Origin of the sequence: Bacillus sp. FSL M7-0307, assembly GCF_038627835.1 — a bacterium.
Taxonomy (GTDB): domain Bacteria; phylum Bacillota; class Bacilli; order Bacillales; family Bacillaceae; genus Bacillus; species Bacillus altitudinis.
In genome coordinates, this window is record NZ_CP152023.1 from 3012555 (window position 1) to 3070225 (window position 57671).

The following is a 57671-nucleotide window of genomic DNA, read 5'->3' on the forward strand; positions in this document are numbered from 1 at the left end:
CCCAGCCACACCGCCTGCGTACCAAAAACTCATATCTTGCGCGACGTCAAATCGAATGGCAATCGCTGAGGAAATTGAGCTTAAAAGTGCGCCAACAGCCGTACCGGCTAATGCGAGTTTTACAGGAGTAAGCCCCCCTTTTGAAAGGGTTCCAACCCCAAATACAATAGAAGCACCGAGTGCGGCACCCAAAAATGACCAAAGAATTAATGTAAAAGAAGATTGGCCTGGGAAAAAAGCAAACGCAATGGCAATCGCAAATGCAGAGCCATTTGTCACACCCATGATTTCAGGAGACGCAAGCGCATTTCTTGTCATGCCTTGCATGATGGCACCCGATACTGCTAAAAAGGCACCGACAAGTGCGGCACCAACTGTACGCGGCAGCCTCAGTTCCCTAATGATTTGATGTGAGGTTTGTTGTGAGTCAAAATGAAAGACGGCTTCCCATACCGTGTGTAAATGAATGTTTGCCGCTCCTAGCGATACTGATAAAAAAAGACCGAATGCTAAAGCAATGATTCCTATGATGACAACAGCTGCTGTACCAAAAGGCTTTGTCACAATATCTATCGCATCATCTTTAGCTGACAGCTGTTTATTCGATTGTGAGCCCAAAACCAGTCTCTTCCTTTCCGTTCATATCTATTCGTTATTAGTGATAATGATTATCAATCTCGGAGTCTAGTATATCACTTTCTTCACGTTTTGAAATCCTTGTTCTGATAAATTTCTTTATTTTCATCAAAAAACCGGGAGAATTTCACCATTTTCATTTTGGTCATAAAATAGCCGATGCATTTTTTCTTCTATCATGTTAAGATATAATCGCGAATGAGAATCATTATCATAAACAATTGAATAGGAGCGAACTTTTGTGAAAAAACGAACTGGACTTCTTTTGATTTCCTTCATGACCCTTATGATTTTTACTGCTGCTTGCGGCAGCACTTCCAATAAAGAATCGGGAGCCAAAAAAAATGACACGATCACCTATCAAGATGTAAAGGGTGAAGTGAAACTGCCTCAAAACCCACAACGAATTGTGCTTCTGGCGGAAAGCTATTACGGGGATCTCGTCACACTCGGTAAAACCCCAATTGCTGCCACTGCGCCCATCTTTAAAAACCCTTTCTATAAAGGGAAAACAGATGGAGTGAAAAATCTCGGAAAATCTCCCTCTGTTGAGAAAGTAGCCTCTTTGAAGCCGGATATGATCATTGCTTGGGGAGAAGATGAGAAATTTGATCAATACAAAAAAATTGCACCTACAGTTGCCATTCAATACAATCAATATTCCTTTAAAGACCAGCTAAAAGAATTCGGTAAAATGACAGGCACATCAAAAAAAGCAACGGATTGGATCACAAAATGGGATGCCAAAATTGCTGAAGTGAAACCAAAAGTAACAAAAGCTGTAGGAAACAAAACCGTTTCGATCGTATCACCATTCGATAAGGGCATTTACATTTTCGGTAACACTTTTGCACGCGGTGGTGAAATCATTTATGACGAGCTGAAATTAAAAGCTCCGAAGGCCGTCCAAAAAGAAGCCATCGACAGTGGTGTCGGTTATGCAAACATTTCTCTTGAAAAGCTTCCAGAATTTGCAGGTGATTATATTTTCACAAGCCCATGGAGCGGTTCAAAAAGTAATGGCGATCAAGTGTATAAAAGCAGCATCTGGGCATCACTTCCTGCTGTCCAAAACAAACGCGTATTTGAAACAGATACAGTCGGTTACTTCTTTAATGACCCTGTGTCACTAGAAGGTCAGCTCGAATTTATTGTGGATCAATTAACATCTGCCTCATAAAAAAATACGTTTCTCCAATGCTGGAGAAACGTATTTCTTATACTGTACCTTTGGCAAATTTTTTGGACATGAATGGGTATAGTAAGATGCCAACTAAGAACAATCCAATACCAAGACCAAATGTTTTTAGATCAGCTGTGCCCGAAATAATGACCCAAGCAGAATACCCCATGGCCACAAGCGCAATGATCCCGTCTCTTGTCCGGTTTCCTTTTTGGAGCTCATATGTGTCACCTTGCATGATGACCTTAAAGCTGTAGATCGACGACACGATATACGGAATGAGATACGCAAGTGTCGCTGATGTTGTTAAGAAAGTAAAGGCTTCATTAATCGTACGTGACATGACTGAGAAAATAAACAGCTGTGACATGATATTTGTGACAGTCAAAGCAAAAACAGGACTGCCTTTTTTGTTTGTTTTTGCAAACACTGCTGGGAAATCGCCAGCTTTTGCTGCTTGATAAGGGACTTCAGAACCAAGTAAAATCCAGCCAAGCATCGAACCAAATAAACAAATGATCGCAAGAAGTGCCATGACAATGCCGCCAGCCGGTCCGATAATGAGCTGAAGCACGTCTACGAATGGTTTATCAGAACCTTGCAATTGATCATGCGGCAGAACGCCCATTGTAATCAAGGTAATAATCATATAAATAGACAGTGCAATTAAAAGTCCTGTAATCGTCGCACGTTTGACATCACGCTGCGAGGAAGCTCTTCCTGATAAAATGACAGCAGATTCGATGCCGATAAATGCCCATAGTGTGGAAATGGCCGCATGATGAATTTGGCCTCCAAGTCCGAGCACTCCTTCACCACTTGCTGCTTCAACAGGGAAGTAATAATGTTCAAATAATGCTGTTTGGAATGCAAATAAGCCTGCGACAATAAAAAGGACGAATCCAAGCACCTTTGAAAAGGTCGTAATAAAGTTCAGCTTACTTGCTGCGCTTAAGCTTGTAATTAAAATCGTATGAGTCCCCCATAGAAGGATTGTACATACGATAAACGTTGTGAGCTGACCAAGTGTGATCGCTTCTTTTCCAAAAGTAAAGATCTCCGTTTTCACGGTTAAAATTGGGAAAAAGGTTGTTAAATAACCGGCTAGGCTTGTGATAATGGCGACATTACTAATCCAGCTTGCCACCCAATATCCCCAAACCATTGTAAAACCGGCTGCTTTTCCTTTTTTCGGATCTTTAAAAAGCGCTCTTGCATAGCTTTGTGGTCCAGCTGTTAGCTGCGGTTTATGAATGGACAAATGTCCAAACACAAAGGCAATCATCAGTACGCCACCACCTGTGACAAGCCATGCCATCGTCACACCTAAAGGACTTGCATGCTGGGCAAGTGTACTAGGCAGCATAAAGATACCTGAACCTACCATATTTCCGACGACAAAAGCCGTCAATAACCAAAAACCCCATTTTTTTGTCTGTTCCATTTTCGTACCTCCGTTATATTCACTTTGGACCAGACCCGGCAGTATCTTCATTGATATATTTGTGAAGCAATGACTTGCATTCTTTATGTTCATGTTGGGTCACTTTCTTACCAGCATACCCTTTTCTTAGGCAATCAGAACATAAAAAAAAGCCTGAACAAAAGTCCATGCTTTTCAAAACATACACCTTGATCTCCGGATAGCCCTCCACGCTTCAAAGACGTGGCAGTCCTGCATTTGTTCAATGCAGACCCAGCATAAAGAAAGTTGGAGCTCTCTCTACACTTCGGCGCTGATGCCTTTTTTCTCATGATCAACGATTCCATCTCTCCCATGAGTGACTCATCATCCGCGCAACCTCTACCTCACTGAGACATAGCGTGAGGATTTCTATTCATTTTTACTACACGAAGGTTATCAAACATTCTCATATCTGTCAAAGGGAAAAACATAGAAAAAAGGCAGAGAAATGATTCTCCGCCTTTCTGTCAGCTTATTGATGGTTGTTTTTCTTCTTTTGGACAGCTTCCTGAAGCGGATCGCCTGCTAGTTCTTTACTTGCTTCTTCTAACAGCTGATCTACCTGCTGATGGTCTTTCTCGCTTTTCGCCTTTTTATCCTTTTGGAAAAATGACATCGCTATTTCCCCCCTTTTCTTAAAATGCCTTTGCCTGTTTAATTTGTGCTACAGCGCTCAGCATTATACAAAGAGGAGCGGTTCATTCATCGTGAAAGGTCTGTCTCATTTTTTGCAAATACGTTAGAAAGGTTTTTAAGTCTTCCTCTGTGAAGTCTGACATCATATGCTGAATCACCTTTCCAAAAAGACGTGTATGCTTTTCGTAAATAGCCAGCCCTTTTTCCGTGGCTTCTAGCCGGACCAGGGAATGATCGTCCTTGTCCCTTTCTCTCTGAATGTAGCCTTGCTCACATAATTTATTGAGGGCAATAGAAGCGGCACCTGGGTTGAGAGAGAGTCTTTGTTTGAGCTCTTCAGCATGTGATACTTTTCCTTGTATCAATATAGAAAGAGCATATATCTGTGGAGGCGTGATGTCTTTTTCTAACTCAAGTAACTTGCGGTTTAATTTACGGCTGACTTCATAATGTACAAGAACAATTTCTTTTAAAATGTCTGCATTACTCATCCGAATCGCATCCTTATCGTTAGTGTCAACATGACTTCCTTCTTATTATAGAATGTTTTTCCAAACAGCCAACTATTTTATCCCATTTTTCTTTAGAAATAAGCCTTGCTGAATGGATTCACCCTTGATATAGTGAGTACTTGAACAAAAAACAGAACAGGAGTACGCATCATGACAGGAAAAACACATATTATGGGCGGAATTGCCGCCTCCACAGCCGTCGCCTATTATTACGGATTCGAACCAGTGACGATGGCTGCTGCAGGATCAGTAGGTGCCCTCATCCCAGATCTATGTCATACAAAAAGCAAAATCGGCAGGAAATTCCCGCTGCTTTCCACACTGATCAGTAGTGTGTTCGGGCACCGCACCTTTACACATAGTTTATTATTTCTGCTGATCATTTATTTTATTGCGACAACATACATTCCAAATGACAGCCTCAGTACCGGGTTACTAGTTGGGATGGCAAGCCACCTCATCCTTGATGCAGGCACAGTGAACGGTATTAAGTTTTTGTTCCCCGCAACCATAAAAGTACGTCTCCCCTTTTATGTCAAAACAGGCAGCACAGGAGAACAAGTCGTACTAGCTGCTCTGACCATTGTCACCTGCTATTACATGGCTGTCATTTGCGGAATATCCATCCCATTGCCGTTTTAGAAAAAGAAAAAAGAGTTTTGCAAAAAAGCAGGATATGAATTGATCATTCCTCATTTTTTTAGTAGTTTTAAGATAAGTGTTTTTGCCTTGCAGCTGAATACAGAATGGTGAGGAGCTACATAAATGAAAGCGTTTTTCAAAAATCACTGGTTTTTAGTGTACTCCATCCTCTTTATGTGGATGAAAACATACATCATTTATCAATTCGGATTTCATATACGAACGGCCAATCTGTTTCACGAGTGGCTGCTTTTGATCAATCCACTTAGCTTTTTGCTCCCTTTGTTTGGGATTGCTCTTTTCTTAAATGAAACGAAACAAAAGGTCTTTTTATTGACCACAAATTTTATTTTGACAGCCATTTTGATATCGAATACGATCTTTTACGGTTTTTATATTGATTTCATTACCATTCCTGTCTTATTTCAAGCAAAGAACATGGGAGATATGGGCAGCAGTATGACTGAATTGTTTCATCCGCTATTTATACTCATGCTGATTGATTTTGTGGTGCTGGCATGGCTCTTAAAACGGAAACCGTTATCACCAAAAGCGTCTTTTAAGACGATCAAAACATACTATGTGGTTTGCTGCAGTTTTCTATTGTTCCATGTCAGCTCAGCCATGATGGATCACCCTCGATTTTTGACAAGCTCATATGATCGAGAAGTCATTGTACGCAACCTTGGGCTGTTTCAATTCCATTTGTATGACGGTGCCGCTCAAACAGCACGTATTGGACAAAAAGCCTTTGCTGACGAAGATACACTTTCAACAGTGGCAAACTACACAAAAGCTGATTACAGTGCACCGAATGAAGACTATTTTGGACTTGCTAAAGGCAAAAATGTCGTGTTCATTTCACTTGAATCAACACAGCAATTTGTCATGAATCAAAAGGTGAATGGACAATACATCACCCCATTTTTAAATCAACTTGCCAAAAAAAGCTTCTATTTCGATGAATTTTATCAGCAGACAGAGCAAGGCAAAACGTCGGACTCAGAGTTTATCGTCGCAAACTCCCTCTATCCATCTAGCAGTGGCGCTGTCTTTTTCACAGCGAGTGACAACGAATATGACACACTGTACAAGCAATTGAAAAAAGAGAATTATCAATCCGTCCAATTTCATGCGAATAATAAAACGTTCTGGAATCGTGATGTGATGTATGAATCTCTTGGGATTGACCGCTTTTATGATGTCGATTCATTTGATGTCAATGAACAGAATTCGACTGGCTGGGGCTTAAAAGATATCGACTTTTTTGACCAATCCATTGATTATTTAAAAAAGCTGAAGGCGCCTTATTACAGCACGTTTATTACCTTAACCAATCACTTCCCATTTGAAATTGATCCAAAGGATCAGTTCATTGATGAATATGATTCGACTAGCACCATTTTAAACCGCTATGTGACCACCGTCCGCTATCAAGATGAAGCCATCAAAAGGTTCTTTGAACGAATGAAAGAAGAAGGACTATATGAAAATACAATGTTTGTCCTGATGGGAGACCACTATGGCATTTCAGAAGCACATCATGAGGCAATGGCAGAGCTGCTGAAGCAGGATGAAATCACACCGTTTGATGCGGTTAAACTGCAGCGGGTCCCTTTTTTGATTTACATTCCTGGGGTGACAGACGAGGCCCCTCAAACCATTTCTGAAACAGCCGGTCAAATGGATGTCAAACCGACACTTCTTCATTTACTCGGCATTGAATCAAAAGATGCCATTCAATTTGGAAATGACCTTTTCTCCAATGAGCGTACACCGTTCGCTGTGCTGAGAAATGGAAACTTTATTACAGATGATTATCTTTATACAAAGAACACGTGCTATGATCAAAAAACAAAACAACCTGTTGAAGAAGATGAAGTATGCCAGCCTTATATAGAAAAAGCCAATAAAGAGCTGTCTCTATCAGATAAAGTGATCAACGGGAACTTACTACGTTTTTATCAGCATTAAAAGCTGCCCTCTGGCGGCTTTTTCTTTTCTCTTTTCCTGAAAACCTATGAATGGTCAAATAAGTTTGATTATAATAAAGGATACACATGATGTTGAATGATAAAGAGGTGTGATCATGAAATATTTATTCTTAACCTACGTCACCATCTGTTTGCTCCTGACTGGGTGTCAAACGGAGTCGACGTCATCAGATCAAAGCAAAAAGACAGAACTTGTGATTTCAGCGGCGGCAAGCCTGCAGGATGCTTTGAAAGAGATTGAATCTGCCTATGAAGATGATCATCCAAACGTGAAACTAACGAATAATTTCGGGTCATCAGGTGCATTGAAGCAGCAAATCGCTCAAGGAGCAAAAGCGGATCTCTTCTTCTCAGCAGCTGAAGAGCCTTTTGATGACCTTGTTCAATCTGGCGACATCGATCAGGATCATACAAAGGATGCCATACAAAATGAGCTTGTTCTCATCGTGCCAAAAGAAGGTTCCTCTTCTATCAAAACCTTCCGCGATGTTCAGCACATAAAAGGAAAGATAGCGCTTGGCACACCTGAATCTGTTCCTGCTGGTACATATGCAAAAGAGATTTTCACAAAACTGAATATATGGGTCCAAGTGAAACAGAACGCTGTCTATGGCAAGGATGTTCGTCAAGTATTAAACTATGTCGAAACAGGAAATGTGGAAGCTGGTGTCGTGTATAAGACGGACGCGCTCGTTTCTCGCAAAGTAAAGATAGTAGATGAGGCAAATCAGGACATGCATTCCCCCATCATTTATCCAGTTGGCATTGTCAAACAGACTGAACATATGAAGGAAGCGAAAGCATTTTTTCAATATCTCCAATCAGATCCAGCCGCAGCGATTTTTAAAAAGTACGGCTTTCAAGTGAAATAATGCCGATGCTGACCGAAGATTTTCTTTCACCTATCTGGCTGTCCGTACAAGTGGCTGCTTTCAGCGGGTTATTGGCTGTCGTTTTAGGAACGTCCATTGGTTTTTGGATGGCGCGTACATCTTTCAAAGGAAAAATGATCGTGGAAACGCTCCTCATGATGCCGCTTGTCCTGCCGCCAACGGTCGTAGGATTTCTGCTGCTCGTCGTGTTCGGGAAGCACAGTGTGATTGGACAAGCCATTGAATGGATCTTCCATCAGCCTGTCATCTTCACTTATTGGGCAGCGGTCATTGCATCGACGGTTGTCGCATTCCCGCTCATGTATCAATCAGCGAAAGCTGGTTTTTCTACGATTGAGTCAGACATTGAAGGTGCTGCAAAAGTTGATGGTGCGCATTCTTTCCAGGTCTTTGCCTATATTACCGTCCCACTCGCACTGCCATCTCTTCTCTCTGGTGCGGTTCTAAGTTTTGCAAGGGCCTTAGGAGAATTTGGAGCGACCTTAATGTTCGCCGGCAACATTCCTGGGAAAACACAAACCCTCCCAACAGCCATCTATGTGGCAATTGATTCTGGACGAATGGAACTTGCGTGGGCTTGGACGATTTGTATTGTGATCCTGTCTTTTCTCATGCTGTTGGCTGTGCGCCGAAGCAGGACTTAAAAAATCCCCTTCTCAAAAAGAGAAAGGGGATTCAGATTGTTGACAAAGGGCTAAAATGAACTTGATTTTAGCCCTTTGTCTTCTTTTTCAGCGTGATAGAAAACCTTTGCTAGTCTAGGAAGCACCAGTACTCACTGACAAAATATGCGAGGGTTTGTCTACACGCTAAGGGGATTTTTTATTTATTCAAACCCAACCGTCATCGTTTCTGGATTAGACCCGACACGTTCGTTATTATTAAGTGCATTGATTTTTTCCATGTCTTCTTGTGAAAGCTCGAAGTCAAAAATGTCGGCATTTTGTTTAATGCGTTCTTCATTGATTGATTTTGGAATGGTGACAACGCCGCTTTGCAGATCCCAACGCAAGATCACTTGAGCCACAGATTTGTTGTATTGTGCTGCAATTTCCTTTAATACGTCATGATCCAAAAGCTTTCCTTGCATCAGCGGAGACCATGCTTCAATTTGAATGCCTTTTTCTTTCGCATATTGTCGTAATTCTACAAGTGTCAGTTTTGGATGAAACTCCACTTGGTTCACCGCTGGAACAACCTCCGCATCTTTTAACAGCTCTTCTAAATGCTGCACGTAGAAATTGCTGACACCAATCGCTCTTACTTTTCCATCTTTATAAAGCTTCTCAAGCGCACGCCATGTCTCTTTAAACGTGTCTGCATTTGGTCCAGGCCAATGAATCAAATAGAGGTCTAAGTAATCAAGACCGAGCCGGTTTAAGCTTGCGTCGAATGCAGCGAGTGCTTTGTCATATCCTTGATCTGTGTTCCATACTTTTGACGTAATGAACAATTCTTCTCTTTTGACGCCAGATTCTTTAATGGCTTTCCCTACGCCTGTCTCGTTTTTATAAACGGCAGCCGTATCAATGCTGCGATAACCGTTTCGTATGGCTGCTTTTACGGCATCAACCACTTGGTTGCCGTCCTCCACTTTGAATACACCTAAACCAAACCATGGCATTTCTACTCCGTTATTTAGTGTTACGGTATCATTCAAGCTTTTGACCATGTTAACAACCACCTTTTCATAGATTCCATCTTTTTCATTATCTCATGTTGCGTTTGAAAACTCTATTATCAGGCGTTTCTCTTCGCTTCAATCGCTAACAGCAAAGCACCTGTCATACCTGCCTTGTCCTCAAGTCCAGGAGAGACAATGTATGTATCAAGCGGCGGCATGTCGACATAATCATTGACATACGCAGCCAGCTTCTCTCGAATGAGCGGAAATAGCTGTTTTTGCTTCATGACGCCTCCACCCATTATGATTCGCTCTGGGCTTAATATCAGCGTGTATTGCATTAATGCCTGTGCTAAATAATCTGCTTCAAGAGACCAAACTTCTTCTTCTTCGGTAAGCTCTTTAGCCGGCTTCCCCCACCTTGCCTCAATAGCTGGTCCTGCCGCCAGTCCTTCTAAGCAAGTACCATGCGCCGGGCAGACACCTGCAAACTGATCTGATTCATGCTGCCTGACCAGGATGTGTCCCATCTCTGGATGTGAGTGACCGTGGAGAAGCTCATTTTTCACAACAGCCCCGGCACCAATCCCCGTACCGACCGTGATATACAGACAGCTGCTTAGCCCTTTGGCGGCCCCTTTTGTCAGTTCACCTAATGCTGCGGCATTGACATCTGTCGTAAAGGACACCGGTACGCCTAATTGTTTCTCCAGCTCAGGTATAAACGGGTAATGCTTCCATTCAACTTTCGGCGTATTCATGATGTAACCGTAAGAAGGATCGTCTTTCTGGACACAAATCGGTCCAAAGGAACCGACCCCTAATGCTGCAATTTCATGTTGCTGAAAAAATGGAATAAGTGATTGGATGGTTTTTTCCGGGTGCTCTGTTGGAATGGTCAATTCCTCTATGATATCACCATGTTCATTGCCAATGGCACAACAGAACTTTGTTCCCCCAGCTTCAATCGCTCCGTAATATGTCATCCTGCCTCTCCCCCTGCTCGTCTCTTTTTTTCATCATAAAACATAGGGGAGAAGATGACAACATCATGTATTGGTCAGTAAGACTGCTTCCATGTCGTTGATATACTCCCTTAAATGATGGGCAATATCACGATTGATTTCACCATTTTCATATAAGGTTTGGATTTCATTACGAATCGTCTGTACGGCTTGGAAGTTAAGCTCTTTCTTCTTCCGGTCAAACGTACGATCCTTTTGCTGGAAGAAAGAAGGACCATGTTCACAGCGGAATATCACTTGATTGTAAAACCCAATGACTTGATGACACGTTTGTTGATTGTCTTCGGTCATATGGTGCTTAATAGAATCCACCGCAGCTTCAGCCGTTTTCTTACGGATTTGTTTATACGATTCCTCGTTTTCTAATATGCCGCTTGAAATACGCTGATTCGGACGCCATAGTTGAAGCCATTGTAGTAAGCGCAGAAACTTCACTTTTGAGAAACGAATTTTAAAGGAGTTGGAATAGAGCATTTCCAACTCATGAAATCTCTCTTGCAGCTCATACGCTTCTTCTTTGTCGATTTTCTCTTCCTCGATCAACTGCTGAAGTTTCATCTGTTCTGCTTTAATGCCGTGCAGTCTGATTTTTCTTTCTTGTTTTCTCATACCAAACTGATACGGTTCCCGCTGAATATTTCTCAGCTTCATTCGGTAATCATTGATGAGTGCAAGGGAGACTTCTCGATTGTCTTCATTCATTCCTTCTTTTAGAGTTTTAATGGCACTTCTCAGCAGCTTCCGTTTCGCGTGCTGAATCTTTGTATCTAAGTCCACATCCACTTGCTTATCTTTTTTCTCCGATAAAATAGGCAGCAGCACACTCGCTAAAATGAGTGTACATAAAATGACGCCTGCTGCGAGGAAAATAATTAAATGACGCTCAGGAAATGGTGACCCGTCGGCAAGCGTAAACGGGATGGAGAAAGCACCTGCTAATGTAACAGCACCACGAACACCAGAGAATGTCATCAGCATGGAAGCACGCAGCTTCGGTTTTTTCGCGTTCTTCTTTTTCGATACACTCCAGTTTCCCGCCCAGAACAGCCATACCCATAGGAATCTGAGAATCATCAGACAGAATGTAATGATTAAAATGTAACTGATGACCTGCATATTATTAAAGGCTTCATCTTGGAAAATGACGGTCGATACATCAGGAATTTGTAACCCAAGTAAAACGAAAACAAGGCCATTTAAAATAAATAAAATAATATTCCACGTGTTTGAAGAAGCAATTTGCAGTTTTGCTAAATTCGCTTCCATTCGGTCTTGCTCGATGGCATGTGTCACACCACCGGCAACAACGGCTAAAATGCCGGATACCCCAATTTCTTCAGCTGCTAAATAAATCACAAACGGCGTGAGGATTTGCAGGATGATGTGCATTGTGACATCGTCCATGCCTAAACGGCGGAGAAAGTAGCGAAAACGAATGATAAAAAACGACAGAATAAATCCGGTCAATAATCCGCCAGCAGCAATAAGAACAAAGCTAAAGGATGCCTCTGCAATGGAAAATGCCCCTGTAACCGTTGCTGCAATAGCAAATTTAAAAGCAACAAGTCCTGACGCATCGTTCATCAGTCCTTCGCCTTCCAGCAGTCTCATGATCCCCTTCGGCATATTCACACGGCTGGAAAGGGCACTTACAGCAACCACATCTGTCGGTGATAAAATCGCTGCAAGCGCAAATGCAGCTGGAAGTGGTATGCTTGGAATCATCCAATGGATGGTATATCCTGCGACAATGACTGTCGCAAATACGAGCCCTAAAGCTAATAGAAGAATGGGCGCTCTTAATTTCCACAGCTCGTCCCTTGGGGTACGCTTCCCATCATTAAATAACAGTGGTGCAATGAATAAAACGAAGAATAGCTCAGGATTTAAAGAAATATGTAAACCTGAAGGAAAAGCTGCGACCAATATCCCTAAACCCACTTGGATTAATGGAACTGGAATAAAGGGCAGAAAACGATTGATAATATTAGATGATGCAATGAGTGCTAGTAGTACGAGCACTGCCAAAAAAATCTCCACTAGTACATGTCCCTCCCATTTCATTTTTTCCGTCATGTTTTGCTTACATGCAAAGATGTGTTCATTTCTTTCTGATCCATCCGTTCGGTCATGAGCGTTTCTTTAGTATCCCGCAAAAAGCGAAACCAACACATAACAATCCATCTAGGCAAAAAAAGACTGAATCTACATATTCAGTCAAATGACAACATTTTCATCTCGTGTATTGTTCCAATGATGAATAAAGAACCTACTTTTATTTTACACGAAAACAGCTTGACCTGCTGACATCAAGCTCGAATAACGCATAAAAAAAAGAGCGACATCGCCCTTTTTTCGTTTTACCCTTTATTTAAAAAATAAGACCTTGCGGGAAGCCGCCATTTGAATAAGTAGGAACAAACCCTGCATATGACGAGGATGACAAACAGCAGATATAAAGCAAGCTCTCCTTGCGCTAAGCCGAGTCCGACGAGTAAGCCGCCTAGGGCTGCCCATACTGCGTAAATCTCTGCTTTTAGCACAAGTGGCTTTCGTCCTGCTAATAAATCACGCACAATGCCGCCGCCGCTTCCAGTCAAAATGGCTGCCACAATGACCGCACTGAGCGGGAGCTCTCTTTGTACAGCAAATAATGCACCTTGAATCGCAAACGCTGCTAAACCGATCGCATCTGAGAAATTCCCCCACGTGCTCCAGTGCTTGAGCAAAAGCTTTGGAAATAGAAACACGATCGTAATGGATACAAGGGCAATGGTAAACATTTTGCCCTGCGACCATAAAGCAGACACCGGAAGACCAATTAATAGATTCCGAATCGCTCCACCGCCAAATGCTGTGACAATCCCTAAAATGTACACACCAAGAATATCGTACTCTTCCTCCATTGCGACAATCGCACCACTAATGGCGAATGCCACAATGCCTATAATACTTAAGACTTCCCATGCCATTTTCCGCTTATCTCCTTACCATTGTCTGATCATCTAACACTCTCCCCTTAATGTATATCTGACACAAATGAAAAGCAATACAAATTTTCTTTAAATTTTATCTTTTTGCAAAAATAAAAAATAGCCTGCTTAAAAGCAGGCTCAGATTGTTGACAAAGGGCTAAAATGAACTTGATTTTATCCCTTTGTCTTCTTTTCAGCGTGATAGAAAACCTTTGCAGTCTAGGAAGGACGAGTACTGGCGCGGAGCGAATTTGACATTCGTGAGCACCAGCACGCAGGACTGACACCGAATGCGAGGGTTTGTCTACACGCTGCAGCCTGCTTAAAAGCAGGCTATCTCCTCAATCTTCTTTTGCATTTAAAAGTAGCATACTAATGATGATCAGAATAAATGCAATGAGAGCTAAGAGTGGAATGGTGATAAAACCAAACCAGTTCAGATAATCAACGGAACAAGGAATACCGCTTAGACAAGGGCGAATCGATGCAAAGCCTGGAATCTTTTGTTCCATATAATGATAGATGGAAAAGCAAGCACCAATCCCGGCCAAAGGGAGAACGTAGTACTTCACTTTGACATCGCCACGGAATGTAGCAATTCCAAGTAAAAGCACAAGCGGATACATGAAAATGCGCTGAAACCAGCACATATCACATGGAATAAACTTCTTTACTTCACTTAAATACAGGCTGCTCATCGTCGCCACAATCGAGACGATCCAAGCGCTGTATAAGTAAATCAGTTTATTCTTCATGATTTTTTCCCTTTCAGCTCTTGATCAATTAATTCTTTGATTTCATCATAGTCATAAAAGTTTTGGACTTGTTTATTGTTAATGAAAATAGTTGGTGTTGCATTTACTTTGTATTGATTCACCAGCTGATCATCTGTGTTAAGCTGTGGCTGATATGTTTTCTTTGATAGGTTATCTTTCAGCTTGTCCGTATCAATTTTCGTTGTCTTCTTCGCCAATTCGGTGAGCTTTGCTGGCGTTACCCATTCTGCTTCACTATCTGGCTGTGCGTTGTAGACCGCTTCATGAAATGCCCAGAAGTTTTTTGGATCTTCTTTCCACACTTCTTCAGAAGCCAGTGCTGCTAATACCGCACCGTCCCCATGAACAGGCAGTGGTAAATTAATAAATGAGAAGGATACATCGCCATTATCTATGTAGTCTGCTTTCAATTTTGGGAAAATGTCTGTCTCAAATGATTTACATGATGGACATTTGTAGTCCCCAAACTCGACAACTTGCACTTTTGCCTTTTGATCTCCCATGACAGGCTGTCCTTTAATAGACGGCTTACTGTCGACTGTTTGTGCTTCTTGGCTGTTGTTGTTACCGATCACAACGAAAATACCGATGAGAAGAGCTGCAATGATGGTTAATATAACTGCAAACTTGATGGATGAAGATTGATTATTTTTTTTACTCACAAAAGCACCTACCTTATCTTTTTCATTCATTCCTTCACAAAGAAAAAGGATAACAGCTCAGGAAAATGCCATTATCCAACTTCTTCTATTTTAACAAGAGGGGGTCTATTATGAAAGACGCTATTCATGAATTTTTCCTTACAATTTTATTTCATGACCCTCATCGCATTTAAAACAGCCAGTACAGTGACACCAACATCCGAGAAGACGGCTTCCCACATCGTTGCAATACCGAATGCACCAAGTATGAGAAAGACGGCCTTCACCCCAAGAGCAAACGCAATATTCTGCCATACGATGGCTCTCGTTCTTTTAGCGACAGCAATGGCTTCCGCTACCTTTGATGGCTGATCTGTCATAATCACAATATCAGCCGCTTCAACTGCTGCATCTGAACCAAGTCCACCCATGGCAATACCTATATCCGCTCTTGCCAAAACCGGCGTATCGTTTATGCCATCACCAACAAACAATAATTTGTCTTGAGATGCTTTTTTCTCATACAGGTCTTCGATTTTGGCGACTTTATCCTGTGGCAATAATTCAGTGTGAACTTCGTCAATGCCGATCTGCTGTGCGACTGCATTTCCTACTTGCGCAGCATCCCCTGTAAGCATCACGGTTTGAATGCCCGCAGCTTTTAGAGAAGATATCGCTTCAACTGCATCGTCTTTTACTTCATCTGCAATCAAGATAGATCCCGCAAACTCACCGTCTATTGCTAAATACACAACCGTTCCGCTTCGTTTTTCTTTTTCAAAAGAAATGCCCTCTCGTTCCATCAGGCGATGGTTACCTGCCAATACATGGGCTCCGTGAATTGTCGCTTTGATCCCATGACCCGCAATATCCTCGTAAGATTCGATCTGGCTCTCATCAAGAGACGCTCCGTAAGCCGCTTTAATCGATTCTGCAATCGGATGCGAAGAATGTGCTTCTGCCAGTGCCGCAAAAGAAAGCAATTCCTCTTCTGACCATTTCTCATTCGCTGCTTCGATATGAGTGACTGTAAAGTTTCCTTTTGTCAAAGTACCTGTTTTATCAAACACCGCATAGCGCACAGAGTTTAAGGCTTCTAAGTAGTTACTGCCTTTCACTAAAATGCCTCGTTTTGATGCGGCACCAATCCCGCCAAAGAAACCTAATGGAATGGATACAACGAGAGCACATGGACACGAAATGACAAGGAAGACAAGTGCCCGGTACACCCAATCAGACAATTGAGCTGATGGGATGAGAAGCGGTGGTACAAAGGCAAGCAATAAAGCTAGCACGACCACAGCAGGTGTATAATATTTAGCGAACTTTGTGATAAAGTTTTCTGTCTGCGCTTTACGGCTGCTTGCATTTTCGACTAAATCCAAAATCTTCGTAACCGCTGACTCACTGAGCTCTTTTTGCACTTCAATTTCAAGAATGCCGTTTTGGTTCACAAATCCAGCAAGCACTTCTTTTCCTGCTTCCACATCTCTTGGAACAGACTCCCCAGTTAGTGCAGAGGTATCCACAAGAGAATAACCGTCTATCACGCGTCCATCTAAAGGAATTTTTTCACCTGGTTTGACAACAATACGGTCACCCGCTTTGACTTCTTCAGGCTTTACCTTTTTTGTTTCTTGCCCCACTTTGAGGTTTGCGTATTCTGGACGGATATTCATTAATTCGCTAATTGATTTTCTGGAGCGATTCACAGCTGCCCCTTGGAACAGTTCTCCAATTTGGTAAAACAGCATGACTGCCAATGCCTCAGGATACTGCTGAATCACAAAAGCACCAACTGTAGCTATGGTCATTAAGAAGTTCTCATCAAATACTTGACCGCGCACAATATTTTTCAGCGCTTTCAGGACAACATCTCCGCCAACGAGTAAATACGCGGCGAAAAACATGATGAACTTCAGTAAGCCGTTGTCAGGTATAAAATAAGCCGCCGTTCCAATGACTGCACCACCAATTAATTTCAGTACAATCGTTTTTAAATTCTTTGTTCCATGATCGTGATCGTGGTGATGTCCTTCTTCTTTTGGTGATACACTCACATGAGGTTCAATGGACTGAACGGTTTTTTCAATACGCTTTGACATCGTTTCTTGTGCATCAGCATGTGTCACAGTTAATGTACCCGTCGCAAAATTAATTGAGCAGGCTTCCACTCCTTCAAGTTTGCTGACACCTGTTTCAATTTTACGGGCACAGTTTCCACAATCGAGACCGCTTAATACGTATTCATCCTTCATCTTTTTCATGTTCTCACCTTTTTCTATATAAGTAGCCTTCCCTGATTCAATCAAACCTATCAGCTGCTGTAGATATTATATATGAGCACATATTCATATATTGAATTACCCTTATTATATGAGGAGTTCTTACAAACTGTCAATCATTTATAAACAAATTTTTGAGATTTTTCGTATTCAGGATGTCATGTGAATTTTCAATAATCCATGCTCGTGTCCCCTCTTCGTTGCATAACATAAAAACGATCGCTTGATGGGAATATTCAGCATTTCTCTTTACAAAAGAAGGACATACGATTAGAATAAGATAAAAGTTTCCTCAAGGAAACAAATTAGCGTTAGAGAATCATTTCATCCTTAAGTCAAAATTATTAAATGTATGCATATATTTTTAGGAAACGCAATTGATGATCGAAAGGGGCCGCAAGAGATGTCAAATGCTTTAACAATCGACCGCCTGTATGTCTCATACCACGGACAGGATGCACTAGAAAACGTCTCTCTTTCCATACAGGAAGGAACGATGACTGGAATCATTGGTCCAAATGGTGCTGGTAAATCGACTTTATTGAAAGCATGTTTGGATTTAATTGAAAAGGATCAAGGGGACATTCGCTTTTTTGAACAACCTTTTAAACAAGTGAGAAAACAGATCGCCTATGTACCGCAAAGAAATGATCTAGACTGGACGTTTCCTATCCATGTGCTAGATACTGTACTGCTTGGCACATACCCAAAGCTCGGATTGATCAAACGACCGAAAAAAGAAGACCGTGCCTATGCGTACCATTGCTTAGAAAAGGTTGGGATGCAGGACTTTGCCAAAAGACAGATTGGGGAATTATCTGGCGGTCAGCAGCAGCGTGTCTTCCTTGCGCGAGCACTCGCTCAAAACGCACAGCTCTTTTGTTTAGATGAACCATTTGTCGGAATTGATATGGCAAGTGAAGAAACGATGATCCGCATTTTGAAGGAATTACGAGATGAAGGAAAAACCATTCTGGTCGTCCACCATGATTTAAGTAAGGCCGATGATTACTTCAGCCATCTCGTTCTTTTAAATAAGAAGCTGGTCAAAGCAGGCCCTGTACATGATATTCTTCGTCCTGAGGTCATGCTCCAAGCATACGAAACACAGCTGCCATTTTTAAAATCAGCAGGAGGAGACGCGTAATGGAATTCTTAACCGGACTTTTTGAATATGCATTTTTACAAAAAGCGTTATTTACATCCGTTATGGTAGGGATCATCTGCGGCGTCATCGGCTGCTTCATCATTTTACGGGGAATGGCTTTGATGGGAGATGCGATTTCACACGCTGTACTTCCAGGTGTCGCCATCTCTTATATGCTCGGCATTAACTTTTTCTTTGGTGCGGTTCTAACTGGTGTACTGACAGCCATCGGCATCGGATATGTCAGTCAAAACAGCCGCATTAAAAATGATTCTGCCATCGGGATCGTATTCACTGCTTTTTTTTCCATTGGGATCATTTTGATTACATTTTTGAAAAGTTCCAGCGATTTATATCATATCTTGTTTGGAAACGTACTAGCCGTTCGTTCATCTGATATGTGGATCACGCTTGGCATCGGCATTTTCATTTTGCTGGCTGTCATCGTTTTCTACAAAGAACTGCTCATTAGTTCATTTGATCCAGTGATTTCTTCTGTTTACGGTTTACCGAATCGCATGATCCATTATTTCCTCATGACCTTATTGACCTTAGTGACCGTGGCGTCCCTGCAAACTGTAGGTATTATTCTTGTTGTTGCAATGCTTATTACACCAGCTGCCACCGCTTATTTACTGACAGACCGGCTATGGATCATGATTTATTTATCTGCTTTTTTTGGAGCAGTTTCAGCTGTCGTAGGACTTGGGCTCAGCTTTACGTATAACTTGTCGTCTGGTGCTTCCATTGTGCTGGTCGCGACCATATTATTCGGCAGTGCCTTTATCTTTTCACCGAAACAAGGGATATTGTGGAGATCCTTAAAATCGAAGCGAAAACGAACACAGTTAAAAAAGGAAGCGTCTATGTAAAAGGAGGACATATATGAAGAAGGTATTAGCAATCCGTTTGACCGCAGTATGTATTGCCCTTTTGGTCATCGCAGGCTGTTCTACTCAGCAAAAAAGTTCCGGAAAAGATGACGGTACATTAAAAGTTGTCACGACCTACTCCATTCTTTATGACATTGTGAAGGAAGTAGGAGGACAGCATGTCTCTATTCACAGCATTGTTCCCATTGGTACAGACCCACATGAATTTGACCCACTACCAAAGGATGTTCAGTATACGACGGATGCAGACCTTGTTCTATCTAATGGCTTGAACCTTGAAACAGGGAATGGCTGGTTTCAAAAACTGCTTGAATCGAGCGGCAAGGACGGGGATGATGCACCTGTAGCCGAGCTGAGTAAAGGCGTCAAAGTGAAGCATTTGTCTTCAAAAGGGCTTGAAAGCCAGCAGGACCCACACGCATGGCTGAATGTCGAGAATGGGATTCTTTATGCGCAAAATGCCAGAGATGCGCTCATTCAAGCAGATCCTGAGCATAAAGAGGATTACGAGAAAAATGCTGAAACCTATATCAAAAAGCTTCAAACGCTTCACGATGAAGCAAAAGACAAGTTTGATCAACTGCCAAAAGACAAAAAACTCCTTGTCACAAGCGAAGGGGCATTCAAATATTTTGCGGATGCGTATGGACTGAAAGCCGGCTACATTTGGGAGATCAACACAGAAAGTGAAGGAACACCTGGACAAATGAAGCGCATCATTCATTTTGTCAAAGACCATCAAGTTCCTGCCCTTTTTCTTGAAACAAGTGTAGATAAGCGCAGCCTTGAAAGCCTATCTGAGGAAACAGGAGTTCCGATTAAGGGGAAAGTATTTACGGACTCTATCGGCAAAGAAGGTGAAGATGGGGACAGCTACTATCACATGATGAAATGGAATATCGACACCATTTACAAAGGATTGTCCTCATAGCAAAAAGACAGGTGGAATGAGTCCGCCTGTCTTTTTTGTCAACCTGCTACATTTTCTGGGTGTTTTTTCGGCCAAATGACGTAGCTGATGCTAATGATGAAATCAATGGCTAAGACCATCCCCCACACACTGACAAGCTGCATCAGAGATTCCGTTCGTTCTGGTGCTTGGATGAGATAGGTCAATCCATATAACAGCCCCGCTCCGATGACATAAGAGATGAAATGACGTGTCCAGCCCACCATTTCATACAAAGACCGCTCCTTCCCGTACTTTGGTTTCCCCTTTGGCTTAGGACCACCTGCAAAACGATAAGCAAACTTAGCATCCGCCCATTTCACCATTTGATGTCCAAAGGCCAGACTCACACCAATATAAACAGCCGCAAGCCCGTGAATGACGCTCGCCACAGCCCCTTGCTTTAAATCTATATAAGTAGCCGCAAGAAGGATGAGATCTAACACCGGCGTACAGACAAGAAAGAAAGCACCCCATTTTTTCTGTTTAAACACATAACGCAGTGTTAAGCCCATTAGAATAAACAGCCAAAAACCAATTTCACATGCCACAATTAATAAACCGACCAATTTCCCCACATCCTTTTTAACACGATTGTATTAAATAAAAAAATAACACAACTGTGTTAAAAAAACAATAGCTGTGCTAAAATCAATGTATGCCAAAAATCGTCGATCACCATAAACAAAAACAAAAGGTCGCTCAAGCTGCTATGAGAGTGATTAAACAAGAGGGATTGGAAAGTGCTTCTGTACGAAAAATAGCCGTTGAAGCTGGCATTTCAGCCGGCTCTATGCGCCATTATTTTTCCACACAGCAAGAATTATTTCTATTCTCCATGAATTTAATTCAGGAAAGAGTGAAGGAGCGAATTGCTAGGCTTCCATTAAACGGTTCAACAGAGGAAAATGTATTCACTTTATTGGAGCAGGTTCTTCCACTAGACGAAGAACGAATATTTGAAATGGAGGTGTGGCAGGCTTTTACAGTCAAGGCACTGACTGAACCAGATTTACAGCCGCTCAATGCAAAGATGTATGACGAGCTTTTTCAAACCGTTCAATTTTGCTTAATGAAATTGAAAGAGGATGAGCTACTGCTAGATCATGTCGATCTTTTATTAGAAACTGAGCGGCTTTATGCGGTCATCAATGGGCTTGCATTGAATGGAATCGTACAGCCCCATCGTTTACCGCCACAGCTCATGCGCTCCGTGCTACAGATGCATCTTCAATCCATCACAAAAAAAGACATGCCCTCCTTATAGAGAGCATGTCTTTTTTAATCTTCCATAAAAATACGTTTCGCCTCGTAATAAAGCACCTGCACAAATTTCTTCACATTGATACGTGTGTGCTCTTCTCTTCCACTTGTCTCTTTTGTGAGTTCACTCATTTTCTTACGCACAATGGTAAAATCGAAAAATTTTGATGCATAGTTTTCAAAGGTTGGGTGAGAAAAATCGGTTAACCCGAGCGAGGCGATGTGTTTCAATGATTGGTTGATCGCACGTCTTACCCGCTGTTCCGCTGCTTTTGCTTCTCTTGCGATGTCGGCTGATGTAAAAGGTTCGTTTAATTTATCCTCTGTGATGCCAGTGAAAATCACTTTTAATGAAGGAAAAGAGTCGTGCTGATCGGCATGTAACGCTAAATACTGATCTGTGAAAAGAATCATATCTAGTAAATCCTTAGACCCCTTTTCGCCGACAATCCCAAGCTCCGCCAGCAAAAACTGACCTGCTTCTGCAAGACTTTTCCCCCTCTGCTTCGTTTTCGTCTGTCCGCGCTGCTGGAACTGCATGACCGATTTGAGCGAATGCTGAATATTTTCAATTGAGTGCTCTAAATGCAGACGTTCAATCATGAGGTGGAGCACACTTAAGACCTCTACCCGATTGATCGGCTTTGTCACATAATACTCGACACCGAGCGTATATGCCTGGCCGATGAGTTCCTTTGTTTCTACCTGTGACAGCATTAAATATTTCCCATGAAATTCATCCTTGATCGCTCGAATCGTCTCAAGACCGTCCCTTTCCGGCATCAATAGATCAATACACAAAATATCAATGTGCAAATCATTTAAGTAGCTCGCTGTTACTTCAGCACCATCCTCTGCTTCCCCGGCCACAAAGCCAAGCTCTTCATCTTCAATGAGCTGTGCGAGTGAAGAACGAACGGCTTCATCATCATCGACAATAAAAAATCTCATCTCCCATTTCCCTCTTTTCTGCTGACTTGACCAATTGGTATCGTTAAAGTGAACTTCGTTTGTTGATTTGGGATACTCTTCATTTCAACACTTCCGCCAAGCTTCTCGGCTGTGTCTTTCACATAGGAAAGACCGATGCCGCTTGATGGGTTCCCGGCCTGGTCGTATTTTAAAGTGAAGCCCGGTTTAAAGATCACATGATGGTTACGCTCTTTAATGCCTGGCCCGTTGTCACTGACTTGAAAGATCACATCATTCTCTTTCCGTGAAATGGATAGTGATACCTCTCCATTCACCGGAATGGCTTCAATGGCATTGGATACAATGTTATTTAATAAAGATAGAATGGTATACACATGATAAGCAGGGTGCTGTCCTTCTTCATCATAATGAAAAACGATGTGTTTTTTAAGAGATTCCGCGTAATTTTCATGGATACGGATCACAAGTCCAGCGATATGAGCAGGACTTGCATACTCCTGAAATTTTTCCTCATGAATCAGCTTGGATAAAGCAGAAAAAATCCGCTGATTGTCCTTTTTAATTTCGTGTACCTCACCTGCAATTTGCAGGGCTGTTTTTCCGAGCTTTTTCAAATCTAATGATTCCGTATCCTTTGCATGATGCAGAGATTGATACAATTGATATGAAGTAGCTGTAATGTGCTCAGCATGTGCAAGGGTTTTATAAAAATATGTAGATTCCGTATAAAGATTTGACAGCAGCATCAGCAGGTGTTCCTTTTCCTTCTTCATTTGACGCTCTCTCGCCTGTTCTTCGTATAATCGAATCATCGTATAACAAGCCAATACGAAAAAGCTTCTGAAAATCGCCAATACAAATAGTTGAAACAGCGTTCTCACTGTTAAAATTTCATCAATGGCTCCCCTGAGTGCAATCATTTCAACTACACTTGCGCATAGTTCCATGATGATCCCTGTCGCCCCAATCAGCCAAGGCTTATCACGGAAACGTCTGACCTGTAATACATAAAAAAGCGTACCATAGACGACGTAATACAGCAGGGAAGGAAATCTTAAAGAAACGGCCTCTTCCAGCGCTAGGTGGCCTGACACAGCAGTATCAAGAAGCACCCGGAATGCAAACACGGATCCCCCCGCAATGATGCCGCTTGCCCATGCCGGGAATTTTTTCATTTGAAGCAGGATAAAGAAAAAGACAACGGTTCCAAAGCTCACCCGAAAGCTATCCTCAAATGGATAAAATTTCAGCTCTCCACCAATCGGAGTCAGAACAATGAGCATGATAATTAAATAAGGCTCTGTATTCAACCATTTTTTCAGTAGATTCAAACGCAGTCACATCCCTAATAATTGACGATAGTATACTATGTGCGCTTCAGAAAAACAAACAGTCCATGAAAAAACGCACACCGGACATTTGTCGGTGTGCGCTTCTCATGATGCCGCTTAATCTTCTAAACGATCCTTTTCTAAAAGTGATGCACCAGCAATACCTGGTTTCGTCATTTCAAAAGGATTTAAGATGATATCAAGCTCTTCCTCTGATAACACATCATTTTGCAGACAAAGCTCACGTACAGATACGCCTGTAAGTATCGCTTCTCTCGCAATTCGTGCAGCAGCTTCATAACCAATATGCGGATTGACCGCCGTCATGACACCAGCACTCTTTTCTACATATTCTTTTAATCTAGATTCATCTGCTTTTAGGTCACGCAAGCAGTTATCGACAAAGGATTCAAATACATTTTTCATCATACTGAGAGACTGTAGTAAGTTGAATATTAAAACTGGCTCCATGACGTTCAGTTCAAGCTGACCAGCCTCTGATGCAAGGCAGATCGTGTGGTCATTTCCAATGACTTGGAATGCCACTTGGTTCATGACCTCAGGCATCACTGGGTTGACTTTCCCTGGCATGATAGATGAACCTGGCTGTCTCGGCGGCAAGTGCAGCTCACCAAATCCTGCTCTAGGACCTGAAGCCATCAAACGAATATCGTTTGCCATTTTGGACATATTCATCATACATACTTTCAGTGCAGCTGATACTTCTGTATAAGCATCTGTATTTTGCGTAGCATCGACCAAATCTTCTGCTCCAACTAACGGTAATCCGCTAATGTCAGATAGATAGCCAACCACCTGGCGAATATATTTAGGATCAGCATTCAAGCCAGTTCCGACTGCTGTTGCGCCCATATTGACTTCATATAAATGCTGTCTAGACTGCTTGATTCGTTTAATATCACGAGCAAGAACCTTTGCATATGCACTAAACTCTTGACCAAGTCTGATTGGAACAGCGTCCTGAAGATGCGTACGTCCCATTTTGATGACATGATCGAATTCTTGCGCTTTTTCTGTCATGACTTGATGCATGTTTTCCATCGTATAAAGTAGTTTTTCAATCATATTCAATGTTGAAATATGAATCGCTGTTGGGAAAACGTCGTTTGTTGACTGCGACATGTTCACATGCGTGTTTGGACTTAGCTCAGTATAAGCGCCTTTTTCCTTTCCTAGTAGTTCAAGCGCTCTGTTTGCAATGACTTCATTGGCATTCATATTCATTGAAGTGCCAGCCCCGCCTTGAATTGGATCGACAATAAATTGATTGTTCCATTTTCCTTCAATCACTTCATCTGCGGCTTGAACAATTTTTTCTCCAAGACCAGCATATAGTCGCTTTGTATCCATATTTGCAAGTGCGGCTGCTTTTTTGACAATCCCTAATGCTTTGATGAGTTCCTCATGAACATGGTAGCCAGTAATTGGAAAGTTCTCTACTGCACGTAATGTTTGAATTCCATAATACGCTTGAGTGTCTACTTCCTTTTCACCTAGAAAGTCTCGTTCGATTCGAACTTGCTTGTCCTGTAGCTTCGTCATTTGAAAAGATCTCCTTTTACGCTGCTTTTGTTTGTTGTTTTAATTCCTCAATATACTTCTTCGATTTCTCTTGATCAAACACTTTTTCCCACTTAGACATGACAATGGCTGCAAGTGAGTTACCAAATACGTTAACAGTTGTACGAACCATGTCAAGGATACGGTCGATCCCAACGATGAAGGCAAGTCCTTCAAGTGGAAGTCCCATTGCTCCAAGTGTTGTGATGACAACAACGATCGATGCACCTGGTACACCAGCCATTCCTTTTGATGTGAGCATTAAGATTAATAGTAACGTAATTTGCTCATAGATGGAAAGAGGCATGCCGTACATTTGTGCAACAAATATGGCAGCAATGGATTGATAGATGGCACTTCCATCTAAGTTAAAGGTATAGCCTGTTGGGATAACGAACGACGTGATCGCTTTCGGGCATCCGAACTTCTCCATTTTGTCCATTAATCTAGGCAATACAGCTTCTGAACTTGCTGTTGAGAATGCAAGAATGATTTCTTCTTTTAACACTCTAAATAGTGTAAAGACGCTTGTTCCAGCTAATTTTGCGATAATGCCAAGTACGACAATAACGAAGAATGCCATTGTGCCGTAAACGACAAGTACCAGTTTACCTAGCGGGAGAAGCGCTCCGACCCCGAATTTGATCACCGTCACACTGATGAGTGCGAATACACCAAATGGTGCAAACTTCATCACTTTATTGGTCACCCAGAACATCGCTTCGAGGATGCCCTCAAAGAATCCTAACACTGGTTTTCCTTTATCTCCAACTGCTGCAATTCCTAATCCGAATAACACTGTAAAGAAGATCGTTGGTAATAGATCACCTTCTGCAATGGATTGGAACACGTTTGTTGGCACAAGATGCACAATCGTTTCAGAGAAACTAGCTTTTTCGGCAGAAGACTTAGATGTCTCTTCATATTTAGAGATATCGCCTTTCTCCATGTTACTCATATCAATTCCTGTACCAGGATGGAAAACGTTTGCTGCAAGCAGTCCAACTGCTAATGCAATCGTTGTCACAATTTCGAAGTAAAGAATCGTTTTCCCACCGAGTCTTCCGATGGTTTTCATATCGCCTACACCTGCAACGGCTACAATCAATGCAGCAATAACAATTGGAAGAACGATCATTTTAATTAAGTGGATGAATATATCGCCAATTGGCGTTAACACATTAATAACGGTTTCATTTTGATAAAACAGCGCTCCTACGACAACACCCAAAACAAGTGCGATGAGTATTTGAGAAGCTAACCCTAACTTTTTCATACGTGGACCCCCTTTTTTTGATAACGCTTTCTTTGTTGCTTAATCGCATCTTAACGATGAACCTACAAAAAACGACAAAAAGGAACAAAAAGAAGTGAATTTTTTATGAAAAATCTTTTAAAAGGTGGGTTTTTCCACAAAATTGTTAAAAAAAGACTTCGCTTTTGGCGAAGTCTTAATGTTGCTGCATCTGTTCAACTGGCGACTCTTGATGTGGAGAAAATTTGTCATAAACAGCATAACCAATCAGTACAAGCGCCACATAAATCACAGCACTCAACGTCCACACCCATTTGACATTCAGCTTCATTCTGACACACCCTCTCTGACAGGTTTCAACCGCTGTAATCTTAGTGCGTTCAGTACAACCGACACAGAACTAAAGGCCATTGCCGCTCCTGCAAGCCATGGCGCCAGGAACCCAAATGCAGCGATCGGTATACCAATACAATTGTAAGCAAGCGCCCAAAATAGATTCTGTTTAATGTTTCTCATCGTTTTTCTGCTAAATTCAAGTGCATCTGCAATGGCATGGAGATCTCCTGTCATGAGCGTAATATCTGCCGCTTCCATGGCAACATCTGTACCTGTTCCGACGGCCATCCCGATATTTGCTGTTGCAAGGGCAGGGGCATCATTGATGCCGTCTCCAACCATCGCCACTTTTTTTCCTTGTTTCTGAAGCGCTGCAATATGAGCCGCTTTTTCCTCAGGAAGAACTTCAGCGATCACATGATCTATGCCTGCCTCACTCGCAATCGCTTCTGCTGTTCGTTTGTTATCTCCTGTCATCATCACGACGTGAATCCCTTGCTCTTTGAGACGAGCGACCGCTTGAGAAGAAGACGATTTGATCGTATCTGCAACGGCGACAATACCTGCTGGCTCGCGGTCAATGGCAATGAGCATCGCCGTTTTTCCTTGTTCTTCAAGCTCAGTCACAACTGCTTCTAGTGCTTCGCAGCTGATATGATGTTTCTTTAGGAGTTTCCGTGTGCCAATCAAAAGCTCATGTCCTGCAGCTCTTGCTTCAATTCCATGACCAGGATCTGCTTGAAAAGCTTCTACCTCGACCGCTTGGAGACCCCGGTTCTTCATGCCTTCTGTAATCGCTCTGGCAAGTGGATGCTCTGACTGCTGTTCTGCCGATCCTGCTAACTGAAGCAGCGTATCTTCTGTCCAATTGGCAGACGCGATCACATCTGTAAGACTCGGCTCCCCTTTTGTCACAGTCCCTGTTTTATCTAGCACTACTGTATCTAGTGATTGGGTTACCTCTAAGTGTTCTCCGCCTTTAAACAAAATCCCTGATTCAGCTGCCCGGCCGCTGCCTGCCATAATAGAGGTCGGTGTAGCAAGACCAAGCGCACAAGGACATGCGATGACGATGACCGCTATAAAGGTCTCAAGGGCTGCTGTCACATTTCCTGGATCAACAAAGATATACCAAATCAGAAAAGTGAGCACAGCCAATCCTACAACAATGGGGACAAATATCCCTGAAATTTGATCTGCCATTCTTTGAATTGGTGCTTTTGAGCCTTGCGCTTGTTCGACGACTCGAATGATTTGTGAAAGAGCCGTTTCTTTTCCTACTTTTGTTGCTTTCACTTTCACAAATCCATTTTTATTGATGGTTGCCCCGATGACTGTATCTCCTGTGGTTTTATCAACTGGCAGACTTTCTCCTGTAATCATCGATTCGTCGATCGCTGTTGTTCCTTCGATGATTTCTCCGTCTACCGGGACTTTTTCACCCGGCTTGACGAACATAAAATCATTCACTTTCACTTCAGAAATAGGAACGGTCATTTCTTTCCCATCTCGCTCTATCACAGCTTCTTTCGCTTGTAAGCCCATCAGTTTTTGAATCGCTTCTGATGATCTCCCTTTCGCTCTTGCTTCCATTAACTTTCCGAGCACAATTAGCGTAATGAGCACAGCACTCGTTTCATAATAGAGGGCCGCCTCATGTGTGCCTTGAACCGCTGACTGAATACTTTCATATAAACTATAGAAAAAAGCAGCTGATGTCCCTAATGCCACAAGGACATCCATATTGGCACTTTTATTTTTCAACGCTTTATAAGCACCTACATAAAAAGGCCAGCCGACAATGAACTGGACGGGCGCTGCTAATGCGAGCTGAACCCATGGATTCATAAACGCTTCTGGCAACCAAATAAACGATGTGAAAGAAAAATGACTGACCATTGCCCAAAGAAGAGGCAATGACAAAATCATCGAGAACAAAAAGCGTGCCGTTTGTTTCTCAATCGCTACTTGGCGATGGTCTTTTTTTCCTTCCTCTGCATGCTCTTCGGCTGATTCGATTAATGAATACCCAATGGATTTCACAGCCTCTTTTATGTCACTTGGAGATATTTGCCCAGGATGATACGTCACCTGAAGTGACTCAAGCGCAAAGTTCACTGACCCTTGATCAATACCCTCCATCCGGTTGACTTTTTTCTCAATTCGGTTTGCACAAGCCGCACACGTCATTCCCTCTATATCAAATTCGGCTTGCTCCATCACCACATCATAGCCAAGAGATTGAATTTTTTGTTTTAGATCCTCTGCTGTGAGTTGTTCTGTTTCATACACAATGTGGGATGTTTCAAGCGCTAAGTTCACACTGGCGTCGTCCACACCTTCCAACCTGTTCAAGCCCTTTTCAATGCGGCCTGCACAGGCGGCGCAAGTCATTCCCGTAATTTGAAAATCAATTTCTTTTTTCATTTATCTCACCTCTCCACATACTCCATGGGGGTATTGTTATTTTTAAAAAAATACGTGCTGTCTTATGCAGCACGTATGCTCATTTTATACGACATCATATCCCTGTTCTTCAATGACATCAGAGATCTGGTGTAACGTGATTTGATCTGAGTGAAAGGAAACCTCCACCTGACCCTTATCTAAATGGACTTTCACAGATTCAACACCTGCTAATTCTCCTACATTTCCTTCGACTGCTTTCACACAATGTCCGCAAGACATGCCTTGCACTTGTAGTGTTGCTTGTTCCACTTCTCATCGCCTCCATCAATCATTTTCTATTCTTACTATACCCTAGTAGGGTATCATTGTAAACATAAATGATCCGCTGTTTGCTACGATTTTGTCAGCTTCGTGAAGACATTCATTAACTCCTCAATGGCTTCATCCCCATTACCGCTCTTAATGGCATCTGCTACGCAATGATGTGTATGCTTTTCCATTAATTGAAGACTCACTTTTTTTAAAGCTGCATTGACAGCAGAAATTTGATTCACGACATCTATACAGTAACGATCGTTTTCAATCATTTGCTGAATCCCTCGCACTTGACCTTCCACTCGTTTTAAGCGGTTGATTAATTGCTCTTTTTCCTTCTCGGCTCTAGGCGAAGCGATATGTCTTTCTTCTTGTTCTGTCATCTGATCACCTTTTTTCTATCATACTTGTCTTACATTCAATTAAAGCATATCTTCACCTGAAAAGGCAAAGATATGCTGAGATCACCGTTTGTTTATCCTAGTTTGTCAACTGTTCAATATCTTGCAAAAGGTTGACAGATTGCTGAAGCTGCTTCATGAGGCCTTGCTGATCCTCTAAAATAGCTGCAGCATCGAAGTTGTCCATTTTCAATTGCTGTAAATAGGTTTGAATCTCCTCTGACAGTACTTTATTTTTCTCCATGATTTGTGCGTGCAGGTCTTTTGCTATCGATGGTGCTGTGAGTTCATTAAATTCTTGAATGTCTGCTTTCAATGATTCAAGCTGCTGCGTCAAATCTGCTCTTTTGGCAGCATCTTGTACAGCTTCTTCCGCAAGCTGTGGAAAATCCTCTGTGAATTGCTGAATATCCATCACATACTCATTTGCTTCTGTGACATATGTCGTTGTATCGTTCACTTGGTCTAGCAGTCCTGAACATCCACTTAACAAAAACGTACCGGTAAATAGAAACGCCATCACATGTTGTTTCAAGATCCATCATCCTTTCATCTGCTATGTTGAAACCCCTCATTTGTCCAGCTCCCAACCACACAGATGCAAAAAGACCTTAAAAAAAGCCAGACCTTTGCCTCAAGTGTGATAGGCAAAGGTCTGGCTAACATGTTCATGCCGGAATGGCCGAGAAACAACGGATGTTTCTGTAATGACGACCAAACCGTAAAAGCTACTCCCCTTTAGGAAACCGTTCAAATGTTATGTTTATCATATCTAAATGAAGGACAACAGTCAATGAGAAGCAGGCGGAAGATCCTGCTTTTGGTACAGCATATAGTCCGAACCAGTTGATGCATAAATCCGATTACGTCCTTGGCGTTTTGACATATACAAGGCTTGATCTGCCTCAAATAGAAGCGTTTCTAATATAGAGGGATCATTCGCTGTATGGGCGACGCCAAAGCTTGCTGTCACTCTTACTTTTTTCTCATCTGTCTGAAAGAAACTCACTTCAAATGAATGTCTCATTTGTTCCGCAATACGACATGCCTCTTCAAATGAATGATGCGGCAGACAAATGGCGAACTCTTCTCCACCATATCGACCAAATAAATCATCCATCTTCAAATGCTGCTGACAAATGGACACAACATGGCGCAACGCCTCGTCTCCAATGTGATGGCCGTGCGTATCATTGATTTGTTTAAAGAAATCAATATCAAATAGAAGTATTGCAGTATCCTGCGCATCCTCTTCCAATAACATCTGCGTTCGTTCAATAAAGGAAGACCGATTGAAGATATTCGTCAAACCATCAATATATGCTCGGCGCTCCAGCTCTTCCTGCAATAGTCGCTGCTCAGTAACATCACTGATCACAATTTGCCTGCCTTCGACTTCGCCTCTTCTATTAAAAAGAGAAGAAGCAGTGAGATGATAATAGAAGGGCTGCTCTTTTTCCCACATTAAATCATACTGTGAATGATCCTGCGGAGAACGCAGCCACTGTATAAACGCTGGCTCTTTGATGATCCCTGAGAATATATCATCGATTTTATAGCCGATTCCCTTTTTAGCGAGCACAGGAATGATCAATGCAGCCGCAGGGTTATAATCAATCAGTGTTCGGTATCGATCCAATATAAGAACACCTTCTGACATATGTTCAAACACACGCTCCATCGCAATGGGAGAGAGCTTAAAGAGATGAAAAGACATAATCGCCCATAAGTAGAGTGCGTTGGTTAAAAACATCACCACTGGTACTGGGTCAATGTGAAAAGGCGTGACACCTAATAAATAGATAAAAGAAGTCGTGATCGGTAATAATATTCCAACGAGCAAGATCAGAACCTGTTTCAAATAATCTTTCTTCACACGTAAAAACCAAAGCAGCATAAAAATAGCGAGCATGGAACAACCAAATGTATAGACCCCATGAATGATATACCAATAGCCAATGGTAAAATCAGCCAATAAAAACCCATCTACTGTATTCATCGTGATGCTTCGGTAAAAGAGTGAATGAAAAGAGTTGGTGAACACCAGAATGGTGGTTAAAATTGGAATCAGCAAGAAGAGAAGCACGCGGCGCTTTGTTACATATTGATGGAAACCAGTAAACTGCAGCACAATCATCAGGCTGAACGGTGCAATGAACGGAAGACCTATGTATTGAAAACTAACCCAGAATGTAATTTCTTGAGGGGTGCGCGCCAATAATTCAAATGTATGTCCAAAAATATAAATCGCAGTTGCTCCAGACATATACATAAACAATTGACAGCCAATATACCGATGGCGATTTGCATGAGCAATGATTGATAATATTACGGACAGAATGCCAGAAACACTCATGATCACAATAAAATGTAAAACAATCGAATCCATGTAAACGCCCCAATTTCAGTTATTTAGAACTAGTCTAATCTTACTATATATGAGGACGTCTCAAATGGGAAGATGTGATTTTGAATTGGTTGGCGGTTTTTTGGAAAGTTTCGAATGTTTTCTGTTCATGAGGCCTTATCCTTTTCACTATTTTTTATGCTTCACTTGGAGAAGCATATTGTGATAGGAGAAATATCAATGTCTAATCGTTTTCATAAGTTTCATCTATTAGGACAAATCGCTTTACAGCGCTTTCTCAATAGATTCTAGATTAAAGGTATCTTCACTAAAAAACTATAAAAAAACACAGCAGCATAACCGCTGTGTTCTGCATTAATAGCTATTTAGTTGACTACTTTACTCATTGACGATCCTCCTTTTTTATTTTTCGCTGCCGCTTAGATGTTTCGCATAAACAACCTTATCAAGCTCTCTATCTGCATTCTCGATCTCAACGGTCACGTTGTCATGGCTGACTGAGACGTCTTCCATAAGGGCAATATCATAATCAGCAATCATGGTAGGTGTGTTGTCAATAATATATTGGTAATCAGTACCGGCGCGAAGTACATGCTTATGTGCCTTTTTGAAGCTATGTGGAACGTCGTCTTTGTCATCACCTTCGTCAATAAGCTTTTGAGCGCGTTTGAGGGATTTTTCAACGTTTGCTTCCCATTTTTTATTTCCAACAGCTGAGTTACTCATAAGGTCGTTATATGTGGCAGCTTCATCTTCGAGTGCATTCATATGATCGTCATACCATACGAGATATGCTTCCAATTCAGCATTTGTTTCTTTTGATGATGCGCTTTCTTGTTTTTTGTTTGATGACTTGCTACTTGTTGTTTCTGTTTTACCACACGCTGCTGTTAGCGCTAATACGAATACTAAAAGGATTGTTGCAATGATCGACTTTTTGTTTGTTTTCAAGGTCTGTTTCCTCATTTCTTATCGTTTTTTGAATCGCTTGCTACTTTTTCAACTTCGTCGTCTGCTTTCTTCGTTTCTTCAAGGGCTTTATCAAGTCTGTGCTCAATCACATTGAGTCCATCTACCGTATTTTCATCGATTGTCTTAATCGTTTTAGGTGTTTCATCAATTAAGTATTGATACCCTTCGCTTGCTTTGACCAAATGCTCATGTGCTTTTTTGTAAGCAGCAGGTGCGTTCTTTTTCGCTTTTACGTCATCGACAACTTTTTGCAGATCATCTAGTGATTTTTTAACGTTTTTAGCCCATTGGTCGTCGGTAGGGTCAGCCTCCATCATACGCTTTGCGTATGTAAGCATAGCATCTTCAAGATCGCTTCGATTTGATTCGTACCAACTAACGTATTCTTTTTCTGAGGCTTTTGTGTCACCGCATGCTGCACCGAATGCTAAAAGCATGACTGACATCATAATTACTGCCAATATCGATTTTTTATTTCCTGATTTCATAAGTACTTATCCTCCTAGTTTACTTTCAACATTTTTGTTGAGATTTTTCCAAATACCGAGTTTGTTCGCAATTTTCTGCTTTTACATTGAACAATTTGTTCTATCTTCTTCATTTAATTAAATAAATTTTCGTAAGAATATAGTAATGGTTAAATATCCCTACATTTCATCATCGGCTAAATAAAGATGTTTGTTTAGAAATTAATTCAATTTTTATAACATAAAAATACTATAATGGAAGATATCCTATGTTTTTTAAACAAACAACTATTATTAAATAAAAACATAAAAAAAAGACGCTATTCATAGCGTCTTTTTTTGAGTAATTAGATTTTCATGATACCAGTCCCGCATCAAGGGCTTTCAAACCCTTGATATGACTGCATTCTAAAAGTTTTGATGGAGACGGTGGGAGTCGAACCCACGTCCAGAGACATCGATTACTTAAGCGTCTACGAGCGTAGTCAACATATTTACGTGTTCACTCATCCTCATGCCTGCTGACGGGCGCTTGGAGAGCTAGTCTGATGGATCTCTTCTTACGTCCTCAGACGAAAACGTAAGCGTAGCCTACTTCATTGGGCTCCTCACAGACACATAGGCGATGTCAGGAAGAGCTCGCTGCGCTTATTAGGCAGCTAGTGCTAAGTTTTGGTTAAAACTTTTAGTTTTGCCAGTTACATTTAGGTGCGTGTTAACGAGATCGCCTCTCGGCTCGCAGCCTAAGCTCGAACCATCCCTGTCGAATCCGTAACGTCCCCTTGTAAAAGGGATATACGGGATGGAAACGTTCTTTCGCTTAACTGCTTCCGTATATGACTATTATAACAATCTCATCGCTCGAAACAACTGGTGGTTTCTGTAAAAAGACGACGATGATTGTTTACTGCATAACATATTGTAGCATAATGCTTCCGCTCTCAGCAAGCCATCTGCACGCGTCTAGAATTGCTTTTGCCGGTCACGGAAAGCTCGCTCGATTTCACGTTTCGCATCTTTTTTCTTCAGATCTTCACGTTTATCATATTTCTTCTTCCCTTTACCGACTCCAATTAGCACTTTGGCAAAGCCATTTTTCAAATAGAGTTTAATGGGAACAAGTGAGTAGCCCTCTTCCTTTGTCGCACCAATCAATTTACTGATTTGTTTGCGGTGGAGCAGCAGCTTTCTCGTTCTGAGCGGATCATGGTTATAACGGTTCCCCTGCTCGTATGGGCTCACGTGCATATTGTGAAGAAACACTTCTCCTCGTTCGATTTTGGCAAAGGAATCTTTTAAATTCACTTTTCCTGCTCGAATGGATTTGATTTCAGTTCCTTGTAATACAAGGCCGGCTTCGTATGTTTCTTCTATAAAATAATCATGGTTGGCTTTTTTGTTTTGGGAAACAACCTTTCCCTCTCCCTTTGGCATTGGCGTACACCCTCCTTTTGGCACAGACACGGTCCAAATCGTACGGATTATTTTATCAAACAATCCAGCTTTCGACAATGCTGCTGCCACGTGGTCAAAAAGCAAATAGAGCGTGATGCCCTATTTGCTTTTTGTCACGTTACTTTTTCTTTTTGCGCTTTTGTTTCGGTGCGTTATCAAATACGCGTTTTTTCTTTTTCTTCTTTTTACGACCTGTAAACCAGTCGCCGCCTTTATCCTCTTTGCCTTTTTCCGCAGAGGCCTTTTGACCTCCGCGTCCTTTTTTGGCTGGTGGATCTGTCCGTTTTTTGAACTTGAAGTCTTTTGGTGATTTACGGCGAGTGCCTTTCATCCCGACGATTTCAAAATCAATGGAATGCTCATCTTTATTCACACTCACCACTTTGACAGTAATTTCGTCACCGATACGGTAGACATTCCCTGTACGTTCACCAATCATGGCAAAGTGCTGTTCATCAAAACGATAGTAGTCGTCAGTCATGTAGCTCACATGGACAAGGCCTTCTATCGTATTCGGCAGTTCAACGAATAGTCCGAAATTCGTGACGGAACTAATCATACCATCAAACTCTTCACCGATTTTATCAAGCATAAACTCTGCCTTTTTCAGGTCATCTGTTTCGCGCTCAGCATCAACAGAGCGGCGCTCCATTGTAGATGCATGATCTGCGATTTCTGGCAGCAGTTGACCCCACTTTTCAAGGGTCGCTTCGTCTGTCTTTTTCTCTATTAAATAGGTTCTGATCAGCCTATGCACGATTAAGTCAGGGTAACGGCGGATTGGCGATGTGAAGTGTGTATAAAATTCGGTAGATAATCCAAAATGTCCAATGCTTTCTGGATCATACTTCGCCTGTTTCATTGAGCGAAGCATCACAGTTTGAATCACAACTTCTTCCGGCTGATCACGGACGGCATCAAGTACACTTTGAAGTGCGCGCGGGTGAATGTTCGTTGACGTCCCTTTCACAATGTAACCAAACGTCGTCACGAACTCTAAAAAGCGCTGAAGTTTCTCAGGATTTGGTTCTTCGTGAATTCGGTAAATGAACGGAACATTCATCCAGTGGAAATGCTCGGCAACTGTTTCGTTTGCCACCAGCATGAATTCTTCAATTAATTTTTCGGCAACAGAACGCTCACGAATAACTACGTCTTTCGCTGCGCCTTCATCATCTACAAGCACTTTTGCTTCCTTGAAGTCAAAGTCGACTGCTCCACGCTCCATTCGCTTGTCACGCAGAATTTCTGCAAGCTTCTCCATCTCTTGGAACATTGGTACTAACGGCTCGTATTTGTCTAAAAGCTCTTCATCTTGGTCAACTAAAATCTTATTCACATCGGAATAGGTCATTCTTTCCGTCGTCTTGATCACACTTTGGAAAATTTCGTGTTTGACGACTTTCCCACTTCGATCAATGATCATTTCACAAGAGAGTGTGAGACGATCTACCTTCGGATTCAATGAGCAAATGCCATTTGACAGGCGATGAGGAATCATTGGAATGACGCGGTCGACAAGATACACACTCGTTCCGCGCTCATAGGCTTCCTGATCAATCGGAGAGTTTTCCGTTACATAGTGAGAGACATCCGCAATATGCACACCCAGTTTGTATTTACCATCATCCAACTTTTGCACAGTAACCGCATCGTCCAAGTCCTTTGCATCTGCACCGTCAATCGTCACGATCGTTTCATTGCGCAGATCACGTCTACCTTCAAGGTCCTTTTCATCGATCGTTTCAGGTGTGTCTGCTGCCTGCTGGAGCGCTTCTTCCGGAAACTCACCTGGTAGACCGTGTTTATGAATAATCGACAAAATATCGATGCCAGGGTCATTTTTGTGACCAAGGATTTCCGTCACTTCACCCTCTGCGCTCATTCTTCCTTCTGGATAGCTTGTCAGCGTGACAACGACTTTATGACCTTCAACCGCTCCGTTTTTAGCGGATTTTGGAATAAAGATATCGTTTGTGATTTTTTTATCATCAGGGATGACAAAACCAAAACTTTTCGTTTCTGTATAGGTACCGACAACCGTCTGAGTATTACGCTCCAGAATACGGATGACCGTTCCTTCTTTTTTGGTGCCATTTGATTTGTGGCTGACACGAACCATGACGGTGTCGCCATTCATTGCTGTGCCTAGCTCATTTGGCGGAATGAAAATATCATCCTGTCCAAACTCTTCTGGTGTCACAAATGCAAATCCTTTTGCATGAGCAGACAGCTTCCCTTTTACCAAGTTCATTTTTTCCGGTACACCATAGCGGTCGCTGCGGGTACGGACGATAAGTCCCTGATCCTCTAATATCACAAGTGCTTTGACGAGCTCTTTATAATCATCTGGATTGGTAATTTCCATCATGACTTCTAATTCCTGTACCGTTAATGGTTTGTACGCCTCTTCTTGCATAAACGCAAGTAATTCATCCATAAATTCTTCTTTTTGCACACTCTAACCCCCTATATATTTAAATTGACCAATCGAGTGATTCTAAGAATGCATATACATCCTGATGAACCTTCTCTCGCTCTTTATCAAGCGTGATAACATGGCCCGATTCTTCATACCACTTTAAATGTTTTTCATCTGTCTCTACTTCGTTATAAATAATGTTTGCACTGTCTGTATTAATCATATGATCATGACGTGCCTGAACAACAAAAGTAGGTGAATAAATCATGTCAACATTGTTTCTGACATCTGCAATGAGTTCTTGCAGGCCTTTGAGCGTGCCCATTGGTGTTTTCTTGAACTCTTCCATCTCTTGCTCAATTTGATCCTCAGACTTACCCTCGAATTTTTTATAGTTACGGGCATAATCTAGTACACCCTGATACATGACTTCCTCACTTTTTATGTACATAGGTGCACACATAGGTACAATTCCCTTTACAGGTACAGTGTAACCTAATTTCAATGAAAAAACTCCTCCGAGGGATAGTCCGCAGACCGCAATTTCCTCATAACCTTCGTCTTTTAAAAATTGATAGCCTTCTTCTACATCTTTCCACCAATCTGTAGGACCTGTATGAACAAGCTCCTCTGGCGGTACACCGTGTCCTTTGTATTGAGGTGCATGGCATGTATAGCCTCTTTCATTCAAATAACGCCCAAGCATGCGAACATCGGCTGTATTCCCAGTAAAACCGTGAAGAAGAAGCACCGCCTTTTCTCCACCTTTAAACGTAAATGGTTTTGGTGTAACAACTTTCATGATGTGACTTCCTTTCCTTCTGATATGGTTTATATTTTCCACTTGTATGTATGAAACAAACACAAAAGAGTGCTGATAATAAAAAAAGGTCTGAAAAAAGATCAGACCTTCTGTTACTCGCGCCTACACGCCTAAATATGCCAATGCAAGTGTTAAGATGAAGAAAAGCACTGACAAAATGACAGTTAATCGGTGAAGAATCAAGTCAAGACCTCTCGCTTTTTGCTTACCGAAAAGCTGCTCGGCTCCACCTGAAATAGCGCCTGACAGTCCTGCACTTTTACTTGATTGTAATAATACAACGATGATAAGTGCGATACTGACAATTACGAGTAATGTGATAACAAATGCGTGCATGAAAACACCTCCAGACAAACTGGTACACATAACTTTATTTTACATGAAAACAAGGTGCATGTCACGAAACATCAAAATAAAGATTTCCTATATATTGTCGACTTTATTTGTCATTTTGATTCAATTTCGCTCCAATGGATTGTATGCAGCATTTTTTATATGCAATTTTTGAGGTTAAAAAGCGTTTTTAGCGAGTTGCTTCTTCTTTTAAGAGCTGTTTTAATTCTACTAACAGCCGTTCAGCTCCTTCAGGACTCAGTATGACATTGCCGTTTCCATAGCTTTTGTTGTATTTCGTTATTTGGCCAGTTAATAAGCAGCTCTTATCTGCATCATATTTTTTCAGCATAATGGTTTGATCTTCGATGAAAATTTCTAACAGCTGCTCTTCTTTTATATTGAGTACCTTCCGCATTTCTGAAGGCAGAACAATTCTGCCAAGCGAATCAATGTGTCTTACCATTCCAGTTCTTTTCAATGAAGCCGCCTCCTTTATGATGATACGATGATTTCATTCATTGACTTTTGTCAACATCTTCATAGTAAAATAAATCTTCAAATTTTTTATCAAAGTAATGAATCATTTTGCCAATGACAAGCTGTCCTGGCTTCCGGTGACCATTCAATACCCTGCTGAGTGTGGCAGGAGAGATGCCAATTTCATCTGCGAGCTGATTTAAAGACATATCGTTTTCGATCATATACTGCATCACAAATGCCCGCCTGATCTGAATCTTTTCGACCATCATTACAACCTCCCTATAGGATCAATATGTACAACATGTAGGACTCTCATATCTCCCGGATTCATTAACTTATGTCAACACTTTTACGCCCTTTCTATTTCCTTTGGTCAATGATCATACTAAAATAAGTCATATACTGAAATGTGAGGTTCGATGACATGAATCACTTTGGTGAACAATTACGCATTTTAAGAGAGAATAGAAAGATGTCTGTCAATCAACTCGCCATGTATTCAGGCGTAAGCGCTGCCGGTATTTCTCGGATTGAGAATGGAAAGCGTGGTGTGCCAAAGCCTTTAACCATAAAAAAATTAGCACGCGCTTTGAAGGTGCCTTATGAGGATTTAATGCTGCTTGCCGGTTATATTGAACAGGAAAAAGTGCATGAAATGAAACCGAAATATGAATCCATATTAAAAATCTATCAAACGGCGCTTCAAAAGGATGTAGAACATCTCCCTATTTTCGATGGAGACCAATGGGAAACACTCACCGCACAAGACATCAGCCAGCTGAATCAATACTTTCTCACGCTCATTAACCAAAAAAAGGCGAACAAATAGCGGGGCATAAACATAAGATACATCCACCATTAACTAATGTCAATATTTTCATGGTGCACTTATTGCCAATAGTCAACAAATCAGGTACACTAGAGATAACTAATCTTTAACCATGTGAGGTTTTGAGTTGATGAACTTCGGTGCATATTTAAGAGCATTACGTGAGAAAAGGAAACTATCGGTGAACCAATTAGCGATGTATTCAGAGGTCAGCGCTGCTGGTATTTCTCGGATTGAAAACGGGAAGCGCGGCATTCCGAAACCTCCTACAATTAAAAAACTAGCAGGTGCATTAAAAGTACCTTATGAGGACATGATGCAGGCTGCAGGGTATATTGAAGAAGCTTCTTCTGCCTATGTCATAAAGGAAGAAGAAACGGCTTTTACCCAAATAAAAGAAGCAGCAGAGCAATATGAACTGAATGATCTTGAAATATTTAATGGGAACATATGGTCCACCCTTTCTAAACATGAAATAGAGGATTTAAACCGCTATTTATTATTTCTACTAAACAGCCGTTCGTCATCGTAAAATGTTTTGATCATTGACAAGCTTTTTGCGCCGATTTTTGACAGAATTACGGTATAATGGGTTCAGATTGGAGTGAAGAAAGATGAATCAATCTGATATGTGCCCGCGGTTTGAAAAAGCAGTTGAGTTATTAAGTAAACGCTGGGTGGCACTGATTGTTTTTCAGCTTCTCTCAGGTTCACAGCGCTTTAGTGAAATCGAAGCAGCTCTGACCAACTTAAGCGGAAGGGTTTTATCTGAGAGATTAAAAGAGCTGGAAGCAGCAGGCATTGTAAAACGGGAGGTTTTTGCTGAAACACCCGTGCGTATTGAGTATTCATTAACTGATATGGGGCGCTCACTTGCACCCGTTTTTGAGGAAATTGCGAAGTGGTCCTCTGAATGGATCACACTTGAATCATAAATGTCTCCTGATGTGAGCCGCCTAATCATGATAAAAAAACCTCCCCTACAGATGTAGAGGAGGTTTTGTCTTTTCAAGCATTTATGCGGACGTCATGTTTTTTTCAGCTAACGCCTTGCTTTCTTTTTTCTTGTTGGTTGGGCTTAAATAGCGTTCAAGCCAGCCCATGACAAGGTCGGCAATAATGGCCATGAGCGCAGTTGGAATAGCACCTGCTAAAATAATGGCTGTTCCGTTTGTCGCGTTTGATCCTCTGATGATGATATCACCAAGTCCTCCTGCACCAACAAATGTCCCAATCGCTGTAATACCGATTGCGATCACAAGTGCGGTTCTTAAACCAGCCATAATGACAGATAAAGCAAGCGGTAATTCAACCATTCTCAGCACTTGCCATTTCGTCATGCCCATCGCTTTCCCCGATTCTAAATAGGCATGCTCAATGCTGACAATACCTGTGTACGTGTTACGGATAATCGGCAGAAGCGAATACAAAAAGAGTGATAAGATGACTGTATTTGCGCCAAGTCCTAATACAAGCATCAACACAGAAAGCATCGCTAACGCTGGAATGGTTTGAATGACATTGGTTATTGCGAACACCCAATTGCTCAGTTTGCGATAATGCGCCACAAAGATGCCGACTGGTATTCCGACAATTGCCGCAAACAATACCCCATACGCTGACATGAGGAAATGCCGGTAAAATTCTTCTAACACATATGAACCGTTCTGTTGATAATACGCCCATAATTGCTGCAGTGTGTCCATCAGCTCTGACACCTCCCAATCTTACTCAAAGTAATTGTGTTTCTTTAGAAAATCTCTCGCAACAGTCGCTGGTTCTTTTAGTTCTCCATCGACTTGATAATTGAGCTCTTGCATTTGTTCGGTATCGATTTTTCCAATCAACCTATTGATCACCTTGTCCAGTCCTGGATTTTCTTTTAATACCTTCTCAGGGACAACTGGTGATGCATCGTATGGTGGGAAGAATCGTTTATCATCTTTTAAGATTTTGAGATTATACGCTTTGATCCGGCCATCTGTTGAATAGGCAAGCACAATATCCATTTTTTCATTTTTCAATGCGTCATAGACTAGACCGATCTGCATCGGAAAAGTGCTTCCAAATTCAATTCCGTATGTTTTCACAAACCCTTCGTAACCGTCACCTTTCTTTTTCAGCCAAATATTATCTACACCGAAGCGATAATTTTTGGCATTCTTTTTTAAATCAGAGACTGTTTCTAGGTTGTTTTCCTTCGCCATCTTCTGCGTCACAGCAAAGGCATACGTATTATCAAACCCATAGGAATCAAACCATTTGTAATCATAGCGTTTTTTGAATTCTTTCTGGACGATTTCCATTGCACGCTTTGGATCTTTTTCTGCATCCATTCCTAGCGTACTTGTTAAATCCGTGCCTGTATATCGTGTTGCCGAAATGTCGACATCACCGTTTTCCATTGCTTTTTGCTGCACCGTATTTGAGCCTAAATTCTTCACAATGGTTGTCTTTTTATCTGTGTAATGCTCAATGATGTCTCCCACCATATAGGCCATAATTTCTGATTCTGTAAAGTTTTGTGCACCGATTCGCAGCGTGCCCCCTGAGGAGCCGGCTAGTCCAGGAAGTGAACAGCCACTTATGAATAGCAAGCATCCGGCAAGCAGTGCACTGATCCATTTTGTTTTTCGATTCTTCACATGAGCCAACTCCTTATGAAACTTCCTTCAATCCTTTTAAGCCTTCTGGTGTTACTTTTTTCTCAAGCTTCATCAATGTAAGGTCAATGATGACTGCTAAAATAGTGACAGGGATCGCACCCGCAATAATGTATTCCGGCTGGTAAAGCTGAAGCCCAATTAAAATGTAGTCACCAAGACCGCCTCCACCGATAAAAGCAGCAAGTGTTGTCCACCCAATTAAATAAATCGTTGAGGTTCTGACCCCTGCCATAATGACCGGAACAGCAAGCGGCAGTTCAACAAGACGAATTTGTTCCCATGTCGTCATGCCAATCCCTTTACCAGATTCAAGCAAGTTTTTGTTCACACCTTGAACACCGGCATACGTATTTCTTAAAATAGGCAAAACGGAATAGAAAAATAGCGCAACGATCGCAGGTATTTTTCCAACTCCCAAAATAGGAATAAAAAATGCAAGAATCGCTAAACTAGGGAGTGTTTGAAAGATATTCACGACGCCGATGACAAAACCGGCGCCTCTTTTCATTCGTGTAAGAATGACGCCTAAAGGAACGGCCACGATAATGCCTAACACAACGGCAATTAAAGAAATGTATAAATGCTCCCACATTTTTGTGAGGAGTTCCCCACCATTTTTCTCAAGAAAATCGATGATTTGATCCATGTGTACACCTCCCTTAGTTCATTTCAGTGACAGCCTCCGGGGTATCTTCTCCCCAAATAGAGTCATATACGACATCTACAAGACTTGCACGTGTGACGATGCCTTTTAAGTGCCCTTTTGCATCGACAACCGGTACATATTTAATGCCGCGTATTAAGATCTTTCGGACAGTATCTCTAAGAAGTGCACCTTCTTGTACTGTATAAAATTCTGTATTTAAAATATCGCCTACGAAGGCTGCTTTTCTGCGGTTTGCATCGATGGTTTCAATGTCGATATAGCCTTTCAGCACATGATTTTCATCAACGACAAGCAGGGAATCAACCCGCTTTTCTCTCATAATAAAGATGGCATCTGTCAATGTTTTTTCGACGGTAATTGTGACTGGAGATGTGTTCATCATTTGTTCCACACGTTCCATATTCGGATTTGACTGAAGCAGACGTTCTTTCCCGATGAATTCTTCTACGAATTCGTTCACAGGGTTACGTAAAATATCATCTGGCGTGCCCACTTGGACAATCTCTCCATCTTTTAAAATGACAATGCGGTCTGCAAGTTTAATCGCTTCATCCATGTCATGTGTGACGAATACGATTGTTTTATTTAACGTTTTTTGCAGTTTCTTAAATTCTTCCTGCAATGAATCTCTTGTGATCGGGTCAAGTGCTCCAAATGGTTCATCCATCAGGATTAAAGGGGGTTCTGCTGCGAGTGCGCGAAGAACGCCGATACGCTGCTGCTGTCCTCCACTGAGTTCATGCGGGTAACGCTCTAAGTATTCCGGCCCCATGTCGACGAGTTTGAGCAATTCACGCGCTCGTTCTTTTCGTTTTTCTTCCGGCCACTTCAACAGCTTCGGCACAAGGGAAATGTTTTGTGCGATGGTCATATGAGGGAAAAGTCCAATTTGCTGAATCACATAACCAATTTCTCTTCTTAATTGGACTGGATCTTTTTTCATAATGTTTTCTCCCTCGATCAATATGTTTCCTGAGGAAGGTTCAATCAGTCGGTTAATCATCTTCATGGTTGTCGTTTTTCCACAGCCACTCGGTCCAATAAAACAAATAAATTCTCCTTTTGCTATTTCTAAATCAATATTTTTGACAGCTTTTTTTCCGCCTTTATACGTCTTAGATACATTCTCTAGTTTCAGCAAATGAGACACCTCCAATTAGTCGGATATATATTTTCAGAAAATTTACACCTTATTTATTATAGTGCAAACTTTATAAAATAAAAAGTTTACAATGTGTTTGTATTGCATAAGATTTATTTAAAATTTTCAGTTAACGGCCTGATATGTACCGATCCCTCCTTTTTCCTCCAACTTACGAGCAAATACTCAATATTTATTGTTTTCATCAACAAACAGGTATATGATATATTGTGTTACAAATTGTCAGTCGTGAAGGGATGAAGCGGGGAATGGACAAGCAAGCGTTAGGCGCCATTCAAAAAGCACAGGATCATTATATTGAAAAAGCTGCCGAGAACATGAATGCCTTTGGTCTTTCTGCCACAGTGGGTAGAGTGCTTGGTATCATTCATATGAACCGTAAACCAATGACGCTCGGTGAGCTCTCAGAGGCGACCGGCATGAGCAAAACAAGAATGAGTCAAGTCGTTCGAGAAATGCTTGATCTGAATATTGCTGAAAAGGTTTATGAAAAAGGAATACGCAAAGATTTATATGACGTTGAGCAAGATCAATATCAAACCTTTATTTCATTGTTTGCAGCCAATTGGTCACGTGTTGTCAGCAAAAATCGCAAGGCACATAAGAAGACATGCAAGGAATTGCTGGAGCTGCTTGAACAAGATGACCTGCCAGAAGAAACAGTAGATAAAATCAATCTTCTTCTTTCAGAAATCAAGGAAAGTCTCGATTATTATGACTGGATTAGCCGTTTAATTGAGTTCTTTGAAAGTGAAGAAGTATTTCAACATGTGCCAAAACCTTAAAAAAGCTGTTTTATTTTACAATTTTGTAGAAAAAAACAGCTTTTTTATATACACTTATGACATCAGCATTGGGAACATCCCTTTGATCCCTGCGCCAATCATCTCTACTGCCACAACAGCTAGAATCAATCCCATTAATCGTGTCACGACATTCATCTCTGTTTTCCCCATTTTTCGCATAATGAAACTTGAATAATGAAATGCATAATAGGTCATGGCAAGTACAACCACAAAGCCAATAAGAATCGCAAGCAGATGAAGCGTTACTTGGTGGCTTCCTGGGGTTAAGCTCATGACGGTCGCAATTGTACCAGGTCCGGCAATGATCGGAATGGCGAGTGGGGTCACCGAAACATCAGCTTTCTCCTTGCTTTCTGCCTTTTCATCCGAATGAGGGTTTTGAACATGTGATTCTTTTGCATTCAGCAAATTGTAAGCGATACCAAAAATAAAAATACCTCCGGCGATACGGAGTGCATGGATATCAATGCCAAACAATTTGAAAATGAGCCTGCCTGCCAAAAGAAAGGCAATCAAAATCATAAAAGACACAACAATCGCTTTTTTGGCCGTCTGGGAACGTTCTTTCTCAGAATAGCCTTCTGTTAAAGTGATAAAAAGAGGCACGTTTCCAATGGGATTTGAGACAGCAAATAGTGACACAATGACATGAATCATAAAGGAAATCAACAGACACCCTCCTTTTTTCATAGTGTCTGCTAATCTGATGCGAATATTCCCTTGTTCTGTTAAAACCTGGTTTGTTTTAACCGATGATAATAGAGGTTTAACGAAAGGGGAATAGAACATGAAAAAAAACATCACGATCATTGTCTTGTCTGTGATCATCCTAGGTGCAACTGGCTGGATTGTGTGGCAGCAGCAGTCGCTCACCGCGGCAGAGAAAAAACACCAGCAAGAAACCAGAACGAACGATAAGCAGCTGGCACAGTTAAAGTCAGAAGGCACGGATATGAAAGATGAAATCGATGGTCAAAAAAAGGAATTGTCCACCGTCACAAACAAGCTGAAGAAAGAAAAGAAGGCGCATCAAAAAGAAATCAAACAGCGTAAAGCGCTTGAGTTAAAAATAGACCAGCTTCAAAAAGAACTGGCATCAGCGAAAGCAACGGCTCAAGCGAATAAGCAGGCAGCACAAACAACTAGGAAAACAACTGTCAAAAAAGACCCAAATGTCACCCATCATCCTCCTTCTCAATGGGTGCAGGATCAATATGATTGGGGTGTTAAACAAGGGTATATCAAAGAATAGAGAGGATGAAATGATTTGATACAGATTCGGCCATTGTCTCATGATCAGTCTGTTCCTATGGATCTTTTACTATTAGCTGACCCTTCAACTGAAAAAGTCCTTGCCTATGTACAATCTGGTTCTTGTTATGTTGCTTTTCATAAACAGGACATGATTGGTGTGTATGTTCTGACGCCTCTGTCTCAGCAGACAGTGGAAATCATGAATGTCGCCGTGAAGGAGTCATGGCAAGGGAGAGGAATTGGGAAGCAGCTGATCCGCCATGGTATTTCAGAAGCCAAAGCAGCTGGCTTTCATACAATTGAAATTGGCACAGGCAACTCTAGTATTCAGCAGCTCGCCCTTTATCAAAAATGCGGTTTTCGCATGGCGTCTATCGATCACGATTTCTTTCTGAAGCACTATGATGAACCGATTTATGAGAACGGTATTCAGTGTATGGATATGGTGCGGTTGTCACTCGTTCTTCAAGCAGACTGACTTCATTCAGCCTGCTTTTTTTATGTTCTGCTCTTTTTCACTGCATGAATCACATATTGAATCAAGAAGTAGAGAGCGGCACCCGCTAAAAAACAGACCACGCACCCAAAGAGCGTTGCCTCTGAGCTGAATTGATACTGTTCAATTTTCATGATATAAAATGGCATACCAAATAGAGTTGGACTTGATTCAACATGATGAACCTCTAGCAGCATTAAAAATACTGGCGTCATAAACACAGCAAACACATAAAGCATCGCAAGCGTTAAACCGCTAGAAAACGAATGAAATACTTTAACCATTTAGTTCTCTCCTTTCATCTCTTTTAAACTGGCGATGATATTTTTCCCGTCTGGGCAAGCTGGATGCAGCATCACTGTATTTAATAAAGAAAAAAGCAGCAATGGATGCGTCACTGGATGCCTCCACATGAAGAAAAGCACACCCGAGCAGATCACTGGAAACACAGGACCTGCAAGTGCCACCATCACATTAAAACCCGGCCGTGAAAATTTCTCATGGACAATCGACACGTGCTTCCAATCGATCATTACCACATAATCAAAGATGGGTCTTTTTTCGATTTTGTTGCACACCATCACCATCAGGATATGACCGAGTTCATGAATGAGCACAACGGCTATTAAGCAAAATAAAAGCATCATCATCGCACAACCGGCCTCTTTAGCATGGCAGCATATATGAAGATGAAGAATGCGGCTGAACAAGCCATATAGGCAGTTGAGAGCAGTTGGGTATTTGCTGAAAGCCACTGGACTAAAAGCATATCCAACATACTGAACACAGCAATCATCATCACGATCACAAACAGTTTATTAAACTCACTAATCTTCACGACAAACCCGACACATGCCGCCATGACAGTGATCAATAAAATGGACAAACTCGCCAAACCGTGCCCTTCACTTTCGACCCCAATCATGAAATAAGCAAGCCCGATATAGACAAAATAAATCAATACATTCATTGTGTAATAAAATAAAATTCTTGATAATAAATAGGCACCCTTTGATGTATTTAACATAAAAATGGCTCGCTGATTGAGATGATATTCCCTGCCAATCATGAGCGGTAGCATAATAAGGATCTCCTTTAAGGCAAACTGCACAATAAAGGCATACATCCAGCCAGTTTCTGCCGGAGTGAAGATCAATGGGAGACCTACTGTGAGACAGACAAGAAACAGGAACAAAATACCTTGTTCTTTAAACACAGCTGATCGGCTGAAATAAACGAGTTCCTGCCGCAGATGTGTGAAAAATGAAGAATCCGATCTGATTTTTTGGTAAGAAAACGACTTCACCTCTACCTTTAGCTGCAAAAACATCCGATTGACATAACAAGCCGCCAAGCCCTTCAGCCAAAACCACCCTGCACATAGGAAGATCATCAGAAATATAAGATAGATAGACGGCCATACGTGAATCATCTCAACCGCTTTTTGAAAAAGAAGAAACACGAAAGCACCGAGCGTCATAAATCCAATCGTTTGCAGCAGTAAATGCTCTTTTGTTTTTGATATAAAATGGCTCACACCAATTCGTATCAGCATCCAAGAAGCAAGCGTATACAGCGCCAATCCACAGCAAGTGATCCCTACCACAATGATCCAATACAAAGATAGTGTAACGCCGCTAATGATCAGCCCTAATAGGGTGGGTAAAAAAAGCAATCCAAGCATGATGAAACAAAACAGCACCGGAAAGAAATACACACAAAGGACAAATGAGACACTTTGCATCGCACTATTCAAAAAGAAGAACTGATACTCTTGACGCTTCATTTTATGACGGGAAAAGACAATACCTGCTCCCAAAAGCAGCAGGGTCATTTTCACAAATTGAAGGTATAAAGCAACTGGTTCGTTCTCCCCTACTTGCATAAAAAAACGCAGGCTCATGACAACGTATATGGCGTAGATCAGCAACATAAAAACGGCTGCGGCGAGAAGCTGCAAAGGATATTTTTTGCCGAGCTGCTTGATTTTCGTTGTGAGCATGCCCCATTCTATTTTATGAAGAACGTGTCGTGTCCAAGTCATTGAGCAACCTCTCCACCTGCATATAGTAATCTTGATTCACTTCTTTATAAATATCCTCAAGTGCTTGATGAGGAAATGTTTTGTTTGTTTCTTGACGTGACATATCCAGCTTGATATCACCGTTTCTTAAGATCATGAGGTGATCATACAATGTCTCACCAAAGCTCAAATGATGGGTTGAAATGAGGATGCCTGCCCCTTGATCTCTCAGCTTCATGAGCACCTTTTTTAAGATGATCATCATATCTGGATCAAGTCCATTTGTTGGCTCGTCGAATACATAATAATCACAAGGCCTAAGGAGCTGTGAAATGATTTGGGTTTTCTTTTGATTGCCATGAGACAGCTGGGCAATTGGCTGATCCATATAAGGTCTCAGCTCAAAAAGATCGACGAAGGCCTCTTCTCGAGGTCCATTTCGTTTGTCTGGAAGCTGGAGTAAATGAAAATATTCTCTCGGCGTTAAATAATCAAACAAAGCATGATCATCAGGAATATAGGAAACATGTTCTTTCAAAAAGGAGATATGTGCTGAGGATTGAAAATTCAGCTGTTTACCATGTAAAGAGACAAAACCCGTAAATGGTGTCAGGCCAAACATAGACTGAATCATCGTGGTTTTTCCTGCACCATTATGCCCCAAAAGCAGAAGCATACGTCCTTTCTCCACATTTAACTGAATATCGCGGAGAGAAAAGGTGCGGCTATACGTTTTTTCTGTTAATTGTAATGACAGCATCATGTCCCTCCATTTATTTCAGATAGAACAGATGACCTTGCATCTGTTCTCATCCAAGTTAGAAACCGCATTGGATTTTAACGTACATCCCTAAGAATTTGAACTCACCTAAAAACTTAGAGCCCTTTCCAAAGGTCCTGCATGCCCAAATCAATGCTGCCACTGTTACAATCCCTAATATAGCGGCAAGGACATAAATCCAAAATGCATTTTTCTGTACGTTCTTAGAAGTTAGAATTCGTTGCTTCCTTTCATCATATGCCGCCAGTAGGTGAAGGACATACATGTATATGTATACACCTACTGGAAAACGAAGGCTAAAAGGATTCAGCATCTCATCACCCCCTAATATATGTAAAATGATACCACCCCCATGCAAATAGCATAAGTTCAATTCAGATCATATTTTTAGTAGAGTTTTCATGATTTAATGCTTATAAATCATCAAGCTCATCGTTTCGCCTCTGACTGAAGGATGATTTTTTACAAAAATAGGATATGACAAAGGAAGCAGAGCTAATTCGCTTGAGCTAGCTTTGCGTCTTTATTTCAACATAAAAAAAGCGCTGCGATACGCTCTTTTCAAAAGAGCGCACGCAGCGCGTTGCTTTACATTACTTATTCAAGTTGTAGAATGTAGCAATGCCGTGGTATTGAGCTGTTTCAGCCAATTGATCTTCGATGCGAAGTAATTGGTTGTATTTCGCCACACGGTCCGTACGAGACGGAGCACCTGTTTTGATTTGTCCAGCGTTTGTTGCAACTGCAATGTCTGCAATTGTGCTGTCTTCTGTTTCACCAGAACGGTGAGAGATAACAGCTGTATAGCCTGCACGTTTCGCCATTTCGATTGCATCAAATGTTTCAGTTAATGTACCGATTTGGTTTACTTTGATGAGGATTGAGTTACCAACGCCGTTTTTGATTCCTTCAGAAAGCTTCTTCGTATTTGTTACGAACAAGTCGTCTCCTACTAGCTGAACCTTGCTGCCAAGACGCTCAGTTAATAGTTTGTGACCTTCCCAGTCGTTTTCATCAAGGCCGTCTTCGATCGAGATGATTGGGTATTTCGATACCATATCTTCATACCAGTCAACCATTTCAGCAGATGTTTTCACAACACCTTCGCCTGATAAATGATATTTACCGTCTTCTTTGTTATAGAACTCAGAAGATGCAGCATCCATCGCAAGTTTGACTTCTTCACCTGGTTTGAAACCAGCTTTTTCAATCGCTTCTACGATTGTTTGAAGTGCTTCTTCGTTAGAACCAAGGTTTGGAGCGAATCCACCTTCGTCACCTACAGCTGTGTTTAAGCCTTTCGCGCTTAATACAGATTTCAGGCTATGGAAGATTTGTGCGCCCATGCGAAGTGCTTCACGGAAGTTCGGTGCACCTACAGGCATAATCATGAATTCTTGAATGTCTACGTTGTTATCCGCATGCTCTCCGCCGTTGACGATGTTCATCATTGGCACTGGAAGCGTTTTGGAGTTGAATCCACCAAGGTATTGGTAAAGTGGAATTTGTAAGAAATCAGCAGCCGCACGTGCTACAGCGATAGATACGCCAAGGATTGCGTTTGCGCCTAACTTCCCTTTGTTTTCTGTTCCATCAAGTTCGATTAACATTTTGTCAATTGCTACTTGTTCAGTGACATCAAAGCCTAAAAGCTCTGGTGCAATGATTTCGTTTACGTTGTTTACAGCTGTCAGAACACCTTTTCCAAGGTAACGGTCTTTGTCTCCGTCACGTAGTTCTACTGCTTCATATTCACCAGTAGAAGCACCACTTGGTACTAGTGCACGGCCAAAGCCGCCAGATTCTGTGTAAACTTCTACTTCAACTGTTGGGTTACCGCGAGAGTCTAATACTTCGCGTGCATATACGTCAACAATGTATGGCATCGTTATTTCTCTCCTTTTGAATCAATTTGTTATTTTTGAATCAATGATGTTCCTGTCATCTCTTTTGGTTTTTCAAGACCAAGTAAGTCTAAAAGCGTTGGAGATAGATCGGCTAAAATGCCGCCTTCTCTAAGCGTCGCACCTTTTTTCGTTACGATGACTGGAACAGGGTTTGTCGTATGTGCAGTATGCGGCTTTCCTTCTTCGGTAATGAGCACGTCTGCGTTACCGTGGTCTGCCGTGATGATGGCATGTCCGCCTTTTGCTAGGATTGCGTCGACTACAGCTCCTAAGCACTCATCTACTGCTTCAATGGCTTTGATTGTTGGCTCAAGCATACCTGAATGCCCCACCATATCTGGGTTAGCAAAGTTCAGAATGATCGCATCATGCTTGTCAGCATTGATGTCTTCAACAAGTGCATCCTTTACCTCGTAAGCGCTCATTTCCGGTTTGAGGTCATAGGTTGCGACATCTGGCGAATTGATTAAGATGCGGTCTTCACCAGGAAATTCTTCTTCACGTCCACCGCTCATAAAGAACGTCACATGAGGATATTTCTCTGTTTCAGCAATCCGCAGCTGCTTCAATCCATTTTGAGAAAGTACTTCTCCTACTGTGTTATCCAAATTCACTGGTTTGAAAGCCACATAGCCATCTACCGTTTCACTGAAGTGTGTGAAGCAGACGAAGTGTAAATCCTTCGGATGTGCTTCCCCGCGGTCAAACGAGCGGAAATCTTCATTTGTGAATGTGTTTGAAATTTGAATCGCACGGTCTGGACGGAAGTTATAGAAAATCACAGAGTCGCCGTCGTTTACTTTTGCAACCGGCTCACCATTTTCTCTCGTAATGACAGATGGAATAACGAACTCATCGTAGATTCCATTTTCATAGGAGTCATCAACGACATCATAGATGTTTTGATAACTTGGGCCTTCACCATACGCCATCGCGCGATATGCTTTCTCCACACGATCCCAGCGCTTGTCACGGTCCATTGAGTAATAGCGTCCAGATAGTGTTGCCACTTCTCCGACACCGATTTCTTTGATTTGTTCTTCAAGCTGTTTTAAGTACACTTTCGCTGTCTTCTGACCAACATCACGTCCGTCTAAGAAGCCGTGAATGTATACTTTTGTTAAGCCTTCTTTTTTCGCTAGTTTCAGCAAGGCAAAAAGATGCTGGATGTGGCTGTGCACACCGCCGTCTGACAAGAGACCGAATAAATGAAGCGCCTTGTCATTTTCTTTTGCATAAGTCATTGCATCTAGGAACGTTTCGTTTTTCTCAAATTCCCCATCACGAATGGCAACATTCACTCTTGTTAAGCTTTGGTACACGATGCGTCCTGCACCGATGTTCAAATGCCCAACTTCAGAGTTCCCCATTTGACCTTCTGGGAGGCCCACTGCCTCACCTGAAGCCGTTAAGGTTTGATGCGGGAATTCGTTCCAGTAGCGGTCAAAGTTCGGTTTCTTTGCTTGGGCAACAGCGTTACCGACTGTTTCGCCTCTTAAACCGAACCCGTCTAAGATGATTAATGCAGCTGGTTTCTTACTCATATTGACCTTCCTCCAATAATTGAACGAAAGACTGAGGTTCTAAGCTTGCGCCGCCTACCAAAGCACCGTCAATATCGGATTCTGCCATATATTCTTTAATATTCGCAGGTTTCACGCTTCCGCCATATTGAATGCGAAGGCTGTCTGCCGCTTCTTGACCAAATTCGCTTGCAACAGTTTGGCGAATGTGCGCACAAACATCGTTTGCATCTTTCGCTGTAGAAGATTTACCTGTACCGATCGCCCAGATTGGCTCATAGGCAATGACAGATTCAGCAACTTGCTGCTTCGTTAAACCAGCTAGTGCTTTCTTCACTTGATCAGCGACAAGTTCATTTGTTTTGCCTGCTTCACGCTCTTCAAGCGTTTCACCTACACAGATGATTGGAACGATGCCATGCTTGAATGCAGCATGTGCTTTTTTGTTCACTGTTTCATCTGTTTCAGCGAAGAATTCGCGGCGCTCTGAATGACCGATCACTGAGTAGCCGATGCCAAGATCTTTAAGCGCAGCAGGGCTGATTTCGCCAGTGAATGCACCGTTTTCTTCAAAGTGCATGTTTTGCGCACCAATTTTAAGGTCTGTTCCGTTAGAAAGGCTGTTCAGCTTTTCAAGGAAAAGGGCTGGTGCACAGACAATAGATTCCACTTTGTCAGGAGATGGAATAGATGACTTGACTTCTTCAACGAAGCTTACAGCTTCGCCAAGTGTTTTGTTCATCTTCCAGTTCCCAGCTATAATTGGTTTTCTCATGATTGACACTTCCTTATAGCAGTTTTGGTCTTATTTATCGTTTAATGCAGTCACACCTGGAAGTTCTTTGCCTTCCATAAATTCAAGTGAAGCGCCGCCACCTGTAGAAATATGGCTCATCTGATCGGCAAGACCAAATTTCTCAACAGCTGCTGCTGAATCTCCACCGCCAATGACAGAATATGTATCTTTCGCTTCTGCCAGTGCTTCTGCGATTGCTTTTGTTCCTTTAGCGAATGCATCGATTTCAAATACACCCATTGGTCCGTTCCAGACAACAAGTTTGCTGTTTTTAATGACATCAGCATACTTCTCTCTTGTCTCTGTTCCAATATCAAGTGCTTCTAGATCACTTGGAATTTCAGAGATTGGCACAATGCTTGTATTCGCATCATTTGAAAAGTCGTCGGCTACCAGAACATCTGTTGGAATCAGGAAGTTCACGCCTTTTTCTTTTGCACGGTCCATAAAGGATTTCGCTAAATCTACTTTGTCTTCTTCTAATAGAGACTTTCCTACTTCGTGGCCAAGTGCTTTGACAAATGTATAAGCAAGTCCGCCGCCGATGATCAGGTTGTCCACTTTATCAAGAAGACTTTCAATTACACCGATTTTATCCTTTACTTTTGCGCCACCGATAATCGCTGTAAATGGGCGATCAGGGTTTGAAATGGCTTTTCCTAGAACCTCAAGCTCTTTTTGCATGAGGAAGCCTGAAACAGCCGGAAGATACGCTGCAATACCAGCTGTGGATGCATGTGCACGGTGTGCAGCACCGAACGCATCATTGACATACACATCGGCTAAATCAGCAAACGCTTTTGATAATTCAGGATCGTTCTTTTCTTCACCAGGATAGAAACGAACGTTTTCAAGCACTAGCACATCTCCTTCTTTTAAGTCAGAGATTTGCTTTTTCACGTTGTCGCCGTAAGCTTCATCTGCTTTTTTCACTTCTTGTCCAAGAAGCTCTTGCAGACGTTTTGCTACAGGTGTCAGACGCAGTTCTTCAGTAACTTGACCTTTCGGACGACCCAAATGACTAGCTAGTAGTACCTTTGCGCCTTGTCCTGTTAAATACTCAATCGTTGGTAATGCTGCGCGAATACGAGTATCATCCGTCACTTTTCCGTCCTTCATTGGAACGTTAAAATCTACGCGGCAGAACACAACTTTACCTTTTACGTCAATGTCTTTTACTGATTTCTTATTCATGCTCGTCAGGAGATCCTCCTTTATTCTGGTTTCCTTACGCATTGGACAAGTCTCTCTTTATCCTTTTCCCATTTTGCCCTCATCAAAACGAGAAATCGTGCAGAACGGATAAATACAGAGAAAAAGGGAAAGGGATGCTTCCCCTTCCCTTGTCCGTCTTCATTATATCGTGTCTCTAGGAAAGAACCAAGTGAGTTCCTTCAGTGTGAGAAATTAAAGACCTTGTTTTGCAATGTAAGCTGCAAGGTCAACAACGCGGTGAGAATATCCACTCTCGTTATCGTACCAAGAAATGACTTTCACCATGCTGCCTTCCATTACCATTGTAGAAAGAGCATCGATTGTTGAAGAGTTTGCATTACCATTGTAGTCACCAGATACTAATGGCTCTTCGCTGTAGCCAAGGATTCCTTTAAGTTCTCCTTCAGCTGCTTCTTTAAGTGCTGCATTTACGTCTTCAGCTGTCACATCTTGATTTAATTCAGCAACAAGATCAACTAAAGAAACGTTAGGTGTTGGAACACGCATAGCGCCACCGTTTAATTTACCTTTAAGTTCAGGCAATACAAGTGAAACAGCTTTCGCAGCACCTGTAGAAGTTGGGATGATGTTTTCCGCAGCTGCACGAGCACGACGGTAGTCTTTGTGCGGAAGATCAAGAATTTGTTGGTCATTTGTGTATGAGTGAACAGTTGTCATCATACCGCGTTTGATACCAAATTTATCGTTAAGTACTTTTGCAAATGGAGCTAAGCAGTTTGTTGTACAAGATGCATTAGAGATGACATCGTGGCTAGCTGCATCGTATTTGTCTTCGTTTACACCCATAACGATTGTGATATCTTCTTCGTTAGCAGGAGCAGAGATGATGACTTTTTTAGCGCCAGCTTCTAAGTGTTTAGCAGCGTCTGCACGTTTAGTGAAGAATCCAGTAGATTCAACAACGATTTCTACGCCTTGTTTACCCCAGCTTAATTTCGCAGGGTCACGCTCAGCTGATACTTCGATTGTTTTACCGTTCACTACTAAGTTCGTACCGTCTACAGAAACCTCTGCATCTAGTTTTCCGTGAACAGAGTCATATTGTAAAAGGTGTGCAAGCATGTTAGCGTCTGTTAGATCGTTAACCGCTACTACCTCAACTTCAGGATTGTTTAATGCTGCACGAAATACGTTACGTCCAATACGTCCAAATCCGTTAATACCGACTTTTACTGCCATGATGTTTCCTCCTTTTATAGGTCACAATGTTTTATATTGAGGGATCAATTGACTCCCTTAATAACTCTTTTGCGGCTCCTTCGTCTGTGACGAGAACCGTTCGGCGGGGTTTTTTGAAATAAGCTTCAATGGCCCCTGCCTTTGATGATCCACCAGCAACAGCAATGATGTGTGGAATGCTTTCTAAATCATCTAGCTGCATGCCGACGGAGTGCACTTTGTGGACGACCTCGCCATCACGATTAAAGTAATAGCCAAAAGCCTCTGTCACTGCGTCATGCTCATCAATCTTTTTTAAATCTTCAGCGGGTGTGTTTCGTCTCATCGCCATTGTTTTTGCTTCACCGATTCCATGAATGAGCATCGTGGATGATTTAATTGTTTGAAGCACTTCTTTGACGGACGGTTCTTCAATAATGGAAGAGTAAGCACCTTCTGACAGCTGTCCTGGAACAAACAGCAGTTTGTAAGTACCGGAAGCTTTTTCAGCCATGTGGGCACAAATGGTGTTTGCCTGATTTTTTACATTCTCCCCAAGACCGCCTCTCGCAGGGACAAACATCATGTCTCTGTTTTTGGCATCAGGGGTCATCATTTCGGCAACAGCTTCCATCGTCGTTCCGCCAGTGACGGCGACGATATTATTTCCAGTAAACCTTTTTTTCATACACTGGACAGCAGCTCTTCCCATTTCTTGCTTCACCCACGGGGATTCATCGCTGTCACCAGAAACAATGATGACTTCTTCCAGGCCTAATTTCCTCTTTAATGTATTTTCCAAAAAGGTTAAACCTAAAACGTCCTTCATCATTCCTTCAAGCATTTCAAGCAAAGCATGACCTTCAGTCGTCAGCATCATACCGCTCGTTTTGACATCCAGCAGATTTTGTTCCTTTAAGAACTGAACTTCAGCTCTTAAAATA

Annotated in this window: 61 protein-coding genes, 1 other RNA gene and 1 riboswitch (2 of these 63 cut by a window edge); of the genes, 15 read left to right on the plus strand and 47 right to left on the minus strand. The window is 41.8% G+C overall.

Annotated features, from left to right (window positions below):
* Nucleotides 1-618: the 5' portion of an iron ABC transporter permease gene (locus tag MHI41_RS15515; protein WP_017368049.1), read on the minus strand. Its footprint begins 435 nt before the window's first position; the window shows 618 of its 1053 coding nt (coding positions 1-618); it begins with the start codon at nt 616-618; its stop codon lies beyond the left edge, outside the window.
* Between the two features lie 259 nt (nt 619-877).
* On the opposite strand from MHI41_RS15515, the gene MHI41_RS15520 reads away from it, so the two are divergent.
* Entirely contained in the window at nt 878-1816 is a 939-nt protein-coding gene (locus tag MHI41_RS15520) for an ABC transporter substrate-binding protein (RefSeq protein WP_242731061.1), read from the plus strand.
* Between the two features lie 37 nt (nt 1817-1853).
* Here MHI41_RS15520 and MHI41_RS15525 read toward each other — a convergent pair whose 3' ends face one another.
* The 3 genes from MHI41_RS15525 to MHI41_RS15535 all read right to left on the minus strand — a co-directional run bounded on the left by MHI41_RS15525 (nt 1854) and on the right by MHI41_RS15535 (nt 4411).
* Nucleotides 1854-3263, minus strand: a complete 1410-nt coding sequence (locus MHI41_RS15525) for an amino acid permease (protein WP_035701368.1) — start codon at nt 3261-3263, stop codon at nt 1854-1856.
* A gap of 192 nt (nt 3264-3455) precedes the next feature.
* Nucleotides 3456-3634: riboswitch (Lysine riboswitch) on the minus strand.
* A 122-nt stretch (nt 3635-3756) separates the two neighbouring features.
* On the minus strand, nt 3757-3900 hold the full coding sequence (sspJ, locus tag MHI41_RS15530; RefSeq protein WP_008347117.1) for a small acid-soluble spore protein SspJ: 144 nt from the start codon (nt 3898-3900) through the stop codon (nt 3757-3759).
* 82 nt (nt 3901-3982) lie between these two features.
* On the minus strand, nt 3983-4411 hold the full coding sequence (locus MHI41_RS15535; RefSeq protein WP_007500254.1) for a MarR family transcriptional regulator: 429 nt from the start codon (nt 4409-4411) through the stop codon (nt 3983-3985).
* A gap of 171 nt (nt 4412-4582) precedes the next feature.
* Here MHI41_RS15535 and MHI41_RS15540 point away from each other — a divergent pair, with 171 nt between their 5' ends.
* The 4 genes from MHI41_RS15540 to modB all read left to right on the plus strand — a co-directional run bounded on the left by MHI41_RS15540 (nt 4583) and on the right by modB (nt 8605).
* Entirely contained in the window at nt 4583-5074 is a 492-nt protein-coding gene (locus tag MHI41_RS15540) for a metal-dependent hydrolase (protein ID WP_007500253.1), read from the plus strand.
* A 123-nt stretch (nt 5075-5197) separates the two neighbouring features.
* A complete protein-coding gene (locus tag MHI41_RS15545; protein WP_025207970.1) occupies nt 5198-7048 on the plus strand; it encodes an LTA synthase family protein in 1851 nt (616 codons plus the stop codon).
* Nucleotides 7049-7163: 115 nt separating this feature from the next.
* The gene (modA, locus tag MHI41_RS15550) at nt 7164-7940 is read left to right on the plus strand and encodes a molybdate ABC transporter substrate-binding protein (RefSeq protein ID WP_035701372.1); all 777 of its coding nucleotides are present in this window, start codon (nt 7164-7166) and stop codon (nt 7938-7940) included.
* Nucleotides 7940-8605, plus strand: a complete 666-nt coding sequence (gene modB, locus MHI41_RS15555; RefSeq protein WP_008347121.1) for a molybdate ABC transporter permease subunit — start codon at nt 7940-7942, stop codon at nt 8603-8605. Before modA ends, modB begins: the two co-directional genes overlap by 1 nt.
* Before the next feature lie 182 nt (nt 8606-8787).
* Here the strand turns inward: modB and MHI41_RS15560 are convergent, their stop codons facing one another.
* From MHI41_RS15560 to MHI41_RS15590, 7 genes are all read right to left on the minus strand, one after another.
* Nucleotides 8788-9633, minus strand: a complete 846-nt coding sequence (locus MHI41_RS15560) for an aldo/keto reductase (protein WP_017359243.1) — start codon at nt 9631-9633, stop codon at nt 8788-8790.
* A 68-nt stretch (nt 9634-9701) separates the two neighbouring features.
* Nucleotides 9702-10571: an ROK family protein gene (locus MHI41_RS15565; RefSeq protein ID WP_008347123.1), complete on the minus strand. Its 870-nt coding sequence runs from the start codon at nt 10569-10571 to the stop codon at nt 9702-9704.
* A 63-nt stretch (nt 10572-10634) separates the two neighbouring features.
* Nucleotides 10635-12650 carry a Na+/H+ antiporter gene (locus tag MHI41_RS15570; RefSeq protein ID WP_017359242.1) on the minus strand — a complete coding sequence of 672 codons (2016 nt, stop codon included), beginning with the start codon at nt 12648-12650 and terminating at the stop codon, nt 10635-10637.
* A 320-nt stretch (nt 12651-12970) separates the two neighbouring features.
* Nucleotides 12971-13582 carry a trimeric intracellular cation channel family protein gene (locus tag MHI41_RS15575; protein WP_007500242.1) on the minus strand — a complete coding sequence of 204 codons (612 nt, stop codon included), beginning with the start codon at nt 13580-13582 and terminating at the stop codon, nt 12971-12973.
* 344 nt (nt 13583-13926) lie between these two features.
* Nucleotides 13927-14340: a disulfide oxidoreductase gene (locus MHI41_RS15580; RefSeq protein WP_007500241.1), complete on the minus strand. Its 414-nt coding sequence runs from the start codon at nt 14338-14340 to the stop codon at nt 13927-13929.
* Nucleotides 14337-15053 (minus strand): DsbA family protein, encoded by a 717-nt coding sequence (locus MHI41_RS15585; protein WP_008347618.1) that lies wholly within the window; start codon nt 15051-15053, stop codon nt 14337-14339. The genes MHI41_RS15580 and MHI41_RS15585 overlap by 4 nt, the downstream gene beginning before the upstream one ends.
* A 116-nt stretch (nt 15054-15169) precedes the next feature.
* On the minus strand, nt 15170-17269 hold the full coding sequence (locus tag MHI41_RS15590) for a heavy metal translocating P-type ATPase (protein ID WP_058213602.1): 2100 nt from the start codon (nt 17267-17269) through the stop codon (nt 15170-15172).
* Nucleotides 17270-17690: 421 nt separating this feature from the next.
* Here MHI41_RS15590 and MHI41_RS15595 point away from each other — a divergent pair, with 421 nt between their 5' ends.
* Genes MHI41_RS15595 through MHI41_RS15605 form a run of 3 tightly spaced genes read left to right on the plus strand, consistent with a single transcriptional unit; the run spans nt 17691 to nt 20258 of the window.
* Nucleotides 17691-18434: a metal ABC transporter ATP-binding protein gene (locus MHI41_RS15595; protein ID WP_035701622.1), complete on the plus strand. Its 744-nt coding sequence runs from the start codon at nt 17691-17693 to the stop codon at nt 18432-18434.
* The gene (locus tag MHI41_RS15600) at nt 18434-19306 is read left to right on the plus strand and encodes a metal ABC transporter permease (protein ID WP_007500236.1); all 873 of its coding nucleotides are present in this window, start codon (nt 18434-18436) and stop codon (nt 19304-19306) included. The genes MHI41_RS15595 and MHI41_RS15600 overlap by 1 nt, the downstream gene beginning before the upstream one ends.
* Nucleotides 19307-19319: 13 nt before the next feature.
* A complete protein-coding gene (locus tag MHI41_RS15605; protein WP_250026623.1) occupies nt 19320-20258 on the plus strand; it encodes a metal ABC transporter substrate-binding protein in 939 nt (312 codons plus the stop codon).
* Nucleotides 20259-20296: 38 nt separating this feature from the next.
* Here the strand turns inward: MHI41_RS15605 and MHI41_RS15610 are convergent, their stop codons facing one another.
* Entirely contained in the window at nt 20297-20845 is a 549-nt protein-coding gene (locus tag MHI41_RS15610; RefSeq protein WP_019743629.1) for a hypothetical protein, read from the minus strand.
* Nucleotides 20846-20934: 89 nt separating this feature from the next.
* Between MHI41_RS15610 and MHI41_RS15615 the strand changes: the two genes are divergently transcribed.
* Nucleotides 20935-21543, plus strand: a complete 609-nt coding sequence (locus MHI41_RS15615; protein WP_019743630.1) for a TetR/AcrR family transcriptional regulator — start codon at nt 20935-20937, stop codon at nt 21541-21543.
* Between the two features lie 14 nt (nt 21544-21557).
* Here the strand turns inward: MHI41_RS15615 and MHI41_RS15620 are convergent, their stop codons facing one another.
* The 19 genes from MHI41_RS15620 to MHI41_RS15710 form a co-directional block, all read right to left on the minus strand.
* On the minus strand, nt 21558-22490 hold the full coding sequence (locus tag MHI41_RS15620) for a response regulator (RefSeq protein ID WP_048002947.1): 933 nt from the start codon (nt 22488-22490) through the stop codon (nt 21558-21560).
* Complete coding sequence (locus MHI41_RS15625; RefSeq protein WP_048002946.1) at nt 22487-23803, minus strand: sensor histidine kinase; 1317 nt, start codon at nt 23801-23803, stop codon at nt 22487-22489. Before MHI41_RS15625 ends, MHI41_RS15620 begins: the two co-directional genes overlap by 4 nt.
* A 117-nt stretch (nt 23804-23920) precedes the next feature.
* Nucleotides 23921-25366 (minus strand): aspartate ammonia-lyase, encoded by a 1446-nt coding sequence (gene aspA, locus MHI41_RS15630; RefSeq protein WP_342494299.1) that lies wholly within the window; start codon nt 25364-25366, stop codon nt 23921-23923.
* 16 nt (nt 25367-25382) lie between these two features.
* Complete coding sequence (locus MHI41_RS15635) at nt 25383-26660, minus strand: cation:dicarboxylase symporter family transporter (protein WP_007500222.1); 1278 nt, start codon at nt 26658-26660, stop codon at nt 25383-25385.
* Nucleotides 26661-26835: 175 nt separating this feature from the next.
* Nucleotides 26836-26970, minus strand: coding sequence for a hypothetical protein (locus MHI41_RS15640; RefSeq protein ID WP_255234054.1), 135 nt, complete (start codon nt 26968-26970; stop codon nt 26836-26838).
* Nucleotides 26967-29402 (minus strand): heavy metal translocating P-type ATPase, encoded by a 2436-nt coding sequence (locus MHI41_RS15645; protein WP_342494300.1) that lies wholly within the window; start codon nt 29400-29402, stop codon nt 26967-26969. The genes MHI41_RS15640 and MHI41_RS15645 overlap by 4 nt, the downstream gene beginning before the upstream one ends.
* 84 nt (nt 29403-29486) lie before the next feature.
* Nucleotides 29487-29693: a copper chaperone CopZ gene (copZ, locus tag MHI41_RS15650; RefSeq protein WP_008347645.1), complete on the minus strand. Its 207-nt coding sequence runs from the start codon at nt 29691-29693 to the stop codon at nt 29487-29489.
* Between the two features lie 83 nt (nt 29694-29776).
* Entirely contained in the window at nt 29777-30082 is a 306-nt protein-coding gene (locus MHI41_RS15655) for a metal-sensing transcriptional repressor (RefSeq protein ID WP_008347647.1), read from the minus strand.
* Between the two features lie 97 nt (nt 30083-30179).
* Nucleotides 30180-30635 carry a DUF6376 family protein gene (locus MHI41_RS15660; protein ID WP_046527449.1) on the minus strand — a complete coding sequence of 152 codons (456 nt, stop codon included), beginning with the start codon at nt 30633-30635 and terminating at the stop codon, nt 30180-30182.
* 255 nt (nt 30636-30890) lie between these two features.
* Entirely contained in the window at nt 30891-32489 is a 1599-nt protein-coding gene (locus MHI41_RS15665; protein WP_008347653.1) for a histidine kinase N-terminal 7TM domain-containing protein, read from the minus strand.
* A gap of 381 nt (nt 32490-32870) precedes the next feature.
* Nucleotides 32871-33419, minus strand: coding sequence for a hypothetical protein (locus MHI41_RS15670; protein WP_113746976.1), 549 nt, complete (start codon nt 33417-33419; stop codon nt 32871-32873).
* 11 nt (nt 33420-33430) lie between these two features.
* The gene (locus MHI41_RS15675) at nt 33431-33928 is read right to left on the minus strand and encodes a hypothetical protein (protein ID WP_113746975.1); all 498 of its coding nucleotides are present in this window, start codon (nt 33926-33928) and stop codon (nt 33431-33433) included.
* Nucleotides 33929-34325: 397 nt separating this feature from the next.
* Nucleotides 34326-34689, minus strand: a transfer-messenger RNA (tmRNA) gene (ssrA, locus tag MHI41_RS15680).
* Between the two features lie 181 nt (nt 34690-34870).
* Nucleotides 34871-35341 carry an SsrA-binding protein SmpB gene (smpB, locus tag MHI41_RS15685; RefSeq protein WP_008347658.1) on the minus strand — a complete coding sequence of 157 codons (471 nt, stop codon included), beginning with the start codon at nt 35339-35341 and terminating at the stop codon, nt 34871-34873.
* Between the two features lie 139 nt (nt 35342-35480).
* Nucleotides 35481-37820 carry a ribonuclease R gene (gene rnr, locus MHI41_RS15690; RefSeq protein ID WP_125589640.1) on the minus strand — a complete coding sequence of 780 codons (2340 nt, stop codon included), beginning with the start codon at nt 37818-37820 and terminating at the stop codon, nt 35481-35483.
* A 19-nt stretch (nt 37821-37839) separates the two neighbouring features.
* Nucleotides 37840-38586 carry a carboxylesterase gene (locus MHI41_RS15695; protein WP_039963774.1) on the minus strand — a complete coding sequence of 249 codons (747 nt, stop codon included), beginning with the start codon at nt 38584-38586 and terminating at the stop codon, nt 37840-37842.
* Between the two features lie 123 nt (nt 38587-38709).
* A complete protein-coding gene (gene secG / locus MHI41_RS15700) occupies nt 38710-38943 on the minus strand; it encodes a preprotein translocase subunit SecG (protein WP_003212746.1) in 234 nt (77 codons plus the stop codon).
* A 187-nt stretch (nt 38944-39130) separates the two neighbouring features.
* Nucleotides 39131-39421 carry an AbrB/MazE/SpoVT family DNA-binding domain-containing protein gene (locus MHI41_RS15705; protein ID WP_017359225.1) on the minus strand — a complete coding sequence of 97 codons (291 nt, stop codon included), beginning with the start codon at nt 39419-39421 and terminating at the stop codon, nt 39131-39133.
* Between the two features lie 37 nt (nt 39422-39458).
* A complete protein-coding gene (locus MHI41_RS15710) occupies nt 39459-39692 on the minus strand; it encodes a helix-turn-helix transcriptional regulator (RefSeq protein ID WP_008347669.1) in 234 nt (77 codons plus the stop codon).
* A 155-nt stretch (nt 39693-39847) separates the two neighbouring features.
* Between MHI41_RS15710 and MHI41_RS15715 the strand changes: the two genes are divergently transcribed.
* From MHI41_RS15715 to MHI41_RS15725, 3 genes are all read left to right on the plus strand, one after another.
* Nucleotides 39848-40252, plus strand: a complete 405-nt coding sequence (locus MHI41_RS15715; RefSeq protein WP_007500204.1) for a helix-turn-helix transcriptional regulator — start codon at nt 39848-39850, stop codon at nt 40250-40252.
* 130 nt (nt 40253-40382) lie between these two features.
* Entirely contained in the window at nt 40383-40784 is a 402-nt protein-coding gene (locus tag MHI41_RS15720; RefSeq protein WP_282833399.1) for a transcriptional regulator, read from the plus strand.
* A gap of 82 nt (nt 40785-40866) precedes the next feature.
* Nucleotides 40867-41187, plus strand: a complete 321-nt coding sequence (locus MHI41_RS15725) for a helix-turn-helix domain-containing protein (RefSeq protein ID WP_007500199.1) — start codon at nt 40867-40869, stop codon at nt 41185-41187.
* An 81-nt stretch (nt 41188-41268) separates the two neighbouring features.
* On the opposite strand, the gene MHI41_RS15730 is transcribed toward MHI41_RS15725, so the two are convergent.
* Genes MHI41_RS15730 through MHI41_RS15745 form a run of 4 tightly spaced genes read right to left on the minus strand, consistent with a single transcriptional unit; the run spans nt 41269 to nt 44726 of the window.
* Nucleotides 41269-41958: an ABC transporter permease gene (locus MHI41_RS15730; RefSeq protein ID WP_008347676.1), complete on the minus strand. Its 690-nt coding sequence runs from the start codon at nt 41956-41958 to the stop codon at nt 41269-41271.
* A 21-nt stretch (nt 41959-41979) separates the two neighbouring features.
* Nucleotides 41980-42897, minus strand: a complete 918-nt coding sequence (locus MHI41_RS15735; RefSeq protein WP_060781422.1) for an osmoprotectant ABC transporter substrate-binding protein — start codon at nt 42895-42897, stop codon at nt 41980-41982.
* Between the two features lie 13 nt (nt 42898-42910).
* The gene (locus tag MHI41_RS15740; RefSeq protein ID WP_008347681.1) at nt 42911-43564 is read right to left on the minus strand and encodes an ABC transporter permease; all 654 of its coding nucleotides are present in this window, start codon (nt 43562-43564) and stop codon (nt 42911-42913) included.
* A 13-nt stretch (nt 43565-43577) separates the two neighbouring features.
* Nucleotides 43578-44726, minus strand: coding sequence for a betaine/proline/choline family ABC transporter ATP-binding protein (locus MHI41_RS15745; RefSeq protein ID WP_017359222.1), 1149 nt, complete (start codon nt 44724-44726; stop codon nt 43578-43580).
* Between the two features lie 269 nt (nt 44727-44995).
* On the opposite strand from MHI41_RS15745, the gene MHI41_RS15750 reads away from it, so the two are divergent.
* Nucleotides 44996-45532, plus strand: a complete 537-nt coding sequence (locus MHI41_RS15750) for a GbsR/MarR family transcriptional regulator (protein ID WP_017359221.1) — start codon at nt 44996-44998, stop codon at nt 45530-45532.
* 54 nt (nt 45533-45586) lie between these two features.
* Here the strand turns inward: MHI41_RS15750 and MHI41_RS15755 are convergent, their stop codons facing one another.
* A complete protein-coding gene (locus MHI41_RS15755; protein WP_282833397.1) occupies nt 45587-46222 on the minus strand; it encodes a MarC family protein in 636 nt (211 codons plus the stop codon).
* A 118-nt stretch (nt 46223-46340) separates the two neighbouring features.
* Here MHI41_RS15755 and MHI41_RS15760 point away from each other — a divergent pair, with 118 nt between their 5' ends.
* Together MHI41_RS15760 and MHI41_RS15765 are read left to right on the plus strand one after the other, a co-directional pair.
* Entirely contained in the window at nt 46341-46805 is a 465-nt protein-coding gene (locus tag MHI41_RS15760) for a hypothetical protein (RefSeq protein ID WP_060781423.1), read from the plus strand.
* Nucleotides 46806-46820: 15 nt separating this feature from the next.
* Nucleotides 46821-47285 carry a GNAT family N-acetyltransferase gene (locus MHI41_RS15765; RefSeq protein ID WP_082181660.1) on the plus strand — a complete coding sequence of 155 codons (465 nt, stop codon included), beginning with the start codon at nt 46821-46823 and terminating at the stop codon, nt 47283-47285.
* A gap of 20 nt (nt 47286-47305) precedes the next feature.
* Here the strand turns inward: MHI41_RS15765 and MHI41_RS15770 are convergent, their stop codons facing one another.
* The 11 genes from MHI41_RS15770 to MHI41_RS15820 all read right to left on the minus strand — a co-directional run.
* Nucleotides 47306-47587: a hypothetical protein gene (locus tag MHI41_RS15770; RefSeq protein WP_008347692.1), complete on the minus strand. Its 282-nt coding sequence runs from the start codon at nt 47585-47587 to the stop codon at nt 47306-47308.
* Complete coding sequence (locus MHI41_RS15775) at nt 47588-47953, minus strand: hypothetical protein (RefSeq protein ID WP_282833396.1); 366 nt, start codon at nt 47951-47953, stop codon at nt 47588-47590. It lies immediately after the preceding gene.
* The gene (locus MHI41_RS15780) at nt 47950-49347 is read right to left on the minus strand and encodes a hypothetical protein (RefSeq protein WP_282833395.1); all 1398 of its coding nucleotides are present in this window, start codon (nt 49345-49347) and stop codon (nt 47950-47952) included. The genes MHI41_RS15775 and MHI41_RS15780 overlap by 4 nt, the downstream gene beginning before the upstream one ends.
* Nucleotides 49319-50086, minus strand: coding sequence for an ABC transporter ATP-binding protein (locus tag MHI41_RS15785; RefSeq protein WP_282833394.1), 768 nt, complete (start codon nt 50084-50086; stop codon nt 49319-49321). The genes MHI41_RS15780 and MHI41_RS15785 overlap by 29 nt, the downstream gene beginning before the upstream one ends.
* Nucleotides 50087-50144: 58 nt before the next feature.
* Entirely contained in the window at nt 50145-50420 is a 276-nt protein-coding gene (locus tag MHI41_RS15790) for a hypothetical protein (RefSeq protein ID WP_282833393.1), read from the minus strand.
* A 280-nt stretch (nt 50421-50700) separates the two neighbouring features.
* Entirely contained in the window at nt 50701-51993 is a 1293-nt protein-coding gene (gene eno / locus MHI41_RS15795; RefSeq protein WP_003212752.1) for a phosphopyruvate hydratase, read from the minus strand.
* A 29-nt stretch (nt 51994-52022) separates the two neighbouring features.
* Nucleotides 52023-53558, minus strand: a complete 1536-nt coding sequence (gene gpmI / locus MHI41_RS15800) for a 2,3-bisphosphoglycerate-independent phosphoglycerate mutase (protein ID WP_057079072.1) — start codon at nt 53556-53558, stop codon at nt 52023-52025.
* Complete coding sequence (tpiA, locus tag MHI41_RS15805; RefSeq protein WP_017359213.1) at nt 53551-54312, minus strand: triose-phosphate isomerase; 762 nt, start codon at nt 54310-54312, stop codon at nt 53551-53553. The genes gpmI and tpiA overlap by 8 nt, the downstream gene beginning before the upstream one ends.
* Before the next feature lie 30 nt (nt 54313-54342).
* On the minus strand, nt 54343-55527 hold the full coding sequence (locus MHI41_RS15810) for a phosphoglycerate kinase (RefSeq protein WP_017359212.1): 1185 nt from the start codon (nt 55525-55527) through the stop codon (nt 54343-54345).
* 213 nt (nt 55528-55740) lie between these two features.
* Nucleotides 55741-56748 carry a type I glyceraldehyde-3-phosphate dehydrogenase gene (gene gap / locus MHI41_RS15815; protein WP_007500174.1) on the minus strand — a complete coding sequence of 336 codons (1008 nt, stop codon included), beginning with the start codon at nt 56746-56748 and terminating at the stop codon, nt 55741-55743.
* 31 nt (nt 56749-56779) lie between these two features.
* Nucleotides 56780-57671, minus strand: partial view of a sugar-binding transcriptional regulator gene (locus MHI41_RS15820; RefSeq protein WP_008347711.1) — the 3' portion only. It continues 146 nt past the right edge of the window; 892 of the gene's 1038 nt are visible here — the last part of the coding sequence; its start codon lies off the right edge, out of view; its stop codon occupies nt 56780-56782.

Coding starts and splice junctions, on each gene's coding strand:
- tpiA (WP_017359213.1), bottom strand. CDS start 54,312: ATGAGAAAACCAATTATAGCTGGGAACTGGAAGATGAACAAAACACTT.
- MHI41_RS15790 (WP_282833393.1), bottom strand. CDS start 50,420: ATGCTGAATCCTTTTAGCCTTCGTTTTCCAGTAGGTGTATACATATAC.
- MHI41_RS15640 (WP_255234054.1), bottom strand. CDS start 26,970: ATGAAGCTGAATGTCAAATGGGTGTGGACGTTGAGTGCTGTGATTTAT.
- MHI41_RS15810 (WP_017359212.1), bottom strand. CDS start 55,527: ATGAATAAGAAATCAGTAAAAGACATTGACGTAAAAGGTAAAGTTGTG.
- MHI41_RS15760 (WP_060781423.1), top strand. CDS start 46,341: ATGAAAAAAAACATCACGATCATTGTCTTGTCTGTGATCATCCTAGGT.
- gap (WP_007500174.1), bottom strand. CDS start 56,748: ATGGCAGTAAAAGTCGGTATTAACGGATTTGGACGTATTGGACGTAAC.
- sspJ (WP_008347117.1), bottom strand. CDS start 3,900: ATGTCATTTTTCCAAAAGGATAAAAAGGCGAAAAGCGAGAAAGACCAT.
- MHI41_RS15720 (WP_282833399.1), top strand. CDS start 40,383: ATGAACTTCGGTGCATATTTAAGAGCATTACGTGAGAAAAGGAAACTA.
- MHI41_RS15740 (WP_008347681.1), bottom strand. CDS start 43,564: ATGGATCAAATCATCGATTTTCTTGAGAAAAATGGTGGGGAACTCCTC.
- MHI41_RS15785 (WP_282833394.1), bottom strand. CDS start 50,086: ATGCTGTCATTACAATTAACAGAAAAAACGTATAGCCGCACCTTTTCT.
- MHI41_RS15770 (WP_008347692.1), bottom strand. CDS start 47,587: ATGGTTAAAGTATTTCATTCGTTTTCTAGCGGTTTAACGCTTGCGATG.
- MHI41_RS15605 (WP_250026623.1), top strand. CDS start 19,320: ATGAAGAAGGTATTAGCAATCCGTTTGACCGCAGTATGTATTGCCCTT.
- MHI41_RS15560 (WP_017359243.1), bottom strand. CDS start 9,633: ATGGTCAAAAGCTTGAATGATACCGTAACACTAAATAACGGAGTAGAA.
- MHI41_RS15590 (WP_058213602.1), bottom strand. CDS start 17,269: ATGAAAAAGATGAAGGATGAATACGTATTAAGCGGTCTCGATTGTGGA.
- MHI41_RS15535 (WP_007500254.1), bottom strand. CDS start 4,411: ATGAGTAATGCAGACATTTTAAAAGAAATTGTTCTTGTACATTATGAA.
- MHI41_RS15695 (WP_039963774.1), bottom strand. CDS start 38,586: ATGAAAGTTGTTACACCAAAACCATTTACGTTTAAAGGTGGAGAAAAG.
- MHI41_RS15580 (WP_007500241.1), bottom strand. CDS start 14,340: ATGAAGAATAAACTGATTTACTTATACAGCGCTTGGATCGTCTCGATT.
- MHI41_RS15780 (WP_282833395.1), bottom strand. CDS start 49,347: ATGACTTGGACACGACACGTTCTTCATAAAATAGAATGGGGCATGCTC.
- secG (WP_003212746.1), bottom strand. CDS start 38,943: ATGCACGCATTTGTTATCACATTACTCGTAATTGTCAGTATCGCACTT.
- MHI41_RS15585 (WP_008347618.1), bottom strand. CDS start 15,053: ATGAATGAAAAAGATAAGGTAGGTGCTTTTGTGAGTAAAAAAAATAAT.
- modA (WP_035701372.1), top strand. CDS start 7,164: ATGAAATATTTATTCTTAACCTACGTCACCATCTGTTTGCTCCTGACT.
- gpmI (WP_057079072.1), bottom strand. CDS start 53,558: ATGAGTAAGAAACCAGCTGCATTAATCATCTTAGACGGGTTCGGTTTA.
- eno (WP_003212752.1), bottom strand. CDS start 51,993: ATGCCATACATTGTTGACGTATATGCACGCGAAGTATTAGACTCTCGC.
- MHI41_RS15645 (WP_342494300.1), bottom strand. CDS start 29,402: ATGAAAAAAGAAATTGATTTTCAAATTACGGGAATGACTTGCGCCGCC.
- MHI41_RS15655 (WP_008347647.1), bottom strand. CDS start 30,082: ATGACAGAACAAGAAGAAAGACATATCGCTTCGCCTAGAGCCGAGAAG.
- smpB (WP_008347658.1), bottom strand. CDS start 35,341: ATGCCAAAGGGAGAGGGAAAGGTTGTTTCCCAAAACAAAAAAGCCAAC.
- MHI41_RS15525 (WP_035701368.1), bottom strand. CDS start 3,263: ATGGAACAGACAAAAAAATGGGGTTTTTGGTTATTGACGGCTTTTGTC.
- MHI41_RS15725 (WP_007500199.1), top strand. CDS start 40,867: ATGAATCAATCTGATATGTGCCCGCGGTTTGAAAAAGCAGTTGAGTTA.
- MHI41_RS15750 (WP_017359221.1), top strand. CDS start 44,996: ATGGACAAGCAAGCGTTAGGCGCCATTCAAAAAGCACAGGATCATTAT.
- MHI41_RS15595 (WP_035701622.1), top strand. CDS start 17,691: ATGTCAAATGCTTTAACAATCGACCGCCTGTATGTCTCATACCACGGA.
- modB (WP_008347121.1), top strand. CDS start 7,940: ATGCCGATGCTGACCGAAGATTTTCTTTCACCTATCTGGCTGTCCGTA.
- MHI41_RS15615 (WP_019743630.1), top strand. CDS start 20,935: ATGCCAAAAATCGTCGATCACCATAAACAAAAACAAAAGGTCGCTCAA.
- MHI41_RS15675 (WP_113746975.1), bottom strand. CDS start 33,928: ATGAAATCAGGAAATAAAAAATCGATATTGGCAGTAATTATGATGTCA.
- MHI41_RS15575 (WP_007500242.1), bottom strand. CDS start 13,582: ATGGCATGGGAAGTCTTAAGTATTATAGGCATTGTGGCATTCGCCATT.
- MHI41_RS15540 (WP_007500253.1), top strand. CDS start 4,583: ATGACAGGAAAAACACATATTATGGGCGGAATTGCCGCCTCCACAGCC.
- MHI41_RS15620 (WP_048002947.1), bottom strand. CDS start 22,490: ATGAGATTTTTTATTGTCGATGATGATGAAGCCGTTCGTTCTTCACTC.
- MHI41_RS15730 (WP_008347676.1), bottom strand. CDS start 41,958: ATGGACACACTGCAGCAATTATGGGCGTATTATCAACAGAACGGTTCA.
- MHI41_RS15635 (WP_007500222.1), bottom strand. CDS start 26,660: ATGAAAAAGTTAGGGTTAGCTTCTCAAATACTCATCGCACTTGTTTTG.
- MHI41_RS15710 (WP_008347669.1), bottom strand. CDS start 39,692: ATGATGGTCGAAAAGATTCAGATCAGGCGGGCATTTGTGATGCAGTAT.
- MHI41_RS15665 (WP_008347653.1), bottom strand. CDS start 32,489: ATGGATTCGATTGTTTTACATTTTATTGTGATCATGAGTGTTTCTGGC.
- MHI41_RS15545 (WP_025207970.1), top strand. CDS start 5,198: ATGAAAGCGTTTTTCAAAAATCACTGGTTTTTAGTGTACTCCATCCTC.
- MHI41_RS15565 (WP_008347123.1), bottom strand. CDS start 10,571: ATGACATATTACGGAGCGATTGAAGCTGGGGGAACAAAGTTCTGTTGT.
- MHI41_RS15775 (WP_282833396.1), bottom strand. CDS start 47,953: ATGATGATGCTTTTATTTTGCTTAATAGCCGTTGTGCTCATTCATGAA.
- aspA (WP_342494299.1), bottom strand. CDS start 25,366: ATGACGAAGCTACAGGACAAGCAAGTTCGAATCGAACGAGACTTTCTA.
- MHI41_RS15600 (WP_007500236.1), top strand. CDS start 18,434: ATGGAATTCTTAACCGGACTTTTTGAATATGCATTTTTACAAAAAGCG.
- MHI41_RS15715 (WP_007500204.1), top strand. CDS start 39,848: ATGAATCACTTTGGTGAACAATTACGCATTTTAAGAGAGAATAGAAAG.